Below are 57,025 nucleotides of genomic sequence, written 5' to 3' on the forward strand. Positions count from 1 at the left end.
GAGCGGCTCGTCGAGCAGCAACAGCGCCGGACGGTTGACCAGCGCCCGGGCGAGCGCCACCCGCTGCTGTTGCCCACCGGACAGCTGAATGGGCTTGCGACTGGCGAGATGGTCGAGCTCGACCAGACGCAGTGCCTCGTGAGCCTTGGCGATCGGGTCACCGATCTTGCGTCGACGCAGCCCGAACGCCACGTTCTCGAGCACGGTCATGTGCGGGAAGAGTGCGTAGCTTTGGAACACCGTGTTCACCGGGCGCTGGTACGGCTTCTGTCCCGTGACATCCTTGCCACCGATCAGGATGCGCCCATTGCTCGGGTCTTCGAGACCGGCGACCAAGCGCAGCGTCGTCGTCTTGCCGCAGCCGGAGGGGCCGAGCAGCGCGAAGAACGATCCGGCCGGAATCGTCAGGTCAAGGTGCTCGATGGCGGTGAAACCGGGGAACCGCTTCTGGATTCCGACGAGTTCGAGGTCCGCGCCGCTTTCGGCAAATGTGCCACTGGCCACCGCTTAGGCCCCAAGCAGGATCTGCTGGAACGCAGCATCATACTTCTGCTCCTCGGCCGGACTGAGGTTGCGGAAGACGTGCGCGTTGGACAGCGTGGTCTCGTCGGGGAAGATGAGCTGGTTGTTCGCCAGCTCGGGGTCGATGGCCATTGCGGCCTCCTTGGCGCCGACGACCGGCGTGATGTAGTTCACGTACGCCGCAACCTCGGCCGCCACCTCTGGCTCGTAGTAGTAGTTGATCAGGGCCTCGACGTTTGCCTTGCGCGGGGATCCGATCGGAACCAGGAAGTTGTCGTTCCAGAGCGTGCCGCCGGTATCGGGAATGATGAACTCCCACTTGTCACCGTTCTCGGCGTTCAACTGGGTGATGTCACCCGACCAGACAATTGCGGCCAGGGTGTCGCCGTTGACGAGGTCTTCTTTGTAGGAGTTGCCCTTGATGTTTCGAATCTGCCCATCGGTGACCTGCTTCTGCAGAATCTCGATCGCGGCGTTGTACTCGTCATCGCCCCACTCACCCGCGATGTCAACCCCGTTGGCCTGCATGAGAACGCCCATCGTGTCGCGCATCTCAGAGAGAGTGCCGACGCGGCCCTTGAGATCGGGGGCCCACAGTTCTTCGACAGAGTGCACGCCGTCGGGAAGCTTCTCTTTGTTCCAGCAGATCCCGGCGAACCCGCCCTGCCACGGCACTGACATCTTGCGGCCAGGGTCAAAGCCGACGTCGACGAGTGCCGGCGTGAGATTGGCGAGGTTGGGGATGTTTGCGTGGTCCAGCTCCTGCGTGTAACCCATCCGGATCATCCGGCCCACCATCCAGTCGGTCAGGCACACGGCGTCTGCACCGATGTCCTGGCCGAGCGCGAGCTGATCCTTGACCTTGCCGTAGTAGGTGTTGTTGTCATCGACGGCTTCGGTGTAGGCGACCTTGATGCCGGTTTCCTTGGCGAAGGCGTCGAGCGTCGGGTAGTTGCCTGCATCGTCGATGTCGATGTAGAGCGCCCAGTTGTCCCAACGCAGTGTCTTGTCAGAAGCGGACTTGTCGACTGCAGCGGTGGGCTTGGCCGAGGGAGTTCCGGTCGAACATGCGGCGAGCGCCAGTGCTGCCGCGCCTGCGCCGGCCCCGGCGAGAAGCGTGCGTCGCCCCATCTGTGAGCTCTGCGCCATACGCACAAGTTGGGCGATCATCGGATCCGCGGGCAACGGTTTCGGGCTCATGGACTGCTCTCCTCGGGATGACGACGCGGACGAACGACTCTCTCGCTTCTTTGCGAGTGGACTGATCCTGGCACAGTGAAGGCTTCAGATCACAGAAAAACGACCAAATCGTTAACTTCCGCCGCCAGAAATCGCGAAATCGGCATCCGGACAGAAAATTACATTCGAAATCACGCGAAGCCCGGCGTAGGCTGCTTTCATCACCAGGCAGAGTACTGAACAGTGTCGTTCCAGAGCCGAAGGATTGAAATGAAGATCGCGATCCCGTCCGAAATCAAGAACAACGAGTTTCGTGTTGCGATCACCCCGGCGGGGGTGCATGAACTTGTTTCCAACGGACACGAAGTCGTCATTGAGACCGGGGCCGGCCTCGGCTCCTCTATCACCGATGCAAGCTACGAGGCGGCCGGTGCCACGATCCTGCCCGACGCGGAAGCTACCTGGGCGGCAGCCGACCTGCTCCTGAAAGTCAAAGAGCCCGTCGCCGCCGAGTACGGCTATTTTCGCCCCGATCTGGTGCTCTTCACTTACCTGCATCTCGCTGCAGAACCCGAGCTCACGGCGGCTCTGCTCGCCAGCGGAGTCACGGCGATCGCCTATGAAACCGTGCAGCTTCCCTCGCGGGCCCTCCCCTTGCTCGCTCCGATGAGCGAGGTCGCCGGCCGGCTTGCGCCGATTGTCGGCGCGAACGTGATGCTCAAGCCCAATGGGGGTCCCGGCCTGTTGGTTCCGGGGGTTCCCGGCACCCATCCGGCCAAAATCACCGTGCTCGGGGGCGGGGTCGCCGGAACCGCGGCGATGCAGGTTGCCCTCGGGCTCGGCGCCGAGGTGACAGTACTCGACACCAATCTGTTCCGGCTCCGCGAGCTCGACGCCCTGAACTTCGGCCGGGTCAAGACAATCGCTTCGAACAGTTTCGAGATCGACAAGGCCGTCGTCGAATCCGACATGGTCATCGGCTCCGTGCTGATTCCCGGCGCGAAGGCGCCCAAACTGGTCAGCAACGAACTCGTCTCACGGATGCGGCCCGGCAGCGTTCTGGTCGATATCGCAGTCGATCAGGGCGGGTGCTTCGCCGACTCGCATCCCACCACTCACGCCGACCCCACCTTCACGGTGCACCAATCGCTGTTCTATTGCGTCGCGAATATGCCGGGGGCGGTGCCTCACACCTCGACCTACGCGTTGACGAATGCGACGCTGCCCTATGTCAGAGCGCTGGCAAACCGGGGCTGGAAAGACGCGCTGCGGGCCGATGCGGCTTTGGCGTTGGGCCTCAACACCTTCGGTGGATTGGTGACCAATGCCGCTGTCGCTGTGGCGAACGGCGTCGAGAACACCGAACTTTCGGTGATTCTCGCCTAGTCCGCTGTCGAGAAAGACGGTGACGGCTGGCTACCGGCCGATCAGCGCAGTGAGCGATGCCCGTCGCACGTGTCCGTCGGGGTCCACCACCCAGACACGCTCACGCGCGGGGGCGAGCGGCGGCGGAAGTTGACGCCGCCGACTGATCTGTCGAAAGTCGGTCAGTCCGCAGCCGTCGAACACCATTGTCGACCGGGGCCGGAGCGATTGGAGCAGCGCCCACTCCCCCTGCCAGGCGTCGGCATCGCCGACGAACACCGTGCTCGTCGCCGACCGGCTGATCTCGAGATGGTCGGGTGCAGCGCCGCTTCCGCCGAGCTCGACGACGACATCGCCGAGCGCCGACCGGCGAAATCGTTCGGCGGACCGGGCGGGTGCGCCGGCTACCACGATGAGGATGCGCGTCAGCGCAGTGGTGAGCGGCAGTGCTGTGGTGAGCGGCAGTGTTGTGGTGGGAATGAGTGGGAGGGCATCGGAGTGCGGCACTGCCTCCGACTGTCGCTCGTCGCCCTCTGTCGGAGTGAGGAGTTGGATTCGCCGCTGGTCCCAGACTCCGCCGCCCGGAGGCAGATTCGGGTCAAACCGCTCGGCGGGACCACCGACCGACAGATAGTCCTCGCGGCTTGTCGCTCGGAGAAGCAACCGGTTCTGGCACAGTGTCGGCATGAGTTGGAGCCCGTTGGCCACCCGTTGGACCGACACAACGCAGGTGATGCCTGCCGCGGCGCCATCCCGCAGCACTGCGGCCAGCATGTCGAGTGCGGCGAGCCGATGTTCGGGCTCCCAGCGCGCCAGAACCGAGTCAAAGTCGTCGAGGAGCAGGAGCAGCGACCGCGTGCGCCCGGGTGCAGTTCCCTCAAGGTCGCCGTGCACCGCCTGGTCGCCGAGACCGGCGCTGGACCGCTGATGCGCGCGTTCGAGAAGATCCCAGGCACGCTCAACGTCGGCGCCCACGCGCTCGACGGCGAGCCCGGCGGCCACGGCCTCGCGCTCGATCAGCGCGAGGGCCGCGGTCTTCCCGGAGCGTGCCGCGCCCACGACCAGCAGATGTCCGTCGACGGCGGGGCTGTACCGCGCGACCCGATAGCGCTGGCGGTCGGGCTCGTCCAGCAGTCCAAGGGTGACGGACGGAGCGGCTGAAGTCGGTGCGGCGGAGATTGCCGCGACCGACGTCGCCGCGATGTCGGATTCGGTTCCGATCAGCTCAGTCAACAACTCCGGCGTCAGCTGCGTCGGAAGTGGTTCGAGCCATGGTCGCCTGCTGGGAATGCCGACGCTCTGGGAAGCAACAATTCCAGCGATGTCGCTCTGACTCGCAGCGGCAACCTGAAGGAGCTCCGCGGCACCTTCGCCCCTGTCGACATATGCGCGTCCGGGAGAAACCGGCGACAACGCGGCCGCCGCATCCGTGCCGAGAAGGGCCAGACTGTCGGCCGGATTGTTTACTCTCAGCGAGATGCGCAGGCTGCAGTTGGCGAGCAGCGCGTCGCGCACCACACCCGCCGGCCGCTGGGTAGAGAGGATCAGATGCACACCGAGGGAGCGCCCCCGGGCAGCGATGTCGACGAAGAGCGAGTGAAGCGCGGGAAAGGCATCGAGCATGGTGGCGAACTCGTCGACCACGATCACGAGCCGCGGCATCGTGGGCGCCCGCAGATCGTCGATGTCGCGGGCCTCGGCGTCACGCAGAATGCGTTCCCGCTGGCGGAGCTCGGCGGTTAGGCTCGCCAGTGCCCGCGCCGCCTCCCCCGCCTCGAGATCGGTGACCAATCCGACGCAGTGCGGCAACGCGGCCAAGGGGCTGAACGCGGCGCCTCCTTTGAAATCCACGAGAAGAAAATTCACTTCGCTCACGGTGCGGGTGGCGGCCATGGCCAGGATCCACGTCACCAAAAGTTCACTTTTGCCGCTCCCGGTCGTGCCGCCGACAACGGCATGCGGCCCATTCCGAACGAGATCGAGCGAGGTCGCCCCCTGCATGCTGTGGCCGATTGTGCACGCCAGTCCGTGCGGCTGTGCTGCCCCTGATTGCTGATCGAGCAGTCCGAACTCGACTCTGCCCGGCAGAGTGCTGCGTGCTGGGAGGAGACCCGACGCCCGCGCGCGCTGTCGCAGCCCTTTCGCGAACCGGCCGGCCTCGGTCGTGGCGACGAGTTCAGGCCGAAAGAGCAGTCCGCGAGGCTGTGCAGCCGAGCGCATGATCTCTGCCCGGTCGGGCCCGTGCATGTGCACGATGGTTTCGCACCCGGGCGGGAGCGCAGTGATGCCGGTCGCCACGGCGAGAAGCATCCGCTCGCCGACGCGGACCGCCGGTTCGCCGAGCGGTTCGCCCTGCTCCCAGACCACCAGCACGCGCTCGGCGCGGGGTAATTCAGCGTGTGGCAACTCGGTCGCCCAGTCCCAGCCTTCGGCGGGGACAGTCAGGCCGCAGCGTGTCGGCGGCAGCGCAGCGCTCAGTTGGATGACAAGCGCGCGAGCCAGAGCCCGCGCGAGCGGGAGGGAGCCGACAACTCCGATTCCGTGCATCGCGTCGACGACGATCGGCGCCTCGGTGAGGGTGGCGATTTCGAGCGAGAGCGCCTGATGCGCCGGCGTGGACTCCACGCCGTCAAGGTGGGGGCCACCATCAATCGAGCCGATTCCAAGACTGACTTCCGTCACGCCGTCCGACGGCCAATACGCCGCGTGGTCGTGTGTCGCGAGGATGCGGGCCGCCGACGGCGTGTGCTCCCAGCGGTCGCTGCGGAGCAGCTTCTGCTGTACATCGGCAAGAGCCCGGAGGTTTGTGACGGCCGCGTCGTACTCGACAGCTCCCCGACTCCGGGCACGCCGACGGGTGCGACGCCCGTCACACAGACTTGCCACCGCCATCACGGGGCTCAGCCCAGCGAAGACGAGAGCGAACACCGAGCCGGTGATGCCCCAGATCACCGCTGCGGCGGCGAGTGGGGCGACACTGGCGATCAGTGGAAATCCGGCAGGTGGCAGCTCAGCGGGTAGAGCCGGCAGTCGCAACGGAGGAAGAGAGCGGGTCACCCGACCAGAACATCAGGTGCTCGGATGCCGCGCCGGCCGTTTGGCCGCTCGGTGGAAGAACGTGTATACGGCGAGGATGGGGAGGAAGCCGAATCGGCTGCCCGCGAAGCTCAGCCCAGGACGAAGAACTGGTCGCCGATCTCCACGCGGGAGCCGCGGGCGACGAGGTAGCGCCGTCCGGGCTCGCATCGCAACACCGAGTCGTCGTGGCGCCTGATCACCGTGCCGTTGCCGGACATCCGGTCGTTGATCCAGAATTCGCCGTTGTGCTGACCGAACTCCAGATGCGACTTCGAGACGGACATGCTCACATCGTGAATCTGCACGAAGTGATCGAACGTCTCGTCGGGCTGCGCGCTGGGGCGCCGTCCGAGCAGACCGGTTCCCGCGACAACGACCTGCTCGCCGGTGCTGAACTGCAGCACGAAGTGCGCGGCGGGCCCGGCCGGCGTCGGCTCTGGCTCCGGAACCGGCTGCGGTAGTGGCGGCGAGGCCGCTTCCGGCACTCGCATCGTCTGGGCGAGCGGCTGGGCGAGCGGCTCTGAGTGCGGCGCCGGTACTGATTCGGGTTGCCGGGTTGATTCGTCAGACAGTCCGGAGACCGAATCAATCGGCATCCGATATGGAATGGAGAAGACGGCCGATTGCGGCGGCAAGGGCTGAATGATGGTGGTGTCACCCGCGGAAGGGTCGGAACGCTTGCGGCTGAGCGGTGTGGCGGTGGTCGAACTGCCGCATTCACCGCAGAACATTGCACGATCGGGCAGAGACGCCCCACAGATCTGACAGGTCATGGCGGTTCCTCTCCGGTTCGCAGTCTTCCTAGCGTACCGACACTGGTGAGCGAAACCGCCCGGCGCGGCGTCCGGTCGAAACTGTGTCGGGTTACTCGGGGTTCGCGGCAGCCGAGCTGACGTCGAGCACGTCGACGACGACGACAGTCACGTTGTCCCGACCGCCGTTCTCAAGTGCTGCGGCCACAAGCGCCTCGACAGCGTCTTCAGCGTTCGGGTTGCTGAGAAGAAAATGACGGATGCCGTAGGCGGTGAGTTCCTTCGTCAGCCCGTCCGAGCAGACCAGCAGGCGCATGCCGGCCTGAACCGGCAGGATGCGGTAGTCGGGGATCGGAGGCTCGTGGAAACCCACGGCGCGGGTGATGACGTTGCCCTGCGGGTGCACATCAGCTTCTTCGCGGGTGATGCGTCCCGAATCAACGAGTTCCTGCACCACCGAGTGGTCGACGGTGACCTGTTCGAGCACGCCGGAGACGAGTTGGTAGACCCGGGAGTCACCGATGTTGAAAACAATCCAGGCCGCAGCATCGGACACAATGCCGAGTCCGACGCCGGTCGCGGTGGTGCCGGTGCCCTGGTCGGTGACGCCAACGCCCTTGGCCATGTCTTCGACAGCCAGGCTCAGCGAACCGGTGATGCCTTCGGCGGTGACGATGCTCTCGCCGCCGTGCTCGGCGAGCCGGGTGACGACGGCCGCACTTGCCACCTCGCCGGCGGAGTGCCCGCCCATTCCGTCAGCGACGGCGAAGATCGGCGGAAGCGCAACATAGCTGTCTTCGTTGGCCTCGCGACGGTGCCCGGTATCGGTGCGCGATGCCCAGGCCAGGGTGAGAGTCGTCTCGACTGTGGGCAAGACAATTGTGTGGCTGAGTGAGCCTTGACCGATCTGGGTCACGGGTGGTGCCTTCCGACTTCGCCTCATACGCCACATCGCGCTACCGTTCGCTCGCGGGGAGGATCTCGATGATATTACCGTCCCCAACGTCCACCGTCGTACCGGGCACCGCCACCATGGCCGTTCCGGGGCGCATCTTGTCTCTGCGGCCGTCGGGGTGAGTGAGGGTCGAACCGTTGGTGGAGTTGAGGTCTGTCACGACAACCCTCTCACCGTCGAGACGAATTTCAAGGTGCGTCGCCGATACGGCTGACGTGGGCGAGGCGAGTGGAATGAGCGCGATCCTTTCGGTGTGAGCGTCGGTGCGCGTCGCAGAGTCGGTGTGCTGCTGACGCGGGCGCCGCCCGAGGAGAAAAACTGAATCGATGCGACGCTCGTCACCGGCCGGAAGACGGAGCCCGAACCATGTGCCGGCCGCCGCCGGCTCCACGCTGGATACGCCGGCCCGACGGGTCGAGATATCGTCGGTCCGGACATTCGTCAGCGACCAGATGAGCGAGGTGCCGGAGATGGTTCCGATGCCGATGGGCACGCTCTGTCGTCGGTCGGCGACGGTTGTCGACGCTTCCGCGCTCAGGGGAACGATGTCGATACCGACGACAGCTTGAAATTCAGCCAGAAGCCACGGCCGGATGTCTTGGTCGCTGAATCGACGGGAACCGCCCACTGAGAAGACCTCGGCGGCTATCTCGCCTTTCACGACGATCGAGACAGGAACGCCGTCATCGTCAACGGGTGTCCCCGGAACGACAACGACGAAGCTCTCAATCTTGTGCTCACCGGCAAGTGGCAGCAAGGCGACCAGAGTCTCCAGCTGCACCACCGGCCGGTCAGTCTGGTCGCTCAGCTTCTCGAGAACAGCAGCCGAGGTAGAGGCCGGGAGGGCGACAAAGAACCCCTGACCGATGACAAACGTCCAGTTAGCAGGTTGGCCGGGGGCGTGCACGCACCGGAGAGTTCCGTGAACCATTCGCGGTTATCGCCCTCGACGCTGGAGGACATGACGTACGACATATTCTCCGTCGAAGTGGCGCAGTTCTCGCGTGCTCATGATTTCAATGCTCTCTGTGCAAACCAGGGCGTACCGGACATAGGGGCGCAGAGTTGACCGCGCCGTCCTGATCATTGTAACGGGGTGACCTCCGAGAGCACGGGAAGTGCATTTCTAAGGAATTCGCAGTATTTTTGCGCTTCAACCACGGAATCGCTTGCTGAAGGACACTCTCACTGACACAATCGATGCATGAACTCACAAGGCCGTGGTCCGGCAGGCAAGCCGGTGCAGCTTGACGATGTCTCGAAGAAGATCATCGAGCAGTTGCAAGCTGACGGTCGCCGCTCCTATGCAGAAATCGGAAAAGCCGTTGGCCTTAGCGAGGCCGCGGTGAGGCAGCGAGTTCAGAAGTTGACGGATGCCGGCGTCATGCAGGTCGTCGCCGTCACGGACCCGATGCAACTGGGCTTCTACCGCCAGGCAATGATCGGAATCCGTGCGACCGGCGATACCCGCGTTCTCGCCGACAAGCTGGCTGCCATTCCGGCAGTCGACTACGTGGTTCTCACCGCCGGATCATTCGACATCCTCGCCGAGGTCGTCTGCGAAGACGATGATGAGCTGCTGACACTGCTCAACCTGAAGATTCGCAATCTGGAGGGCGTCTCCTCCACCGAGACTTTCGTCTATCTCAAACTCCACAAACAGCTCTACAACTGGGGAACACGATAAAAAATGAGTAATTCAGAACCAACCATCTACAGCGAAGCCGAAAATGCAGCGATGCAGCAGAAGGCCAAGGATCACCTCTGGATGCACTTTGCACGCCAGTCGGTGATGGAATCCGGCGCCGGTGTGCCGATCATCACCAAGGGTGAGGGTCACCACATCTGGGACTCGCGGGGCAAGAAGTACATCGACGGGCTCAGCGGCCTCTTCGTGGTGAACGCCGGCCACGGCCGCAAGCGCCTCGCCGAGGTCGCCCGCAAGCAGGCGGAGGAGCTCGCGTTCTTCCCGATCTGGTCGTACGCCCACCCGAGCGCCATCGACCTGGCTGACCGCCTGGCCGACTACGCACCCGGCGACCTCAACCGCGTGTTCTTCTCGACCGGCGGCGGCGAGGCTGTCGAGACCGCATTCAAGCTGGCGAAGTATTACTGGAAGCTGCAGGGTCGCCCAACCAAGCACAAGGTCATTTCCCGCAACGTCGCCTACCACGGCACCCCGCAGGGCGCTCTGGCGATCACCGGCATCCCCGCGATGAAGGAAATGTTTGAGCCGGTCACCCCCGGTGGCTTCCGCGTTCCGAACACCAACTTCTACCGTGCCGACGAGATGGCCCCTGGCCTCGGCCTCGGCGACGACCTCGAGACGTTCGGCCTGTGGGCCGCGAACCGCATCGAAGAGATGATTCAGTTCGAAGGTCCGGAAACCGTCGCCGCCGTCTTCCTGGAGCCGGTGCAGAACTCGGGTGGCTGCTTCCCGCCTCCCCCCGGATACTTCAAGCGCGTGCGCGAGATCTGCGACAAGTACGACGTGCTGCTGGTCGCCGACGAGGTCATCACCGCCTTCGGCCGTATCGGAAACATGTTCGCCTCGACCACGTTCGGCATCGAGCCCGACATGATCACCTGCGCGAAGGGTATGACGAGCGGCTACTCGCCGATCGGCGCCACCATCGTCAGCGAGAAGATCTACGAACCGTTCAAGCACGGCGACACCGCGTTCTACCACGGCTACACCTTCGCCGGACACCCGGTGTCGTCGGCTGTGGCGCTGGCCAACCTCGACATTTTCGAGGAAGAGAAGCTCAACGAGAACGTGCGCGAGAACTCTCCGATCTTCCGTGCCGAGCTCGAAAAGCTGCTCGACCTTCCGATCGTCGGCGACGTGCGCGGTGAGGGCTACTTCTTCGGCATCGAGCTCGTCAAGGACAAGGCGACCAAGGAGACGTTCAACGACGAAGAGTCGGAGCGACTGCTGCGTGGCTTCCTGTCGAAGGCACTCTTCGACGCCGGCCTGTACTGCCGTGCCGACGACCGGGGCGACCCCGTCGTTCAGCTCGCTCCCCCGCTGACCATTGGTCCGTCGGAGATCCGCGAGATCGGTCAGATCCTCAACGAGGTGCTGACCGAGGCGTCCAACCACCTCTAGACCAGTCACCTTACCGGTCGCCGATTCGCCGAGGATCGCCGTTTCGGCCGAGAATTCCCGTTTCAACGTGGATTCTCGGCCGAAGCGGCGATCCTCGGCTTTTTTCGTGGGCGGGCGGCATCAGGAGTTCGGCACGGCGTACGCCCATTCGGGCAGCTGGCCGGAGCCGATCAGCGTGTTCAGAAGCAGCGCCATGCCGTATTCGCGGTCGATGGTGAGCGCCTCGTCGAGGAACATTCCTGCGACGGATCCTCCACCGAGAGCCCAGGATAACCAGGCGAGCATGCACAACGGCGCCGGTCGCATGGCACGTGGGGCCAGCGCGACCGCGGTCTTCAACAGTTCGATCGCGCGTTCCACCCGGTCCGGATCCGGACGTTCGGAGCTGAGACCGAGGATGAGGTCGCTCCCACCGTCGCCGCCGGCGGCGTCGCGGAGCAGATCGCCCGGCATCCCGTCGAGGGTGTTGCCGAATGCACTGGTCGGCGCGGTCGCCCGTCTGGCCTGACGCGCGTCATCCTCGGCCCGCACGATCTCGTCGAGGCTCAGCCCCGTTGTGCGCTGGAGCCAGGCGTACCGGAGGTTCGTTTCGTTCAGGAGCACGCCGACGTCACGTCCGAAGGCGAACTGCAGCATCATCTGGTCGCGCTGGGCCGGACCGTGGGCCAGAAAGAGCAACGCCGCGGCGTTCTGCGCATCCAACGCAGCGGCGTCCCAGCCCAGGGCCTCCTCGACGATCTCCACCGGGTCGAGCACGCCTTTGTAGAGCATCATCAGGTCGAGAGCGGCCTCCTCGCCGTCAAGGGCGCGACGATAGCGCCGCAGCAATCGGGCGCAGCGCTCTTTTGTCGGCTTGTCGACCCCTGGCAGTTCGGCGCCGCTCCGCAGCACCGCGAGCGGCCGCGTGGCGTGTTCGGGCATCTCGGAATGGATGCTCGAGCCGGTGATCTCCGAGAGCGGATGCCCGCCAGCCTCAGGCTCCAGAAATGAGGCGAATGCATCTGCACCGACGCAGAGCGCATCACGCACCAGAAATCCCGAGGCCTCGGCCCGGTCGAGCACCCTGCCGACAAACGAGGTCTGGGGAAGAGGGTTGGCCGCGGCGATCTTTTCGTCCGTGTAGACGACCGGAACCACTGCGTCGGCCCCACGAATCTTGCAGATCATGCCGATGAGCGTTGTCGCAATCCGTTTGTGCACAGCCGGGGACTCGTCGGGGGCGGGGAGGTTGAACCGCATCGCCCCACAGGTTCGATTGCCGCGGAACGCGACGAGAACCATGCTCTGCTCGGGCAAGAACCCGACAAGCTGGGGCACGAGCGCGAGGAAGTCACAGGCTGCATGCGCCTTGACGATCGTCGCGGAGGAGGGAAGGGAACGCGCTGAGTTTTCTGACATGCCCCCACTGTGCCGAGAGGGGCCGCCCCGATCGGGGCAGCCCCTGCATGTGTGAACAACTCGGGCTCTCAGCGGCTGTGCACAACCGCGCTCCGACTACACCTCGTCGGCGACCGGCGCGGCGAACTGAGCGTTGTAGAGGTCGAAGTAGGCGCCTTCGGCGGCGAGGAGTTCCGCATGGTTTCCCTGCTCGACGATGCGTCCCGCCTCCATCACCAGAATGAGATCGGCGTCGCGAATGGTCGACAGGCGGTGCGCGATCACGAAGCTCGTGCGGTCGGCGCGCAGCGCACTCATCGCCTTCTGCACAAGCACCTCGGTCCGGGTGTCGACCGAGCTCGTCGCCTCATCGAGGATGAGCACGCTCGGCCGGGCGAGGAACGCCCGGGCGATCGTGAGCAACTGCTTTTCGCCGGCGCTGACATTTCCACCCTCATCGTCGAGCACCGTGTCATAGCCGTTCGGCAGGGAGTGCACGAACCGGTCGACGTAGGTGGCGCGTGCCGCATCGAGGATCTCCTCCTCCGTCGCATCCGGCCGGCCGTAGGCGATGTTGTCGCGGATGGTGCCGCCGAAGAGCCACGTGTCTTGCAACACCATGCCCATGCGACCGCGCAAGTCGTCGCGCGTCATCCGGGAGACGTCGACGCCGTCGAGAGTGATTCGACCGGAATCGATCTCGTAGAACCGCATCATCAGATTGACCAGTGTGGTCTTGCCCGCACCGGTCGGACCGACGATCGCCACCGTCTGCCCGGGTTCGGCGACCAAACTGAGGTCGGCGATCAAGGGCTTGTCCTCCGAGTAGCTGAACGAGACGTCCTCGAAGACGAGGCGCCCCTCCACTGCCGTCGGAGACTCGGGCTCGTCGGGATCGGGGCTCTGCTCGTCGGCGTCCAGAAGCTCGAACACACGCTCGGAGGATGCGACACCCGACTGCAGCAGGTTGGCCATCGACCCGAGCTGTGCCAGCGGCTGGGTGAACTGGCGGGAGTACTGGATGAACGCCTGAATATCGCCCAGTTGAAGCGCCCCTGAGGCGACCTGCAAGCCACCGACCACCGCGATCGCCACATAGACGAGGTTTCCGATGAAGGTCATCGACGGCATGATCATGCCGCTGACGAACTGGGCGCCGAAGCTGGCCTCGTACAGTTCGTCGTTCTTCTGGTGAAAGCGCTCCTCCACCTCGTGCTGACGCCCGAACACCTTGACCAGGGCGTGCCCGGTGAAGGTCTCTTCGATCTGGCCGTTCAGAGTGCCCGTGTGAGTCCACTGCGCGACGAACAGCTTCTGGGAACGCTTGGCGATCAGCATCGTGACCACCAGGGTGAGCGGGATCGTCACGATCGCGATGAGCGAGAGCAGCGGCGAGATGATCAGCATCATCACCAAAACGCCGACAACGGTCAGAAGTGACGTCACCGCCTGGCTCAACGTCTGCTGCATGGTCTGGGAGATATTGTCGACGTCGTTGGTGACCCGACTGAGCAGCTCGCCGCGCTGCATGCCATCGAAGTAGCGCAGCGGGAGCCGGTTGATCTTCGCCTCGACGTCTTCACGCAAAGTGAACATCGTGCGCTGCACGACGCCGTTCAGCACATAGGCCTGCAACCAGGCGAAGACGGAGGAGAGGATGTACAGCACCAGCACCCACATCAGCACATTGGAGAGCGCGGCGAAGTCGATGCCCATCCCAGGGGTCAACGTCATCCCGCTCAGCATGTCGGCCTGAGACGTCTTGCCGGCCGCCTGCAATCCGGCGATCACCTGTTCTTGCGTAGCGCCGGCGGGCAGTGTTTTCGAGACCACGCCGGAGAAAATGAGATTGGTTCCCTCGCCGAGAAGCTTCGGCCCCAGCACCGCGAAGGTGACGCTGACGACGGCGAGAAGCAGAACCAGCCAGAGCCAGATCCGTTCCGGTCGAAGCGTGCCGAGCAACCGCTTTGCGCTGGGTCCGAAGTTCATCGACTTCTCGGCGGGAAGACTCATCCCTCCGCCGAACGGGCCGCCGCCTCCTGGTCCGCGCCGCACCGGGGGGCGAGCGGGCTCGCGGTCTTCGTTTGACTCGCTCATGCTGCTTCCTCCGCGGTCAGCTGGGATGCCACGATCTCTTGGTAGGTCTCCGAGGTTTCGAGAAGTTCAGTGTGAGTGCCGTGCCCGACGATCCGGCCGTCTTCGAGAACCAGGATTTGATCGGCGTCGATGATGCTCGACACCCGCTGCGCGATGATGATCATCGTCGCCCCCGCCACGTTGGCCTTGAGCGCCAAGCGGAGCTTCGCATCCGTCGCCAGGTCAAGCGCGGAGAACGAATCGTCGAAGATGTAGATCGGCGGTTTCTTCACGAGCGCCCGGGCGATCGCGAGTCTCTGCCGTTGGCCGCCCGACACGTTGGTGCCGCCCTGCGAGATCGGCGCATCGAGTTCGCCGTCCATCTCGCTGACGAAATCAATCGCCTGTGCCGTCGCGAGCGATTGCCAGAGTTCCTCCTCTGTGGCATCGGGTCGGCCGTACTGCAGGTTGCTGCGCACCGTTCCCGAGAACAGGTAGGGCTTTTGCGGAATCAGGCCGATATAGCTCCAGAGCAGGTCTTGACTCATCTCCCTGATGTCGACGCCGTCGATCAGTACGGCCCCGGTTGTCACGTCGAACAGGCGCGGCATCAGGTTCACCAACGTCGTCTTGCCCGACCCCGTGCTGCCGATGATGGCGGTGGTCTGCCCGGCTCGTGCAATGAAGCTGATGTTACTCAGCACCGGCTGTTCGGCGCCCGGGTAGGAGAAGCCGACATCGAGCATTTCAAGCTCGCCCTCTCCGCTCGTCTCCGTGACCGGGTTCGTCGCCGGAACGACACTGGTCGAGGTGCCGAGCACTTCGCCGATGCGGTCGGCGCAAACCGCCGCCCGAGGAATCATGACGAACATGAAGGTGGCCATCATCACCGCCATCAGAATCTGCATCAGATAGCTGAGGAAGGCGATCAACGTGCCGACCTGCATTGAGCCGTCTTCGATCCGGAACGCTCCGAACCAGATCACCGCGACACTCGACACGTTCAGCACGAGCATCACCGTCGGGAACATCAAGGCCATCAGCCGGCCGGCCTTCAGGGCGACCTCCGTGACATCCGCGTTCGCCTTCGAGAAGCGCTCGGTCTCGACGTCTTCGCGTACAAAGGCACGCACCACACGGATGCCGGTCAGCTGTTCGCGCAGCACGCGGTTCACGGTGTCGATGCGCACCTGCATCTTGCGAAACTGCGGAACCATGCGGGTCACGATCAGGCTGACCGCGATCAGCAGGATCGGAACACTCACCGCAATCAGCCAGGACAGCTGAATGTCTTGTCGCATGGCCATGATGATTCCGCCGATGCAGAGGATCGGCGCGGCGACCATCAGGGTGGCCGTCACCAGAACCAGCATCTGCACTTGCTGAACATCATTCGTCGAACGGGTGATCAGCGATGGCGCCCCGAAACGGGTCACCTCCTGCTCGGAGAATTCCCCCACCCGCGTGAACACCTCTCGGCGCAGGTCGCGTCCGAGCGCCATCGCCGCCTTCGCCCCGAAATAGACGGCGGCGATCGCGCAGGCGATCTGCACCAGGGTGATGCCGAGCATCAACGCGCCCGTGCTCATGATGTATTCGGTGTCGCCCTTGGACACACCGTTGTCGATGATGTCGGCGTTCAGGGTGGGCAGGTAGAGCGAGGCGATCGACTGAGCGGTCTGAAAGACGATCACAGCGACGAGTAGCGGCCAGTATGGCCGCAGGTGGCGCACAAGCAATTTCCAAAGCACGTGAATCTCCTAGTTCGAGACGTGGTCGGCCGGTCGGCCCGTGATGCCGTACAGGATGAGCGCGGCGATTTCGGCGTCGTCGAACGGTTGACCGTTGCGAATCTGCGGAATCGACGCGGCCAGAGCGATCATGCGCACGATCTGGGCCACTCGCTCCGGGTCAACGTTCAACCGCGGCGCATCCTGTGCCAAGGATCGAGTGATGATCTCGGCAAATTCACGCCGCCCATCGTCGCGGTGCGGGGGCGGCCCGGTCGAGCCGAGGGCGCTCATGAGGGTGAACACCGTCGTGAATCGCTCGCGCATGAGCGTGACGATCGCGGTGATGCGCTCGTCGAGCGGGAGTTCGAGGTCGACGAGTCGCAGCCGAGCCCGGAACGGCTCTGGATCGAGGTGACGATCGATGGCCGCCTGAATGAGTTCTTCTTTGCTCCCGAAGGCGCGAAAAATAGTGCCTTCAGCGATGCCGGCGCACTCGGCGATCTGTTTGGTTGTCACCGCGCGGCCGTGCAGCAGCAGGAGCGGAGTGACAACCTCGATGAGCATCGCCTGGCGGTCCTCGACCGACAGGGCAGGGGCCCGTGCACTCTTCTCTGCCGCAACAGTCTCTGTTGCCAGCTTCTCAACCATGGGGCGAGCGTAATTGAGTGAGCGCTCACTCACAAGGATTCTGTATGGACACTCAGGTCAGAGCAAAGCCCGGAGTGGTCGGTCAGCTCGCAACTCCCTGGTTGGCTCCCCGCTGCTCGCTTCGTGACCTCCGGTGCCCGAGAAGGAGAGCGACGGATGTCACCAGTGAAGAGATCAGCACCGGTAGCCACATTCCGAACTGGAGCAACCCGGCGCCGATCACGGCCCCGAGCAGAATCAGGAGGATCGCGAGGAACCTGCGCGCCCACGGCTGTTCCCGGGCTGCTGCGAACCGGGAGTCGGCGGCGAGCCCGGTGATGGTGGAAGTAACGACGACGGTCGTGACATCCGCGACCTTGACATGGCGTGCCGCCGCGGCCTGCATTCCCATGACAAGTCCCAGGATTGAGGTGATGACTTCAGGCATATGCACAAACGCATTCTTGCCGAAGAAGAACAGTGCGACGGCGGTCAGAAACAGAATCACGGCCACGAGGCCGAACACCACGGATGTCGGCGAACTCCACCCGTCTTTTCGCCCCCGGTGCATCCGCCCGGAAATCATTGCACCGAGGAAGAAGCAGGCGAGAGCCAGGATCGGTCCGACGATAGGGAGATCGTCGGCTCCGGTCAGCGCCATCCCGAGCATCACGACGTTTCCGGTCATATTGCCCGTGAAGACTCGGTCGAGACCGAGATAGCCCACTGCGTCGACGATGCCCGTCGACAGGGTGAGCGCCAGCATGAGCCAGACGTGCAGTCGCGCGGTCGGCGGGATCATCATCCGTCGCGGGCGTCGCGGCAGCCGCTTTTCTGAACTAGCTGGTCGAGTTGTCGAAACTGCCTGAGTAATTGTTGTCATCATCGTCCTACCGCGTATCCCTGCATGCCTCGTGCATTTGCGGCTGCCCGCATTGTTCCTGTCTTCGGATCGCGCGATACCGCACACATCCGCCCGATTTCCCAGTCTCCGGCGCGACCGACACGGTGGCCGCGCGACGCCAGATCCGCCAGCACCTCGGCACCGATCCGTTGTTCGATCACCACGACCCCACGCTGGTACTCGTGCGGGTAGAACGAGCTCGCAAAGTGGGTGGTGTGGAAGGAGGGCGCGTCGATGGCCTCCTGCAAATTCAGGCCACCGAGCACATGATTCAGAAAGAAGTGAAGCTGCCACTGATCTTGCTGGTCTCCGCCGGGGGTTCCGAAGGCGAGCACCGGCTCTCCCCCGCGCATGACCAATGTGGGCGACAGGGTGGTGCGCGGTCGTTTGCCCGGTGCGAGTGTGTTCGGCAGACCGTCCTCGAGCCACGCCATTTGCAGTCGGGTTCCCAGGGGAAACCCGAGCTCGGGGATGATCGGTGACGAATGCAACCATCCTCCGCTGGGCATGGCCGAAACCATATTGCCCCAGCGGTCGACGACATCAACGTGCACCGTGTCGGAGCGGGCTTCACCGTCTGGTCGCGGGCCGGTATCCAGTAGCGCCGCCACAGCATTGGGTTCACCGAGTCCGCTGAGCCCACTCGCATCAAAGCCAGCGGTCACCCGGAGATCGGGCACGCTCGGGTGACGGCCGTCTGGGCTGCCGGGTCGAAGCTCCAGCGAAGCCTGCTCACCGATCATTGCCCGACGCTCCGCCGCGTACTCCGGCGAAAGGAGCGTCTCAGCCGGGACAGTGTCAACGTCCCCATACCAGGCATCCCGATCGGCAAAGGCGAGCTTCGACGCTTCGACGATGGTGTGGATGCCCTGTGCCGTTCCCGGCTCGACCTGCAGACCGTCAAGCAGGGCGAGCTGCTGCAGGAACACCGGACCCTGACTCCAGAATCCCGGCTTGCACACGGTGTAACCCTCGAAGTCCAGGGTCACGGGCGCCTCGTAGCTCGGCCGCCAGGAGGCCAGGTCGTCGCGCGTGAGGAAGCCGGTGTGTTTTTCGCCGGTCGAATCTCGCCAGGGGGTGGTGACGAATTCGGCGATCGCATCCGCTACGAAACCTTCCGTCCATTCCCGGATTGCCGCGTTGATCCCGTCTTCCCGGCTCGCGCCGCTCTCCACCGCCGCGCTTTCGGCATCCATCAGACGGGCATAGGTGCGGGCGAGCGCGGTGTTGACCAGAAGCTGACCGACGACGGGAACCGTTCCGTTCGGCAGGTAGACCTCGGCCGATGTGGGCCAGTGTTCCTCGAACATCGGCTGCATGCGGGCGATGGATTCCACGACCTTTGCCGCGGCCGGAAACCCGTTTTCGGCGTAGGAGGCCGCCATCGACAAAACCTCGCGCAGGGACTGCGTGCCCTGGTCCCGCAGAAACGTCATCCAACCCAGGGTCGAGCCGGGGATGGCCGCGGCGATCGGCCCGGTGCCGGGCACCATCTCCAGGCCCAGCTCGGCAAACGCCGCGGGTGTCGCTCCGGCGGGGGCCGGCCCTTGGGCGCACAACACCGTCGGGGACTTGTCGTCGGCACGCGCGAAGATCAAGGGCAGATCGCCGCCCGGTCCGTTCTGATGAGGTTCGACCACCTGCAACGCGAAGGCCGCGGCGGTCGCCGCATCGAAGGCGTTCCCGCCACGCTCGAGCACGCCCATCCCCACCTGTGACGCGAGCCAGTGGGTGGACGACACCATGCCGAATGTCCCCGTGATTTCTGGGCGGGTTGTGAACTTCATCGGCGAGGAGCCTTTCGTTGACGTGCGTGTCTGCATCTGCGCGAGGTGTGTCGGCGAAGACGGTTAGGACGGTTAGAAGGTCAGGAATTCATTGACGGCCAGGCCGACGAACATCGCGAGGCCGATCACCAACGCGGAATTCATGACAAGCCCGTTGCGATATTTCTTGTCGATGCGGTTGGAGTTCATCAGCCAGAGCAGGCCGCCGATCAGCACCGGCATCAGCAGGGCGCCCAGTGCAGCGTAGATCAGCACGAGAGTCACAGGCTTGTCGAGGAACAGCATCGAGAGCGGCGGAATGCACATCCAGAGAATGTAGGCACGGAACGGCACCGAGCGCGCCGCGCCTTCGTCGCGCTCCTGATCTGTTTTGCGCACGATGTTGAAGATGTCGTTGAAGACGTTGGCCAGGGCGTTGTAGCCACCGATCAGCGAGCTATACACGGCAGAGAACATGCCAATCAGGAGCAGCCATTTGGCCGGCTCGCCGAATTGTTCGGCGAACGGGTCGGCGAGCGAGTTCAAGTCGCTGAGTCCGCCGACCTCGGTGCCGCTGCCCTGCAAGAACGCGGCGCCGACGATCATCATGGCGAACATGAAGATAAAGGTCATGCCGTATCCGATGACGAGGTCCAGGCGCATTGTCTTGATCCAGCCCGGTCCGTTCCAGCCGCGATCGCGCAGCCAGTATCCGTAGGACAACAGGCCGATCGACATGCCGACGCCGCCCATCACGCCCAGAACATAGAACGTGCCGTCAACAGGAACTCTCGGTGTCAGGCCACTGAGCAGGATGCTCAGATCCGGTTTGGTCAGAATCGCCGCTCCCACGATCGAGAAGAACATGACGGCAACGAAGAAGGCCATGATTTTCTCGAATGAGGCGTACTTGCCGATCCAGAGGATCCCCAGTCCGCTGAGCACAGCAACGATGGCGCCGACCTTGATATCGACGGCCGGGAACATGGCATGCACGGTCAGGCCGAGCGCCCCTGCGATAGCCGCTCCGTAGAAGAATCCGAGAATGATCGAGTACACCCCGAAGTAGCCGGTGAAGATTTTGCTGAGTTGGTGGAATCCGCGAAGTGGGCTGATTCCGGTGGCCAGCGACCAGCGCCCGATGCATTCGGTGACGATGAACTTGATGAAACAGCCGACGACGACCGCCCAGGCCAGCGTCAGGCCGAAACTGGCCCCGGCGTTCAGGGAGGCGATGAGGTCGCCGGCTCCGACGCCGGCCGCTGCAACGATGAAACCGGGGCCGGCGACGCCGAGGATGCGGCGCAGTCGGGAACTGCCGTGGACTGATTGTGGTGCGGTAAGAACTGCCGTTTCCATTGTGCTCCGTCTGGTTCCACGAAACCGCCGTTGGTCTCTTGGTCTGACCAATATGCCATGGATTAGACTGGGCGTGCAACAGTTGATTCATCAGACCCCAGAGGCAGGACGAAAAATGGTTGATTGGTCCTCAGCGAGCCAGGGCTGGGTTTCGATGGGCGGCAACCTCGCCGCCGAGTTGGAGCTTATGATCATTCGCGGGGTACTCCCCCGCGGCGAGAAGATTCCCGCCGAGCGCGACCTCGCCGCGACCCTCGGCGTTTCCCGGGCTACCCTGCGCGAGGCAATGCTGGAGCTGGAACTCAAAGGCCTCGTCAGCCGCCGCCCGGGCCGCGGCACCATCGTTCTCGAATCGTCGACCCCCACGCAGACGGCGCAGCTGTCGTCGGTGTTCCGGGAGGCGAAGCAGGATTTTCATCAAATCATGGAGATGCGCCGTGCCGTGGAGCCCGGGGTCGCCGGTCTTGCCGCATCGAAGGCCGGCCCCGCTGACATCGACCGCATGGAGGCCCTGCTGCGCACCGCCGAACAAGAATCCAGCGCGGCTCGACTTCTCGAACTCGACGTCGCTTTCCATGTAATGCTCGCCGACATCACCCGGAACCCACTCCTGTCCGATCTCCTCCACATCGTCAGCGAATGGGCGAGCTCATCACGACGACTGGGATTTCAGGACGCGAGCCGCAAAGCCGAATCTCTGGCGGGTCACTGGGCCATTGTCGATGCCCTGAAATCCGGCGACCGCCCACTTGCCGAACAGGCAATGCGAGATCACCTCGGGGGCATTCAGGAGCTGATCGCACCGACCGGTGACGTCACCGGCAACTGAGCCAAGGGTCGCGAAGGAACGCGTCGACCTCACTGAGAGGCGAACAAGTTCGAGATCCAGGCGATGTCGTCGGCACTGGGCTTCCAAGCCGTCGCGGCCTCCGCATTCTGCACGATCTGCTCCGGCTTTGTTGCTCCGGCGATCACGCTGGTGAGGCCGGGCTGCGCAAGAAGCCAGGCGAGCGTTGCGGCGAGCATGCTCACTCCGCGCTCGGCGCAGAACGCCTCATACTTTTCGATCAGGTCCCAGGGCGCCTGCTCGGCCAGGTGCGGACGGATGCGCATGATCCGGCTGTCGGCCGGCCCGCCGTTGCGGCTGAACTTGCCGGTGAACAGACCGTTGTACAGCGGGAAGAACGGCAAGAAGCCGAGCCCGTAGGCGTTCACCGCTGGAAGCACCTCTGCCTCAGCACCGCGCACCAGAAGGCTGTACTCGTTCTGTGAAGAGATGAACTTGGGGTGCCCGTTGAGCTCAGCGGTGAACTCAGCCTCGGCGATCTGCCAGCCGGCCAGATTCGAATGACCGATGTAACGGATCTTGCCCTCAGTAATCAGATCGTCGAGGGTCGACAGCGTCTCTTCGATCGGAGTGTTGGGGTCGGGAACATGCAGCTGGTACAGGTCAATCCAGTCAGTCTGCAGACGACGGAGCGACGCCTCGACGGCGAGACGGATGTAGCGGCGTGAGCCACGCGCGTTCCAGTCGGGACCGTTCAGGCCGCCCATGTCCATGCCGAACTTCGACGCAAGCACGATCTTGTCGCGTTTGCCCTTCAACGAATGACCCATCAGAGTCTCGCTCAGACCGCGCTCTGCACCGTAGATGTCAGCGGTGTCGAAGAATGTGACTCCGGTATCGATGGCCGCATCGATGACCGCGCTGGTGCCGATCTGTCCCTCTGACGCCGTTCCGGTGCGCCCGAAGTTGTTGCAGCCCAGTCCGATCGTCGAGACGATCAGTCCAGAGTTGCCGAGCCTGCGATAGTCGATTTCAGCCATGCCTCAACCCTAACGCCGCCTGCCTCCACGCCGAGCTTGCGCGTTCTCCACCACACCGAGGTGACGGATGTTGTCCACCGAACGGATGCACGGCATGCGGCGTGCGTCGGCCGCTGCGTACCGTCGGCGGCATGACGACACCACACAACGCGCTTCAGCGCATGACAAGTCCGCTCGGCAGAATCGAACTCACCGCAGATGATGGGCATCTTCTGACCGTGAAGATCGGCTATGCCGACCAACTCCCCCTCGACGCCTTTCCTGAGCGCCCCTCCCCGCTGCTCGAGACTGCCGCGCAGCAGCTCACCGAGTACTTCGCCGGCACCCGCACGACGTTTGACGTTCCTCTGCAGCTGGGCGGCGGAACTGAGTTTCAGAAACGAGTCTGGGCGGCATTGAAAGACGTGCCGTTCGGCTCGGCGACCAGCTACGGCGCGATTGCTCAGGCGGTCGGGCAGCCGGGTGCCGGGCGATCGGTCGGTGGGGCCATCGCGGCGAACCCACTCCCCCTGTTCGTCGGCTGCCACCGGGTTCTCTCGGTCTCCGGCGAGATCACGGGCTACAGCCAGGGCGCCGGCGTGGTGACCAAGGCGTGGCTCCTGACACACGAGAAGATCCCGTTTCTGGTCGCCCCGCCACGAATCGAACCTGACCCGGTCGGTGTCATCTTCGACGTGGTCTGACACGGTCGGCCTGAATGAGCTTCACGAGCCGCCGCCCGGTCGGGTCGATGCGATTCAGAACGAAACGGATGCCCGATTCAGGCGCGTTTCGCCGCCACGATCTGCTCGACCACCAGCTCGAGCTCGCCCGGAGCACCCGCCCGCAGTTGGAACCCGGCCGACGGCGCCCAGCGCAGCAGTTCGTCAACCGTCGCGAAATCGCGTCGGCTCTTCAGAAGCGCCCGGGTGAACTCGCCCTTGGACTTCTTGTTGAAATGGTTGAGCGCACGCTTCTGACCGTCGGCGGCTTCGGTGACGACGCGCAGAAAGTAGGACTCCGCGCGCTTCGGCACTGGGCCGAGAGCCACGTAGGCCTCGGAGCGCAGGTCGAGCACCAGACCAGGCGTCTCGGCGAGGGCCGAAGCGACCGCTGCGCTCCAGTGCTTCTTCAAAGCGACCGCGGGAAGACGCGAGTCGTGGGAAAAACGATAGGCGGGAACGAGGTCGAGCGCCCGGATCGGCCCGAACAGAGCCGAGTGCACAAGCAGGTGGCGACCGGCGAATTCACGGTCTGCCGCGTCGAGGCTGTCCGCGTCGAGCGCGTCGTAGAGAACTCCGGTGTACCGGTCGATCGCGGGCATCGTCGGCGAGGTGGCCACGGCCTTGTTGCGGTCGATCTCGGCCAGCTGCGTGCGGCCGAGCTTGAGAGCCTTCACCGAGGCATCCRTGTCGTGGGCGAGATCGACGAGCGCGCGCACGAGGGCGCTGCGTTTATCGTTCAGCGCCGGATAAGCGAAAGCGGCGACCCGAAGGGGGCCGCCGCTTCCGCCGTCGCGCTTCGTTTCAGAAGGCGGAAGCAGTACCAGCACGTATTAGACGAGCTCTGCCTTGCGGGCCACGATGGTGACCGTGTTGTTCTCAACGGAGAGGAACCCGTCATCGGCCGCAGCCGTGACCTTGGATCCGTCGGCGAGGGTTACACGAACCTCACCGCTGGCCAGGATCGCCAGCATCGGTTCGTGACCGGCCAGGATGCCGATCTCGCCTTCGACGGTGCGAGCGACGACCATGGTCGCCTCGCCGGACCACACCTGGTGGTCCGCCGAGACAACGCTGACATTCAGCGGGGCTGAAGCCATGGTTAGCGGTTCTCCTTCTGGATCTGAGCCCACTTCTCTTCGACGTCGTTGATGCCACCGACGTTGAAGAAGGCCTGCTCGGCCACGTGGTCGAAGTCACCGTTGGCGATAGCCGTGAACGACTCGATGGTGTCCTTCAGCGGAACAGTCGAACCCTCAACACCGGTGAACTTCTTCGCCATGTAGGTGTTCTGCGAGAGGAACTGCTCGATGCGACGGGCACGCGAAACGGTGACCTTGTCTTCTTCAGAGAGCTCGTCAACACCGAGGATCGCGATGATCTCCTGGAGTTCCTTGTTCTTCTGGAGGATCGCCTTGACGCGCACAGCCGTGTTGTAGTGATCGGCACCCAAGTAGCGGGGGTCGAGGATACGGCTGGTGGAGGTCAGCGGGTCGACGGCCGGGTAGAGACCCTTCGAGGCGATCGCACGCGACAGCTCGGTGGTGGCGTCGAGGTGGGCGAAGGTGGTCGCCGGAGCCGGGTCGGTGTAGTCATCGGCCGGCACGTAGATCGCCTGCAGCGAGGTGATCGAGTGACCACGCGTCGAGGTGATGCGCTCCTGAAGAACACCCATCTCGTCGGCGAGGTTCGGCTGGTAACCCACGGCGGAAGGCATACGACCGAGAAGGGTCGACACCTCGGAACCGGCCTGGGTGAAGCGGAAGATGTTGTCGATGAAGAGCAGAACATCCTGCTTCTGCACGTCGCGGAAGTACTCAGCCATGGTGAGGGCGGAGAGGGCGACGCGGAGACGCGTTCCCGGCGGCTCGTCCATCTGGCCGAAGACAAGGGCGGTCTTGTCGAAGACGCCTGCTTCTTCCATTTCGTGGATGAGGTCGTTACCTTCACGGGTACGCTCACCGACACCGGCGAACACCGAAACTCCACCGTGGTCCTGCGCAACGCGCTGGATCATTTCCTGGATCAGAACAGTCTTACCAACACCTGCACCACCGAAGAGGCCGATCTTTCCACCCTGAACGTACGGGGTGAGAAGGTCGATGACCTTGATACCGGTCTCGAAGAGCTCGGTCTTCGACTCAAGCTGGTCGAATGCCGGGGGCTTGCGGTGGATCGGCCAGCGCTCGGTGATCTCAATCTTCTCGCCGGGCTCGGCGTTGAGCACCTCGCCGATGACGTTGAAGACCTTGCCCTTGGTGACGTTTCCAACGGGAACCGTGATCGGTGATCCGGTGTCCTGAACTTCCTGGCCACGGACCAGACCATCGGTCGGGTTCAGCGCGATCGCACGAACGAGGTCATCACCGAGGTGCTGTGCAACCTCAAGCGTGATCACGGTCGAGGCCTCGCCGATGACGATGGTCGTCTTCAGTGCGTTGTAGATGCCCGGGATCGAGTCGTGGGGGAATTCGATGTCGACGACGGGGCCAGTCACGCGTGCGATACGGCCCACGGCACCAGCCGGCGCCACGGCCTGGACTGGCGCTGTTGCGGTGTCAGTCATTGCTCTCTCTTCTCTGGGGTTTAGTTCTTGGCGGATGAGAGCGCGTCGGCTCCACCCACGATCTCGGAAATCTGCTGCGTGATCTCAGACTGGCGCGCGTTGTTGGCCAAGCGCGTGAAGTCAGTGATGAGCTTGTCTGCGTTGTCGCTCGCCGACTTCATTGCCTTCTGGCGGCTGGCGTGCTCGGAAGCAGCCGACTGCAGCATGGCGTTGAACAAGCGGCTCTCGATGTAGACCGGGAGGAGGCCGTCAAGAACGGTCTCAACATCGGGCTCGAACTCGTAGAGCGGGAGAACAACGCTCTCCGCGGGCTCTTCGATTCCTTCGACAACTTCGAGGGGCAACAAACGCACAACTTCTGGCACCTGAGTGACCATGCTGACGAAGCGGTTGTAGACGATGTGAATCTCGTCGACGCCACCGTCTTCGTAGTCGCGGAGGAAGGTCTCGAGCAGTGCGTCGCCGATTTCCTTCGCCGTCTCGAACTGCGGCTGGTCCGTTCCGCCGGTCCAGATACGCTCTGAAGCACGGTGACGGAAGCTGAAGTACGCCACCGACTTGCGGCCGACGAGGAAGTACACGACATCCTTGCCCTGGCTGCGCAGCAGTTCGCTGAGCTCTTCAGCCTCGCGCAGGACCTGGGAGCTGAATGCTCCGGCCAGACCGCGGTCGGAGGCGAAGATCACGACGGCTGCGCGCTGGATCTTCTCTGGTTCGGTCGTCAGCACGTGCTCAACGTTCGAGTAGGTGGCAACCGCGGACACTGCACGAGTGATCGCACGCGAATACGGGGTGGACGCCGCGACTCGCGCCTGCGCCTTCTGAATGCGCGAGGCGGAGATCAGCTCCATGGCCCGAGTGATCTTCTTGGTCGTCTGGGCAGATTTGATCTTCTGCCGGTAGACCCGAAGTTGCGCTCCCATGTGTCTCTTTCTCTGGTGTTGGTTGTGTCTTACAAGCGATAACCGAGATCGGTTACCTGTTCCGATCGGTTCGGCTCCCGGTGGAAGCCGAACCGATCGAATCAGCTAGCGCTTCTGCTTGACGATCTTTTCCTGGTTGACGTCTTCAGCTGCGATGGCGTCGAACTGCTCCTTGCCCACCGAAGCGAGCGGCTTGCCCTCGCCCGTCTGGAACTCGAGCTTGAACTTGTCGACCTCTGCGGAGAGCGTGGCAACGGTCTCATCGGAGAGAACGTTAGTCTCGCGCAGCGTGGTCAGAACGCTGGTGTTGCGGGCCAAGTGGTCGAGCAGCTCGCGCTCGAAGCGCAGGATGTCTTCAACCGGAACCTCGTCGAGCTTGCCGTTGGTGCCTGCCCAGATCGAAACGACCTGGTCCTCGACCGGGAACGGCGAGTACTGCGGCTGCTTGAGCAGCTCGGTGAGGCGTGCGCCACGGGCCAGCTGACGGCGGCTGGCCGCGTCGAGGTCCGAAGCGAACATGGCGAATGCTTCGAGCGAGCGGTACTGAGCCAGCTCGAGCTTCAGCGTTCCGGAAACCTTCTTGATGGACTTCACCTGAGCGTCGCCACCAACACGGGAGACCGAGATACCCACGTCAACAGCGGGGCGCTGGTTGGCGTTGAACAGGTCGGACTGCAGGAAGATCTGGCCGTCGGTGATCGAGATCACGTTGGTCGGGATGTAGGCGGAAACGTCGTTCGCCTTGGTCTCGATGATCGGCAGACCGGTCATCGAGCCGGCGCCCAGCTCGTCGGAGAGCTTGGCACAACGCTCGAGCAGACGGGAGTGCAGGTAGAACACGTCACCGGGGTATGCCTCGCGTCCCGGCGGACGACGCAGGAGCAGCGAAACGGCGCGGTAGGCCTCTGCCTGCTTCGACAGGTCATCGAAGACGATGAGAACGTGCTTGCCGGCGTACATCCAGTGCTGGCCGATGGCCGAGCCGGTGTACGGAGCGAGGTACTTGAAGCCGGCCGGGTCTGAAGCGGGGGCGGCGACGATGGTGGTGTACTCCATCGCTCCGGCGTCTTCGAGGGCACCCTTCACCGAAGCGATGGTGGAGCCCTTCTGGCCGATGGCGACGTAGATGCAGCGAACCTGCTTGTTGGTGTCGCCGGACTCCCAGTTGGCCTTCTGGTTGATGATCGTGTCGATCGCGATGGCCGTCTTACCGGTCTGGCGGTCACCGATGATCAGCTGACGCTGGCCACGGCCGATCGGGATCATGGCGTCGATGGCCTTGATACCGGTCTGCATGGGCTCGTGAACACTCTTACGCTGCATGACGCCGGGCGCCTGCAGTTCGAGTGCGCGGCGGCCTTCGGTTGCGATCTCGCCGAGACCGTCAATCGGAGCACCCAGCGGGTCAACGACGCGGCCGAGGTAGCCGTCGCCGACGGGAACGGACAGAACTTCACCGGTACGGTGAACTTCCATGCCTTCGACGATGCCGGTGAACTCACCGAGCACAACAACACCGATCTCGTCTTCGTCGAGGTTCTGGGCGAGGCCCAGGGTTCCGTCGGAGAACTTGATCAGTTCGTTGGCCATAACGCCGGGGAGACCCTCGACGTGTGCGATTCCGTCACCCGCGGTGGTGACGTAACCGACCTCGGTGGTCGCGGTCTTGTTTGGCTCATAGGACTTGACGAAGTCCTGGAGAGCGCCGCGGATCTCATCCGGGCTGATCGTGAGTTCTGCCATCATCTTCCCTTTTCTGTACTGGGTGTACAGTTCTGTCTTTTCGAAACGCTGCCGTTTCGAGGTTCGTGAGTTCTGGCTGGTGTGGGTCAGCCAGCAAGCTGGAGTCGCAGGTCGGCAATTCGGGTTGCGATGCTGCCATCAATGACGTCATCCCCGATCTGCACCCGCAGGCCGCCGACGACACTGGTGTCGACGATCTGATTGAGCGTCAAGGCACGGCCATAACGGTCGGCCAAGCTTTTCTTCAACCGGTCAAGCTGGGCGGGTGCGAGTGCATTCGCCGAGATGACAGTTGCAATCGTGGTTCCAGCCTGGTCGGCGACGACGGTGGCGGCGTGCCGAAGCAGCTCACCGATCCGGCGGCCACGCGGCTGCTGCACGAGGTGACGCACGATGACGAGCGTCTGCGGCGAGACCTTGCCGGTCAGAAGGGCCGATACAAGTCCGGCCTTCGCCTCGGGGAGACCGAGCTTGCTGGCCAAGGCCAGTTCCAGCTCGGAATCGGAGGAGACGGTCGCACCGAAAGCGAAGAGCTCGCCTTCGATCGAACCGTCGCCGGCACCGGAGCGGGCAGTTGCCCGCAGCCCGAGTTCTTCGATCCCGGCGAGCAGGTCGCCCTGGTTGGACCAGCGCTCCCCGGAGACAGCTTTGAGCAGCTCCAAGGCGGCGGGCGTCACGGCAGTGCCGAACACGCGCGAGACGAGTGCTTGCTTGGCTGCGACATCCGCAGACGGGTCGGCCAATGCGGAAAGCAGCTGCGACGAGCTGCCAATCACACGGCCGGCGTCAAGGAGGCTTTCGCCCGTCGCCAGATCAATGGTCCCGCCGAGGGCAGCAAGTGCTGCCCGCGACGAAGCCACAGCTTCTCTGGTGGCGCTTCCCATGTTGTTACTTCTTTCCGGCTACTGAAGCCGAGGACTCCGAGGCTTCGAGATCAGCCAGGAACCGGTCAACGATGGCGCTAGCCTTCGCGTCGTCGGTCAGGCTCTCGCCGATAACACCGGAGGCAAGATCGATGGCCAGGGTTCCGACCTCGCTGCGCAGCGACACAACGGCCGCCTGACGCTCAGCTTCGATCTGAGCTTTGGCCGTCGCGGTAACGCGTGCAGCCTCAGTCAGTGCCTGTTCCTTGTGCTCAGCGACAATCTTGGCGCCGTCGGTACGTGCCTGGTCGCGGATCGCTCCGGCTTCGGCACGCGCGTCAGCGAGCTGGGCCGTGTACTGCTCGAGAGCAGCTTCGGCCTTGCGCTGGGCGTCATCAGCCTTGGCGATGTTGCCTTCGATGGCCTCTGCACGGTCATCGAGAAGCTTCTGCATCTTCGGAAGCACGAGCTTCCAGAAGAAGAACAAAATCACGACAAAGCAGACTGCCGACCAGATGATGTCGTAGACCGCCGGGATGAGCGGGTTGGTCTGCTCACCGGTGGCCTGTGCTGCTATTACAGCGTGAAGCATCATGCCTCCTAACTAGAGAGAAAAGAGGATTACTGGCCGGTGGTGAAGATGAAGTACGTTGCGATACCGATGAAGGCCAGCGCCTCGGTGAAGGCGATACCGATGTACATCAGAACCTGCAGGCGACCGGCGAGTTCGGGCTGACGAGCAACACCCTCGATGGTCTTGCCAACGACGATACCAACACCGATTGCCGGGCCGATTGCGGCGAGGCCGTAGCCAACGGTCGCGATGTTTCCTGAGAGTGCCGCGAGAACGGTTGTTGCGTCCACGTGTGTTTCCTTCCGTGATGAGCGAATTTCGGCGAGTGCCGGATTCGTTATTTAGTGTTCCTCAACCAGCGCGAGCTGGATGTAGACAGCGGTGAGCAAGGCGAAAACGTAAGCCTGAAGTACGGCGACCAACACCTCGAAGAGGGTGAAGACGAAGCCGAATGCGAGGGTTCCCACTCCGAAGAATTTGAGACCGCCATCTGCAGTGAAGAAGAAGAACTGGGTTGCTGCGAAGAAGAGCACCAACAGCAGGTGACCGACAACCATGTTCATCATGAGTCGCAGCGTCAGAGTGACGGGGCGGATGATGAAGGTCGAGACGAACTCGATCGGCGTCACGATGATGTACAGCGCCGGCGGAACACCGGGCGGGAAGAGCGAGTTGCGGAAGAACGTGCCCGGGTGCTTCTTGACTCCGGCATAGAGGAATGCGAAGTAGGCAACAGTGGCCAGCACGAGCGGAACGCCGATCACGGCGGTTCCTGCCATGTTCAGGAACGGGATGATGCCCGTCGCGTTCATAAACAGAACCATGAAGAAGATCGTGGTGAGCAGCGGAAGGAACCGCTTGCCGTCTACCTTGCCGAGAACATCCTCGGCAATGTTGACGCGCACCAGGTCGAGGCCCATTTCGCACAGACTCTGCAGACGGGTCGGAATGATCTTCATGCGACGAGTACCGATCCAGAAGATCAGAATCAACACTGCGACCGCGATGAAGCGGATCAGGATGACGCGATTGATCTCGAAGGGGGTGTCAGCGAAGAAAATAGCTTCGGGGAAGAATTCGTTGATGGAAGGACCATGAAAGCCACCGTCGTCGTTGGCGAGCGGGACCAGCAGGTTTACAGCGTTCTCTAGCAGCGCTATCTCCTGTTTCGGGGCGGAGCACAAGGCTCTCGCGACGACGAATGTGGGGCCGGTTTTGACCGCAGTGAAGTAGCAGTCAACCGGGGGGGATCTCTACACACTGTAGCAATAAAACAGTGCTGAGGCCGAATCGAGAGCGAGATTAGTCGTCGTGCGGTGCCGGTGGCAACACGACGTCGCTGGTGTACGGCATCCGGCTCTTCATCAAGACGACGACGTCGACCACGAGAGAGCCCACGACGCCCGCGATGATGCTGAGGAAGAGCACGCCCGGCTCAACCCACGACTGCCCCTTGAGCACGACGACCAGCACCAGGAAAAGCACGAACTTGAGCAGCCAGCCGCCCATCACGATGCCGAAGAACGCACCGATTGCCGACTCGCGTCCGGCGTACTTGTTGGCGATCAGCAGGCTGCCTGCCGTGATGCCCATGAACACGGCGGCCATGAGGGCCCCGACCAGCGCACTGACGACTCCGGTGGGGCCGGCGACGATTCCGCCGATGATGGCGCCGACGATCGCGATGCCGAGCGACAGGATCGAACCATAGATCAGGATCTTGCGGAAGATCGGCACCGAAGTCGGTTCAGGCGTCGGGGAGGGTGTAGCGGAGGTCATGAATTGTCCTTGGTCAGTGTGGAAGCCGCATCCAGGGGGTCGAACCCCGCGCTTGCTTCACTCGAGTCGTTCTGGGTCGGTGCAAGCTGGCTCGCCGCTTCAGCTGCCTTGCGACGGCTGAGCGGAGCCAGCGTCACGATGGTGCAGGCGAGCAGGGCGAGAACCAAGAAGATGCTCGCGTACCAGCTGGGCAGCCCGAGGTAGACGGGCAAAACGAAGTAGAGAAGGCAGCCGATGGATGCGGCAGCGGTCCAGCCGTAGAAGATCAGCACGGCGTGCAAGTGGGAGTGCCCCATATCGAGCAGGCGGTGATGGAGGTGCTTGCGATCGGCGCTGAACGGCGACTTTCCGGCGCGCACCCGGCGGAACACGGCAAGCCCGAAGTCGAGCAGCGGAATGATCAGAATCGCCACCGGCAGCAGAATCGGGATGAAAGCGGGGAACAGCTGCGACCGGTTGAGCGCGGTCGGGTCGATCTGCCCGGTGATCGCGATGGCGGAGGTGGCCATCAACAGGCCGACAAGCAGCGCACCGGCGTCGCCCATGAACAACTTCGCGGGGCGCCAGTTCATCGGAAGGAATCCGGCGCAGGCGCCGACCAGGATCGCCGCGATAAGGGAGGCGAGGTTGAAGTAGTTGGTGGGCGAGGTGTCCCTCACCAGCAGGTAGCTGTAGATAAAGAAGGTGCCGTTGGCGATCAGTGCGACGCCGGCGACGAGTCCGTCGAGTCCGTCGATGAAATTGATCATGTTCATCACGATCACAATCACCATCACGGTGATCACGATGGACATCCAGCCGGAACCGACGGTGAGTCCGCCGATCGGCAGCGAGAGAATCTGCACTTGCCAGGCGACGATACCCGCGGCGATGAACTGGCCGGCCAGCTTCGTCATCCAGTCGAGGTCCCACAGGTCATCGGCGACGCCGAGCAGCACGATCAGCAGGGCAGCGCCGAGAATCGCCAGGATCTGGGTGGGGTTCGAGAAGACCAGGCGCAGTGGCGCGAACTGGGCAGCGATGAGATAGGAGACGCCGAACGCCACCATGATGCCGAGGAACATGGCGATGCCGCCCAGCCGCGGCGTCGGCCGGGTGTGCACGTCGCGCTCACGGATCTTCGGATAGAGCCGGTACTTGTGGCTCACCTTGTAGACGACGATGGACGCACCGAATGTGACGACCGCCGAGACGAGTGCGAGAAGAAAAAATRGGGTCATGGTCAGCCGCGCGCAGAGGAGTCGGCGGCGACGGAGCCGTCGGCCGGGTCGGTCGCATCCGTCGACGCTGCTGCGTCTGCGGTGACCGCGGCGTCTGTGGCGTCTGTCGAGTCTGCTGCATCTGCTGCGTCTGCTGCGTCCGTTGCGTCCGTTGCGTCCGTTGCGTCCGTTGCGTCCGTTGCGTCCGTCGCATCCGCGGCATCCGCTGCATCCGCTGCATCCGTCGGCTCGATGAGCGCGGCGAGTGCATCGCCGATCACGGCCTCGACTTCTTCACGCGAGATGACGCCGTTTCGCACGATGTGAAGTTTGCCGCCGTTGGTGTCGAATCGGCTGGCGTCGATGATGGTCGACGAGGTGTCGCCGGGGCGGTCGCCGATCGCGTCGTACTCGAGCCCGGCCACTCCCCCGTCGAGATAGACGGAGACGCTGTTGCCGAGCATCTCTTCGGCGCCCACCGCGTCAATGGCCGACGGCATTCCGGTGCGGTTGGCGGATGAGACGGCGAGCGGCCCGGTCTCGGACAACAGATCGAGGGCGACCTGGTTGCTCGGAACGCGCAGTGCGACCGTGCCCCTGGTCTCCCCCAGGTCCCAGGCGAGCGATGGCTGTGCCTTGAGGATGAGGGTGAGTCCGCCGGGCCAAAAAGCCGCGGCGAGATCGCGGGCCGGCTGCGGAATTTCGGCGGCAAGGCCGTCGAGCGCCGGAAGGCCGGAGATGAGAACGGGCGGCGGGGACTGGCGGTCGCGACCCTTGACATCCAGCAGCTTCTGCACAGCCTCGGGGCTGAATGCGTCAGCGGCGATGCCGTAGACGGTGTCTGTGGGGATGACGACGAGAGCACCGCGACCGATCGCCGAGCGTGCCAATCTCATGCCAGCCGTGAATTCCGATGCGACCGAGCAGTTGTAGATGCGTGTCATTTGCACCGATTCTAATGCAGATGGCTTGGGGGATACTGGGGACATGGCCGCGGACGTGTACTTCTTGGACTGTGACAAGACGCTCTACGCCTACGATTTTCGTCAGCGACTGCCCGCCTTGGCGCCTGACCGGGGCCAGTGAGTACCAATTGGCGAGGACCTGGTGGCAGGGCGGGTTCGAGGCCGCCGCGAATGCTGGGGCGAGCGCAGCAATCTCGTTGGTCGAGAGCGAGCGAGCGCAGCAATCTCGTTGGTCGAGGGCGAGCGAGCGCAGCGAGCCGGTGTCTCGAGACCCCGTGAGCCGATGTTCAAACGCGACCCAGGTTCAAGGGTCGACTCGCGAGATCTCGAGACGCGGCCGACTCCGTCGGCTGCTCCTCGATCAACGAGAGGGATCACCAGGTCTCGACAAGCTCGACCACCGTTACGGGCGAATCGCCGTCGTCGCCCGGTCGCGCGTCGTGTAGTCGCGGTGCGTCGCCGTGGCACGCCAACCGTCGGCGTCGAGGATGCCACGGATCTCGGCGCCCTGCAGCTCCCCGTGCTCGAGCACGAGAACTCCGCCGGGACGCAGCAGTCGCAGCGCTGTCTGCGAGACGTCACGTACGACATCCAAACCGTCTTCTCCGCCATACAGCGCATGGGCCGGGTCGAACAGACGCACCTCTGGGTCGCGCGGAATCGCGGCAGCCGGAATGTAGGGCGGGTTGGAGATGACGACGGCGGCCGTTCCGTTCAACTCGGGGAACGCGTCGGCGAGGTCACCGAAAACGAGAGTCGCGTTGGTCGCGCCGGAGTCGGCGAAGTTCTTGGTCGTCCAGGGGAAGGCCTCTGGCGAGTTCTCGGCGGCGAAAATGCGTGCGTGCGGAACCTCGGTGGCCATCGCCAGGGCGATCGCGCCGCTTCCGGTGCCGAGGTCGATGCCGATCGGCTCGGCGTCGGGCATCGACATGAGCGCATCGATCGCGAACTGCACGACCTGCTCGGTTTCGGGGCGCGGCACGAAGACGCCCGGGCCGACCGACAGCTCAAGCTGACGGAACGGAGCCTTGCCGGTGATGTGCTGCAGCGGCTCGCGGGTCGCACGGCGCGCGGTGAGTTCGAGGACGGTGGCGGCATCCGCTTCAGAGAGCGCGGTGCCCAGGATGCCGGCGGCCTGGATCTGCCCGCGGCTCTGGCCGAGCACATGGCCGATCAGCAGATCGGCGTCGACCTCGGGATCGACCACGCCGGCCGCGCGAAGGATCGCGCTCACCTCGGCGCGCAGGGCGTCGACGGTGGTGGGCGGCTGGAGCGGAGGCTGGGTCGGCTGAGCAGAAGCGTCGGGTGTCGGGTTCACAGTTAGAAACGTAACGCACTCGCCGGTGGCAGAAGCTGGGCCTAGGCTGAACTCGGCTGTGAACCCCACCGATGACCCTCACTGAAAGGCACCCAACATGCCCGCACAGATTTTTTCCGACATCACTGAAGCCGTCGGGAGAACTCCCCTGGTTCGACTCAACCGGGTCGTCGGCGACTCCGGGGCAACCGTGCTCGCCAAACTTGAGTTCTACAACCCGGCCGGGAGTGTCAAGGACCGCATCGGCGTCGCAATCTTCGACGCTGCCGAGAAGTCTGGCGCATTGCAGCCCGGCGGAACCGTGGTCGAAGGCACCAGTGGAAACACCGGAATCGCCCTCGCACTCGTCGGCGCCGCTCGCGGCTACAAGGTTGTCCTGACCATGCCGGAGACCATGAGCAAGGAGCGCCGCGTGCTGCTGCGTGCCTATGGCGCAGAGATCGTGTTGACGCCCGGCGCTGACGGTATGCGCGGCGCGGTCGAGAAGGCACGCGAGATCGTGGCTGCCACAGAAGGTGCAGTTCTGGCCAGCCAGTTCGCGAACCCGGCGAACCCGGCCATCCACAAGGCGACCACGGGTCCGGAGATCTGGGAAGACACCGCCGGCGCCGTCGACATCTTCGTGGCGGGCGTGGGCACGGGCGGTACCATCACCGGTGCCGGCCAGTACCTGAAATCACAGAACGCCGACATCCGTATCGTCGCCGTCGAGCCGATCGACTCCCCCATCCTTTCGGGCGGCACCCCTGGCCCGCACAAGATCCAGGGCCTCGGCGCGAACTTCGTTCCCGACATCCTCGATCGTGAAATCTACGACTCGGTGACGGATGTCACACTGGCCGACTCGCTCGCCACCGCACGTCGCCTGGCCACTGACGAAGGCATCCTCGCCGGAATCTCCGGCGGCGCCGCCGTGTGGGCTGCCCTCGAGCAGGCGAAACTCCCCGAGAACGACGGCAAGACGATCGTCGTCGTCGTTCCGGACTTCGGCGAGCGTTACATTTCGACGATGCTCTACGAAGACCTGCTCGACTAGAGCTTCATTGTTCTGAACACAAAAGAACGGTGGCCAGGCGGAGACGCCTGGCCACCGTTCTGTGTTCCAATAGGCGCATGGGAGTTTTTTCGCGTATCCGTGAGGACATCGCCACGGCACGCGCTCACGATCCGGCCGCGCGCAGCAAGGCTGAGGTGTTTCTCGCCTACAGCGGGCTGCACGCCGTCTGGTCGTATCGGGTCGCGAATCGTCTCTGGCGAGCCGGCGTGCGCCTTCCGGCGCGCCTGATCTCGCAGTTCACCCGGTTTCTGACCGGCGTCGAGATCCACCCCGGCGCGACGATCGGCCGACGGCTCTTCATCGACCATGGCATGGGCGTCGTGATCGGCGAGACCGCCGAGCTCGGCGACGACGTGATGCTCTATCACGGCGTCACCTTGGGCGGAAAAAGCGCCCACGGGATTCCGCGCGGTGCGAAACGTCACCCGACCCTGCAGAACGGGGTCACGGTCGGCGCCGGCGCCAAGGTGCTCGGTCCGATTGTGATCGGGGCCTGGAGCACGGTCGGCGCGAATGCCGTCGTGACCAAGGATGCGCCGGACCACTCACTTCTCGTCGGCGTGCCCGCGGTGATTCGGCCGGCGAAGCCCGAGACGATCGAGGCGGCGCGCGGGCTCACGCACTCGGAGTAGATGCGGACCCACTCGCTGCCGAGCAGTCTGCTGCGCCGAGTTTGCGCGTTCCGGTCGAGTTTGACCGGCGCACCAGGGAAAGTCGACCGCAAGTGGCAAGCTCGGCGAAGTGAGACGGATGCGACTAGCCGGCCGGCTTTGCAGGTTCGTCGAGGCTCGAGTCGGGGTTCATGGTGTGGCTCAGCCTAGCGGCGGGTGCCGTTGTGACTGGCGCGGGGCATCCGTTGTCGCGCCAGTGCGCCGAGTTTGACCGTTGCGGTCGAGTTTCCCCGGCACACCGGGGAAAGTGGACCGGAATTGTCAAACTCGGCGAGGAGGCGGCATATACGCGAGGACCCCCGCGAACCGAAAGTACTTCGGTTCGCGGGGGTCCTCACTGAATTGCGTGCGGGTTACGCCTCGGTGTCGCCGATCTCAGCCAGACGGGTTTCCTCGTCGGCGATGATGCACGACTCGACGACCGGACCCAGGGCGCCGTTCATGACGGCATCCAGGTTGTACGCCTTGTATCCCGTGCGGTGATCCGCGATGCGGTTCTCCGGGAAGTTGTACGTGCGGATGCGCTCGGAGCGGTCCATGGTGCGGATCTGGCCCTTGCGGACGAGCGATGCCGCGGCGTCGATCTCTTCCTGCTGACGAGCGAGAACGCGGGCACGAAGCACGCGCATGCCGGCTTCACGGTTCTGAAGCTGGCTCTTCTCGTTCTGCATGGCCACCACGATGCCGGTCGGCAAGTGGGTGATGCGCACGGCGGAGTCGGTGGTGTTGACCGACTGACCACCGGGGCCACTCGAGCGGTACACGTCGATCTTGAGGTCGTTCGGGTGGATCTCGACCTCTTCGGGCTCATCGACTTCGGGGAAGACGAGCACTCCGGCGGCGGAGGTGTGAATGCGTCCCTGCGACTCGGTGGCCGGCACACGCTGAACGCGGTGCACACCACCTTCGTACTTGAGGTGCGCCCAGACGCCTTCAGCCGGGTCGGTGGAGTTGCCCTTGATCGCGAGCTGGACATCCTTGATGCCACCGAGGTCGCTCGAGGTCTGCTCGATGATCTCGGTCTTCCACTTCTTCGACTCCGCGTAGTGCAGGTACATGCGCAGGAGGTCGGCGGCGAACAGTGCCGACTCGGCACCGCCCTCCCCCATCTTGATCTCCATGATCACGTCGCGGCTGTCGTTGGGGTCACGTGGGATCAGCAGGCGGCGCAGCTTCTCAGCCGTCGCCTCCAGCTGCTCTTCGAGCCCCGGGATCTCCTCGGCAAACGCCTCGTCTTCGTCGGCGAGCTCACGAGCGGCGTCGAGGTTGTCAACAACCTCGCGCCACTCGTTGTACGCCGCGATGATGCGGCTGAGCTCGGCGTAACGACGGTTGACCTTCTTCGAGCGGGCCGGGTTCGAGTGCAACTCGGGGTCGGCCAACTGCGCCTGCAGCTCGTCGTGTTCGGTCAGCAGGGTGGATACAGACTCAAACATCAGTGGTCCTTGTCTGAACCGTTCGGAGTCGGCATCGACTTCTGAACCTGCATCAGGAATTCGACGTTGGACGAGGTCTCCTTGAGACGGCCGAGGATGACCTCGAGCGCCTGCTGCTGCTCGAGACCGGCGAGGGCCCGACGCAGCTTCCAGGTGATCTTGACCTCATCGGCGCTCATCAGCATTTCTTCGCGGCGGGTGCCGGATGCGTTCACATCGACGGCCGGGAAGATGCGCTTGTCGGCCAGGTGGCGTGACAGACGCAGCTCCATGTTGCCCGTGCCCTTGAACTCTTCGAAGATGACCTCGTCCATCTTCGAGCCGGTCTCCACGAGAGCCGACGCGAGGATGGTGAGCGAGCCACCGTTTTCGATGTTGCGGGCAGCACCGAAGAAACGCTTCGGCGGGTACAGCGCCGCAGCGTCGACGCCACCGGAGAGGATGCGACCTGAAGCCGGGGTGGCCAGGTTGTACGCACGGCCGAGGCGGGTGATCGAGTCGAGCAGCACGACGACGTCGTGGCCCAGCTCGACCAGACGCTTGGCACGCTCGATGGCGAGCTCGGCGACCGTGGTGTGGTCTTCAGCGGGACGGTCGAAGGTCGAGGCGATGACCTCACCCTTGACGGTGCGCTGCATGTCGGTGACTTCTTCGGGACGCTCGTCAACCAGAACGACCATGAGGTGAACCTCGGGGTTGTTGGTGGCGATGGCGTTCGCGATCTGCTGCATCACGATGGTCTTGCCGGCCTTCGGCGGCGCGACGATCAGGCCGCGCTGGCCCTTGCCGATCGGGGCGACGAGGTCGATGATGCGCTGGGTCAGCTTGCCCGGCTCGGTCTCGAGGCGCAGACGCTCCTGCGGGTAGAGCGGGGTGAGCTTCTGGAACTCGACGCGCGTGGCGGCCTCTTCAACGGTCAGACCGTTGATCGAGTCGACCTTGACGATGGCGTTGTACTTCTGGCGTCCGGCCTGGTCGCCTTCGTGCGGCTGACGGATCGAGCCGACGACCGCGTCACCCTTGCGCAGGTTGTACTTCTTGACCTGGCCGAGCGAGACGTAGACGTCGCTGGCACCGGGCAGGTAGCCCGAGGTGCGCACGAACGCGTAGTTGTCGAGAACGTCGAGGATGCCGGCAACGGGGATCAGCACGTCGTCGTCGTTCAACTCGGGTTCGAAGTCATCGCCGACGCCCGGGCCGCGACGCTTGCGGTCGCGGAAACGGTTGCGGTTGTTGCGGCCGCCCAGCTCCTCTTCGAGGAGGTTGCGCTCCTGAGTGCGCTCGCCCGCGTTGCGGTCGTTCTGCTGACGGTCGCCCTGGTTGCGGTCGCCCTGCTGACGGTCGCCGCGCTCGTTCTGGTTGCGAGCCTGGCGCTGGTTCTGCTGACGGTTGCCGTCTTCGGTGCGCTCGGCACCACCCTGGCTGCGCTCGGTGCGCTCGCCCTGGGCTGCGCGCTCGGCACGCGGCTCACCCTGAGGTGCGCGCTCGGCGCCGCCCTGGGTGCGGTCACCCTGGGCGCGGTCGCCCTGGTTGCGCTCGGCACGCTCGCCGCGCTCAGCACGGTTGCGGTTGCGGTTGCGTCCCTGGCGGGGCTGCTCTGACGCGTCGGCTGCTGCCTCGGTGCCGGTCTCGTCGGTGGCCTCGGCTGCAGGAGCGGTCTCGGCGGGCGCTTCGACAGCGGTCTCGGCCGGCTTCTCGGCCTGGGCCTCGTCGCGCTGTGCGCCTCCGCGGCGTGAACCACGGCGACCTTCACGGCCGCCTTCACGACGACCTCCGGTCGCGGATGCAGCGTCGGTGGCCTCGGCAACGTCGGCTGCCTCGGTGGTGGTGGCGGCGGGCGTCTCGGTAGCGGCAGCGGTGGTCGCGGCGACGTCAGCGACGGGAGCGCTGGTCACATCGGGGGCACCGGCCGGCTTGCTGGCACGCTTGCGGGTCTGACGGGCCGGCTTCTCAGCGGCGGCATCCGTGGTGGGAGCCTCGACGACGGCGGTTGCAGCCTCGGGCGCCTCGGTGGCAGCGGTGGAACGGCTGCGTGAGCGACCGGTGGTCGCTACGGGGGTTTCGGTTGAAGCAGGAGTTGCTTCGACGACCATGATGCCGAGGCCGGTGCCGCCGTCAGCGTTGACGTGAGTGGCGGCGGGGGCTGCGGTCGCAGTGGTGGCACGACGCGAGGCACGCTTGCGCGGTGCGGCGTCGGCGGATGCTTCGGCGGCGGCCGGAGCTGCGGTCTCGGTTGCAGCGGGTGCTGCTTCGACCGAGGCGGCGGGGGCTGAGTCGGCGACAGGGGCGCTCACGGGAGCAGCAGCGTCGGCGTTCTTGTTCTGGATCTCGGAAATTGCTTCCACGAGCTCTCCTTTACGAAGTTTGGAGGCGCCAGAAATGCCCAGGTCGGCGGCCAGAGACTGGAGCTCGGCGACGCGGAGGGCGTTCAGGCTTGACGAGTCCGCACCTGAGGCACGGAGGTTGACGTTTGTCACGAAGAGGGTTCCTTTCCCCTGGTGTCTGAATGCTGTGCCAGGAGAGCTGTTGCAGCGACTGAGGCGCTGCGGGTGATCCAACCCGTTTAAGGTGGATTGGAATGAACACACACAGCTACGCACGGAACGCGATAGCAGTGAGTTACAGGGAATGCACCGAAGGCAGAGATTCGCGAGGGGCGACTTCTAACGGGGTGCGTAGCAAGCGTAGCACTGGAGTCTGGGTGATCGTGACACCCCCAACGGGGGTGTGTCGCGGTGTGTCGCGGCGCGGGGTGACGCGGGGCGGGGTGACGCGGGGCGCGAGGCGGGGTCGGCGGCAGCATAGGCGGATCGTGCCAGCGGGCCCGGATGCCGGCGGGTGGCATCCGCTCGCTGCCTCGCCGGCGTGGTGGCGGCATCCGCTCGCCATATTGCGCACCGCGCGGGTTGAAAACCGTGACGCCAGCTGAACTCAACGCGCGCGGCGGTTTTCAACCCGCGCGGCGCTGGGACGGCGGATATGAAGGGCGGATCGCGAGGTCTCGACAAGCTCGACCACCGGATGGCCCGAACCACCGGAAACGCAGAACTCCCCGCCCACCGAGAGCCGGCAGACGAGGAGTTCCGTGAAGCAAAGAGACCGGTTACGCGTCGACGCGCACCGCGGTCGGCGCGACCGTCGCACCGGAGAAGTCCACGGCGAGCATGAGCGCCTGCCACGGGGTCTCCGACTGCGCAGCAACGAGCTCGGCCGCGACGAGACGCTGACCGGGGTCGTTGGCCAGAACCAGCACCGACGGACCGGCGCCGGAAACGACAGCGGCGAAGCCCTGCTCGCGCAGCATCGTGATCAGACGGTTGGTCTCGGGCATGGCCGCGGCGCGGTAGCTCTGGTGCAGCTTGTCTTCGGTGGCCGCGAGCAAGAGCTCTGGGCTCTGGATGAGCGCGGCGATGAGCAGGGCAGAGCGCGACACGTTGAAGACGGCGTCTTCGTGCGGCACCGATTCCGGCTGCAGGCTGCGAGCCAACGCCGTCGACATGGCGTGCTCGGGAACGAAGACCAGCGGTGAGACACCGCGGTGCACGTTGAGACGCTTATGACGGGGGCCTTCCGGCGTGGTCCAGGCGATGGTCAATCCGCCGAAGAGGGCGGGCGCGACGTTGTCGGGGTGCCCCTCCATCTCAGTGGCGAGGGCGAGCAGCGCCTCGGAATCGATCTCGACGATTCCCTCGAGCAGCCCCTTGGCGGCCATGATGCCCGACACGATTGCGGCACCGGACGAGCCCATGCCGCGGCCGTGCGGGATGACATTGTTCGCGACCAGGTTGAGCCCGGGGAGCTCGACGCCGTAGTGAGCGAAGGTGTGCGCGACGGCACGCACGACGAGGTTGGACTCATCGGTGGGCACCTCGCCTTCGCCGACGCCATGAACTTCGACGCTCGCACCCGGGGCATCCCGAACGCTGACCTCAAGCTGGTCGTAGAGCGCGAGCGCGAGTCCGAGGGTGTCGAAGCCGGGGCCGAGGTTCGCGCTGGTCGCGGGAACCTGCACGGTGACGGATCGGCCGGCGAGCAGAGGGTTCAAGCTCATGCCTTGGCCAGCCCAAGCACGCTGGCGACCTCGGCCGTGTCAACGGCCACGATGGTCGGCGTGACGTCGGAACCATCGGCGGTGCGAAGCGCCCATTGCGGGTCCTTCAGACCGTGACCGGTGACGGTGAGCACGACGGTTGCACCGGCCGGGATCTGACCGGCTTCGGCACGTTCGAGCAAACCTGCAACGCTGATGGCGGATGCCGGCTCAACGAAGATTCCGACCTCGGCCGAGAGGATGCGGTAGGCCTCGAGGATCTTCTCGTCGCTGATCGCGCCGAAGTAACCGTTGCTGGTCTCGCGGGCGACCAGCGCGGGCTCCCAGGAGGCCGGGTTGCCGATGCGGATGGCGCTGGCGATGGTTTCGGGGTGCTCAACACGCTTGCCGAGAACGATCGGTGCGCTGCCGGCAGCCTGGAAACCGAACATGCGCGGAAGCTTCGTGGTGGCGCCACGGGCCAGCTCTTCGCTGTACCCGCGGAAGTAGGCGGTGTAGTTTCCGGCGTTGCCGACCGGGAGCAGGTGGAAGTCAGGAGCGTCTTCGAGCACCTCGACGACCTCGAAGGCCGCCGTCTTCTGGCCCTCAATGCGGTCGTTGTTGACCGAGTTGACCAGGTGCACCGGGTAATTGGCGGCGAGGTCGCGAGCAATGTCGAGGCAGTCGTCGAAGTTTCCCTGCACCTGGAGCAGCTGGGCGTTGTGGGCGATGGCCTGGCTGAGCTTGCCCATGGCGATCTTGCCCTCCGGCACGAGCACGGCGGCGGTGATGCCGGCGTGCGCGGCGTAGGCGGCGGCCGAGGCGCTCGTGTTGCCGGTCGAGGCGCAGATGATGGCTTTCGCGCCGTCTTCCATTGCCTTCGAGACGGCCATGGTCATGCCGCGGTCCTTGAACGAACCGGTCGGGTTCATTCCTTCGTACTTGATCCAGACCTTCGCACCCGTGCGGGCGGAGAGCGCCGGAGCAGGAAGCAGCGGGGTGCCACCCTCGCCGAGCGTGATGATGGGCGTGGCATCCGAAATGTCGAGGCGGTCGGCGTATTCACGCAGCACGCCGCGCCACTGGCGTGAAACGGGCCGGCTGGACTCTCGTTCGCTGGACATCAGGCTCCTTCAACTCTCAAAACGGATGCGACGTTGGTGACGACGCTGTTGGCGGCAAGGGCTGTGACAGTGGCCGCAAGTGCGGCTTCCGTTGCCTCGTGGGTCGTGATAACCAGGGTAGCCGTCGCCGAGACTGCTTCCTGACTGCCGATGGGGGGCAGGGCCGGGTTCATCGACTGCTCGACCTGCGCCAGCGAGACGCCGTGATCGCTGAAAACACTGGCGATGGTGGCGAGCACGCCGGGCTCATCGCTGACCTCCAGGGTGATCGCGTAGCGCGTCGTGACATGGCCGATGTCGAAGACCGGCAGGTTGGCGTGGCTGGACGCCGCGACGCCTGGTCCGCCCAGAACGTGACGACGGGCGAGCGAGACGAGGTCGCCGAGCACGGCTGACGCAGTTTCGACTCCCCCGGCTCCGGCACCGTAGAACATCAGGCTGCCGGCGGCTTCAGCTTCGACGAAGACCGCGTTGTTGGCGCCGTGCACGGCCGCCAGCGGGTGGCTGCGGTGTACGAACGCCGGGTAGACCCGCGCCGAGACGCCCTCGACACCCGTGGTCGGGTGGGTGAGACGTTCGCAGATAGCGAGGAGCTTGATGACGTAGCCGGCCTTGCGGGCCGATTCGATCTCCTGCGGGGTGACGCTGGTAATGCCTTCACGGTAGACGTCTTCGAGGGGAACCGTGGTGTGGAAGGCGAGGCTCGCGAGCAGCGCGGCCTTCTGCGCCGCGTCGTACCCGCCGATGTCGGCGGTCGGGTCGGCTTCGGCATAGCCGAGCGCCGTCGCGGTGGCGAGTGCCTCTTCGAGAGTGTCGCCCTCGGTGTCCATTCGGTCGAGGATGAAGTTCGTCGTTCCGTTGACGATGCCGAGGATGCGCTTGACGGTGTCACCGGCCAGGCTGTCGCGCAGCGGGCGCACGATCGGGATCGCACCGGCGACGGCCGCCTCGTAGTTGAGCTGTGCGCCCACCTTGTCGGCGGCTTCGAACAGTTCGGGGCCGTGGGCCGCGAGCAGCGCCTTGTTGGCGGTGACGACATCCGCCCCCGAGTTGATCGCCAACAGGATGTAGCTGCGGGCCGGCTCGATTCCGCCCATGAGCTCGACGACGACGTCGGCGCCCAGAATGAGGGATTCGGCGTCGGTGGTGAAGAGTTCGCGCGGCAGGTCGACGGTGCGCTCGGCGTTGACGTCGCGCACGGCGATGCCGATCAGTTCGAGGCCGGCGCCGACGCGGTTGGCGAGTTCTTCCTGCTGCTCAAGCAGCAGGCGGGCGACCTGAGCGCCTACCGAGCCGCCACCGAGCAGGGCGACACGCAAATTGCGGTATTCGATCATCGTGAGCTGTCTTTCAGTTCGTTGGTTTCGGATGTCGCAGTGGTCGAGCTTGTCGAGACCGTTGGGCCTGCCGTGGCCCCGGTGTCGCGGGCGAGCAGATCGTCGATCGTCTCACCGCGAATCAGGATGCGTGCGGTGCCGTCGACGACGGCGACAACCGGCGGACGGCCGAGGTGGTTGTAGTTGTTCGACAACGACCAGCAGTAGGCACCGGTGGCGGGAACCGCGACGAGGTCGCCGGGGGTCACATCATTGGGCAGGTAATCGGCGTCGACGACGATGTCACCGCTCTCGCAGTGCTTGCCGGCGATGCGCACGAGCGCCGGGTCGGCGTCGGAGAGGCGGTTGGCAATGCGCACCGAGTAGTCGGCTTCGTAGAGGGCGGTGCGGGCGTTGTCGCTCATGCCGCCGTTCACGCTCACATAGAGGCGGGTGGCCTGCGTGTCGGTGTCGGCCTGTGCGACCTGCACCGGCTTGATCGTGCCGACCTCGTAGAGGGTGATTCCGGCCGAGCCGATGATGGCACGGCCTGGCTCGAAGGCGATCGCCGGAATCGCAATCTCCCGCTTCGCGCACTCGGCGGCCACGATGTCGGCAATGCGTGCGGCCAGTTCCTCGATCGGGGTCGGGGTGTCGACGGTCGTGTAGGCGATGCCGAAGCCGCCGCCGAGGTTGAGCTCGGGAACCGGGCCGTCGGCGAGCAGGGCGGCGTGCACCGCGAGCAGGCGGGCCGCCGACTCGGCGAAACCGTCGGCACCGAAGATCTGCGAGCCGATGTGACAGTGCAGTCCGCGGAAGTCGAGGCTCGCATGTGAGCGGATAGCTGCGACGAGGCGCGGCGCATCCTCAAGAACGACCCCGAACTTCTGGTCTTCGTGGGCCGTGGCCAAGAAACTGTGGGTGTGGGCATGCACGCCACTGTTCACGCGCAGGCGCACCGATTGCACTTTTCCGTGGCGGGCAGCGGCCGCGGCGACGCGCTCGATCTCGATCGGGCTGTCGATGATGATCGTGCCGATGCCGATGCGGGTCGCCTCGTCGATTTCGGCGAGGGACTTGTTGTTGCCGTGGAATCCGAGGCGGCTGGCCGGTGCTCCCCCGGCGAGCGCGACGGCGAGTTCGCCGCCGGTGCACACGTCGATGTTGAGGCCTTCGGCGAGCATCCAGCGCACGATCTCGGTCGAGAGGAACGCCTTGCCGGCGTAGTAGACGCGCACGGCGGTGCCGATGCGGGCGAACTCGGTCTCGAAGGCGGTGCGGATTTCGCGAGCGCGGGTGCGGGCATCCGTCTCGTCGATCACATAAAGAGGAGTGCCGAATTCGGCCGCCAGAGCGGATGCCGTCAGGCCGCCGATCGTCAGCTCGCCGTCGGCAGAGCGTGTGGTCGTCTTCGGCCAGAGCGCGGGGCTCAAGTCGTTGGCGTCGGCGGGCACGGTCAGCCAGCTGGGGGCCAGCGGATTGCCGGCCTGATCGCCGGGTTGGGCAGAATGCGACGCGTTGGGTGCGTCGTCGGAGACGTGTGTAGCCACGGGTGAAAACCTCACGGATGTTCGAGTGGGTGTCTCACTGTGTGGCGAGCGAACCCGGATTGGTCCCTGAAGCCAGCGAAGAGAGGTTGCCGGGCGTCGATGCGCTGGCAGATACCGAGATTCTAGCGAACGCCTGTCGCGTGCGCTGAATTGTGACCGTCGGGCTGCCGGGGTGTGGGCTGACGGCGCTGGGCATCAGGATGCAGGTTCGAGCCTAACGGCCTGGCGCGGATGACGTGAACGTGTGCGGCATGGCGGGGCGCGCTTGGTTCCGATTTGCGGCGGCGGCGCGGAGGGTCGGTGTCGATAAAGTTCAGCCCTGGGTAAGACCATCGCTCCCCCGAGGATGCGTGGGGTCAGGGCTGAACATTACTGCGGGCTCTTGCAAACCTTTCCTTCTACAACCGCGCAATGAGACACTGTGCAAAGGGGGACGTATGAGCGAACATTCAGAGCGCACAGATTCACATTCGGCCGACTGGGCACAGCAGCAGAGCCGCGTTCAGATTGCGAGCTTGATCTCAGCCCGCACCGGCATGCTCGTGGCGACGGCAGTGCTCAGCGCCGTTGCGTACTGGATTCTGGGCAACGCGAGCCGAGTCACCTGTCCGGGCGGAGTGAACGCAGACGGCAGCTATCTTGACAGCGCCGGTAATCCCACCGATGTGGCGCCCGTGTGTATCTCCCTGACGCTGCAGCCGAATTCACTCGTGTTCATCCTTCTCGCCGCAACTGTTATCGGTGCAGTAGCGATTGCGCGACGCTTCGCCACGAGCGTTCAGCAGGCCAGATGGATACTCGACGGATCTCTTCTCCTCCTCATCGCAATCGTGATCGTTTGCTTGTCCACCAGCTACCAGACACTCTTTGCAATTCCGCTGACCGATTGGCAGCCGGGGTCGCCCGTTCCGATTCCGTTCCTGCTCAATGTGCGGGTCGAAATCTCCGACCTTCCTATCCCGGGCTAGCCAAGCTTCGGTCGTTACGCTGAGCCCATGGATCGCACTCTGCAGGGCATGACCATTGTTGTCACCGGCGCCAGCTCGGGCCTCGGCCGGGAAGCGGCGAAGACGCTCGCCGAGCGCGGGGCTGAGGTGGCCGTCGTTGGGCGCAATCCCGAGCGGACTCGGGCCGTCGCTGCGGAAGTCGGTGGGCAGGCTTTTCTCGCCGATTTCGCCTCGTTCGGCGAGGTGCGTGCACTGGCCGACGCTCTCCTCGAACGCTATCCATCAATCACCGTGTTGGCCAACAACGCGGGCGGCCTCGTTTCTAAGCGCACGATGACCGAAGACGGCCACGAACTGACGATTCAGTCGAACTTTCTCTCGCCGTTTCTGCTGACGCGACTGCTGCTTCCGCGTCTCGAGGCGACAGCATCCGCTGCGGGCATCGACCCGGTGACGGATGCTGCGGGTCACGCCGTCAGGGTGATCTCGACCGCGAGCGTGGCCAACCGGGTCGGCCAGCTTCGCCTCGACGACCTGGATTGGGAGAAGCGGCGCTGGAACGGAGGCTGGCGCGCGTACGGCACCGCGAAGATCGCGACCATTCTGTTCACGCGTGAGCTCGCGCGTCGCACCCGGGACACCGGAATCGCCGCGTACTCATTCCACCCGGGTTTCGTGAGCACACGCTTTGGCGCCGATTCACGACTCATGAAGGTCGGCGCGCTCTTCGGCAACGGGGGCCTGAGCATCACCCCGCAGGCCGGGGCCGCTCCCCTGGTGCATCTGGCCACAGCCGAGTCGATTCCGTCGCCGAGCGGAACCTACTTCGACGGGGTACAACCCAACGGAGCGTCGAGCAAGCAGGCGCGCGATCTGGCGCTCGCCGGCGATCTCTGGGCTGCGGCCGAGAAGCTGACCGGGGTCGCGGCGGTTCGCTGAGGGTTCGGTGATTGAGCCTCGTTGGTCGAGGAGCGAGCGCCAGCGAGCGTCTCGAGACTGCCGAATGCGCGAGACTAAAGTGTCACACTCACGAAGTCAGGAATCACGATGATCACGCTCAAGCAGGATGCCGATGGCTACATCCGCATGAACAAGCACTTTCCGCAGACCGTCGCGATTGCGATCGCCTTCACCGATGGCTCGGTCGAGCAGTTCTCAGGGAGCCAGCTCAACGAGTTCTACGACGCGGCTCAGGCCGAGTTCCGCGCCGAGAATCACCTCGACGCCAAAGGGTTCTCTCGCCGGCCGGCCAAGACGGTGCAGTCCAAGAGCAGCATCGACTACGTGCCGGTTCAGCCCGGTATGGGCACGCCCTCAGCCTGACCCACTGCGGATGGCTCGCCTGACCGTCGAGTAGCTACTCGAAGTAGAGGTGCTTGTGCAGCCGGCAGCCCTCGTTGAACTCGGCAGCGCAGTGCGGGCATTCGCTGACCTCAAAGTAGGTCGTAATGGACAGCGTCTGTTGGCAGACCCCGCAAAGAATCGCGTGTTCGCCCTGTCGCTCGATGGGCCATTGGCGTGCCTCGTGGTCCGCGGTCTGCTCGTGGCAGAGATGGCACGGGTAGAACCGTTCGCAGCAGACGAACTTGATCGCGACGACATCCAGTGCGGTTGCGTAGTGAACGCACCGGGTCTGGTCGTCGATCGGCTTGCCGTAAATCTCCACACTCCACGGTCTCACATCTGAGAGTTGTGCGGTGCGTTCGCGCGCTCGCGCAACAGCGCCCGTTCGCGCTCGTTCTGCGTGAGATCCGCCGCGCGCTCGAACTCGCCGCGGGCCTCCGTGGAACGACCCAGTTTCACCAGCAAATCGCCCCGCACGGCCGGCAACAGGTGGTAGCGGGTGAGGGCGCCGGTGGCCACGATCGCGTCAACGATCCGAAGCCCTTCGGCGGGCCCGGCCGCCATCGCGACCGCGACGGCCCGGTTCAATTCGACAACCGGCGACGGCGTGAGCCGGGCCAGTTGGTCGTAGAGCGCGGCGATGCGAGCCCAGTCGGTCTCGTCGGCCCGGCGGGCGCGGGCGTGGCAGGCCGCAATGGATGCCTGCAGCAGGTATGGCCCCGGCGCGACACCACGCGACACGGCTTGGGATCTCGCCAGCGCGGTCAGCCCGCGACGGATCAGCATCTGATCCCAGCGTGACCTGTCCTGGTCGAGCAACAGCACCGGTTCTCCGCTGCGATTCGTGCGGGCACCCATCCGGGAGGCTTGGATCTCCAGCAGGGCAACGAGACCGTGCACCTCTGATTGGCCCGGGATGAGCCCCGCGAGCACCCGGCCCAGCCGAAGCGCCTCTTCGCAGAGGGCCGGGCGCATCCAGTCGTCGCCCGCTGTGGCCGAGTACCCCTCATTGAAGATGAGGTAGATCACTTCGAGCACCGAGCTCAGACGAGCGCCGAACTCGGCACGGGAGGGCACCTCGAACGGAACGTGCGCCTCGGAGATCGTGCGTTTGGCGCGCACAATCCGTTGCGCGACAGTGGCCGGCGGAGTGAGGAAAGCGCGAGCGATCTCGTCGGTCGACAGCCCGCCGAGCAGCCGGAGAGTGAGCGCGACCCGGGCCTGACGTGAGATGACCGGGTGGCAGGCGATGAAGATGAGCCGCAGCAGATCGTCGCCGACCGGGTCGTCGAGCGCCTCAACATCCGCGTCGCCGGGATGCAGCGAGGTGCGCTCGTCGGTGCTCAGGTCGGCGGCGAGCATGCCGTACTTCTTGCCGAGGGTTTCTTGACGGCGCCAGTTGTCGATGGCCCGGCGTTTGGCGATGGCCGTGAGCCAGGCACCGGCGTTGCGCGGGATGCCGGACTGCGGCCACTGCTCCAGCGCCTCGACGAGGGCATCCTGCGCCAGTTCTTCGGCGAGGTCGATATCGCCTACCAACCGCACGAGCGTGGCGATGAGGCGGCCTGACTCCATGCGCCAGACCGCCTCAATCGCGCGGTTCGTTTCGGTCACGCGGTGCGGGACTCCCCGTGCTCCTCGCGCCACTGGATCTCTTTCTTCACGAACTCGTTGTCCTGATCGAACTCCGACACGTCGAAGACTTGGCGCACCTCGATCTCACCAGTCTTGAGGGGCACGCGCTTGGCCCGCTCGATGGCCTCCTCGCGGGAGGCGGCCTGGATGATCCAGAAGCCGGCGATGAGTTCCTTGGTCTCGGTGAACGGGCCGTCGATGACCGTGCGGTCGTCGTCGGAGAACTCGACCCGGGCGCCAGAGGCGCTCCCGTGCAGTCCCTCGCCGGCCAGCAGCACGCCGTCGGCGATGAGTTCTTCGTTGTAGCGCCCCATTGCGTTCAAGTCTTCGTCTGTCGGAGTCGCGGCCGACTCGGTGTTCTCATCGGCCTTGAGCAGCAGCATGAACTTCATGGCGGATCACGTTCCTTTGTTCGTTGTGAATCATTTCGAGATGAGGCAGCTTTACCTCATACTCTGACGTCGAACGGGACCCGTTGCAATCGACACGAGACGCAAACTTTTTCGTGAGGACTACTACTTCTCCGAGAGAGGCGGCTGGTAGAGCCGCAGCCAGGCGTCGGTCTGCGCCACGTGGGCCGCAGCCGCCGCGGATGCCGCAGCAGGGTCGCGCGCAAAAATCGCGTCGGCGATGGCCCGGTGACCGAGATCGCTGATTCGTTTGAGTTCCGCGCCGTTCGGCAGCTCGAAAACTTGATAGGCACGCGAACGCGAACGAAACACGCCGAGCAACGCCATCAGGGTGGGGTTGCCGCCCGCTTCGGCGATCGCCTCATGAAAGCGGGCATCGCACGCCGAGGCGAGCTCGGTGTCGTCGGTGGCTTCCATCTGCTCGATCAGGCTGAGCAACTCGGCCTCGGTGTCGGTCGAGACGCGCGCCGCGGCCTGCGCCGCCGCGTGAGCTTCCAAGACGCGACGCAGCTCGTACATGTCGAGCAGTCCCGAGAGCGGAAGCAGGTCGACGGTCAGCGCGAGCGACCCGATGATCTCCTCGGCGCGCAGCTGCGAGACATACGTTCCCGAACCATGCCGCGATTCGATCACGCCGAGCGCCGACAGCATCCGCACCGCTTCACGCAGCGACCCGCGGGAGACGCCGAGTTCGTCGCAGAGTTCGGACTCCGGCGGAAATTTTTGCTCTGCGACGAGGCGTCCAGAGGAAATCATCTGCCGCAAGCCGTGAAATGCGTCGTCGACAGCAGACATCCGGTTCCCCTCGTTGGTCTCACGTCGCAGACGCCGGTCTCGCCGCGTCCGCATGCCACATGGTAGCGGGGCAGCACCCACCGACGCGGCATTTTCTCTTGGTTTCAAGCATAATCATCGCTCACACCCTCTGCAACAAAGTTGTTAGATGACTTTTTGGCATTTGCCCCCTAAGCTCACTGTTCACGGCCTTGAAACAAAGATGTAATCGAAGTCATCTGATCTCTCACTAGAGTCGTACGCACCTCCCCCTCGTGAACAGACAGGAAACCCGCCGGCATATGAGCACCATCCGAGCCACCGCTCCCCTCGCCCTCTCGCTGCCTGACGGCCGGCCCGCCGCCGCGGCCTGGACATTGGACACCGACTCGATTCACATCAACCACGGCTCGTTCGGCGCGGTTCCACTGGTGGCGCAGTTGCACCAGAATGCGCTGCGCGCCGAGATGGATGCCGCCCCGGTCGCGTGGTTTCCGGCCCTGCCCGACCGCGTGAAGGAAGCCCGTCTGGCTATTGCCGACTTTCTCGGCGTCGACCCCGGCATCACCGCACTGGTTCCGAACGCGAGCGGCGGGGCCAGTGTTGTCTTCACCTCCCTGCCAGTGCGGGAAGGCGTCGAGATTGTCGTCACCGACCACGGCTACGGCGCGGTCACCATGGGCGCTGAGCGGCTAGCCCGGCGCTGGAATGGAACGGTGCGCACGGCCCACGTTCCGCTGAATGCCACCGCCGCCGAGGCTCACGACGCGATCATGGCCGAAGTCACCGATGCGACCGGCTTGATCGTCATCGACCAGATCACCTCCCCGACCGCCCGGTTGCTTCCGGTGCAGTCGATCGCCGCCGAGGCCCGCCTCCGCGGAATCCCCACCTTGGTCGACGGCGCCCACGTTCCCGGCCTCTACGACCGCCCACTCGACGGCCTCGACTGCGACTTCTGGCTCGGCAACCTGCACAAGTTCGGCTGCGCGCCCCGCGGCACGGCCGCGCTCGTCGCGCAGGGCCCGCTCGCCGAGGAGCTCTACCCGTTGATCGATTCCTGGGGCGCGCCGTTTCCGTTTCCCGACCGGTTCGACAGCCAGGGCACCCTCGATCAGACGAGCTACCTCGCCGCCCCCACCGCACTCGACTTCATCGAGGAGACCTGGGGCTGGGATGCCGCGCGCAGCTACCTGACCGAGTTGGCCGACTACGCCGAACACACCATCGCCGACGCATTCGGCGCACTCACCGGAGAAGACCACCGGGTCGACGTCGGGATGCCCGTCAACGGGTTGCGCCTGGTGCGACTTCCCGCCGGCCTGGCCGAAACCCATGACGATGCCAACGCTCTGCGCGACCGGGTGATCGCCGAACTCGGCGTCGAGGGCGCCTTCACGAGCTTCGAAGGCATCGGCTACTACCGACTGTCGACCCACGTGTACAACACGGCGGCCGACTTCGACTACTTCGCCCTGCACTGTGTTCCCGTGCTGGGCGAGTGGGCGCGCGCGGCAACGCGCGCCTAGCTTCACCCGTTTCACGCATCACGAACCTGCACCATCATCGCTCCACCACACCATCACCATGAAAAGAGGAAAACTGTGACTCTCAAGAAGTCATTCGTCGGTCTCGGTCTCGGTCTCGTCGCAGCGCTCGCCTTCAGCGGATGCTCCGCCACTCCGAGCGACGGTACCGTCACGCTGCAGATGGTCGAAAGCCTGACCAACCCGGCACGCACCGAGGTCATCAAGGGCCTCATCTCAGAATTCGAGGCGGAGAATCCAGGCATCAATGTCGAACTGATCTCCCCTCCCACCGATCAGGCCGACCAGAAGATTCAGCAGATGCTGCAGGCCGGCAGCGGAGTCGACGTACTTGAGGTGCGCGACATCACGGTTGGCTCATTCGTAGCCAACGGCTGGCTGTCTGACATGTCGACCGAGCTGGCCGATTGGAAGGGCTGGGACAACCTCACCGACAACGCCGCGAAGTACGCCAAGACCGCTGACGGCAAGACCTACTACGTGCCGTACGGCTTCTACGGGCTCAGCCTCTTCTACCGCTCCGACCTGGTGAAGGAAGCCGGTTTCAGCGCCCCGCCGACCAGCTGGGATGACCTGCTCGAGCAGGCGACTGCCATCCAGGATCCCGACAAGAACAAGTTCGGCTACGCGTTCCGTGGCGGCACAAACGGAAACTCGAACGTCGTTGTCGCGATCGAGGCGTTCGTGGCCGATCAGATCGACCAGGACAACGCGTTCAAGCTGACCAACGGCAAGACGATCTTCTCGGCTCCGGAGGCGCGTGACGCGCTGAAGACCTACTTCAACATCTTCGAGCAGGCGTCCCCGCCCTCGTCGGTGGCCTGGGGTTACCCCGAAATGGTCGAGGCGTTCTCGAACGGTTCCACGGCGTTCCTGCTGCAGGACCCCGAGGTCATCGCGACGATCTCTGAATCGACCTCCGTCACCGCCGACCAGTGGAACACCGCTCCCCTGCTCACCGGCCCGACCGGCAAGGCAATCCAGCCCATGGCCACGGCGGGCTGGGGCACCGCAGCGAAGAGCGAGCACAAGGCAGAAGCAGCCAAGCTGATCTCGTTCCTCTCCGAGGGCGACGCGGCGACGACGTTCGCACAGAAGAACAGCCTCGTGCCGATTCTGAAGGATGCCGCCGACAGCGAGTTCTACAAGACCGGCGCCTGGGCCAGCTACGTCACGATGAACGAGAACCCCGACACCTACATCACCGCGGTGCAGCCTCGGGACTCCGCCTGGTGGACCGAATGGATTCAGAAGTCTGACTCCGAACTGCAGCAGGTGTTGATCGGTCAGATGACGCAGGAAGAGCTGCTCGCGAGCTGGGACAGCTACTGGACCGACAAGTGGAAGAACTCCTAGGCCACACTCCCCATGACTCAAACACTCACTGAGACCCTGGAGCGCCCGCAGACCGCGGGCGCTCCGGCGGGGCCGCCGGCCCGCATCCGCTACTCGCGGAAACGCTCGTTCACCATGCGCAAGGGCCTGACGATCTTGGGATTCATGGCTCCGGCCATCCTGTTCGTCGCGGTGTTCATCTACTACCCGATGCTCTCGGGCAGCCAGATGGCGTTTCGCAATTGGAACCTCTCCAACCTCTCGGACACCTCGTTTGTCGGGCTCAAGAATTTTCAGACGATTTTTGCCGACCCCGTCTTCTACACGGTGCTGCGCAACACCGCGGTCTGGGTGATCGGCTCGATCATTCCGCAGCTCGTGATCGGCTTCGCGATTGCGCTGTGGTTGCGCCGCAAGTTTCGGTTCCGTGGCCTGTACCAGGCCCTCATCTTCTTTCCGTGGGCGATCTCCGGCTTTCTGATCGGCATCCTGTTCCGCTGGATGTTCAACAGCGAGTTTGGCGTGATCAATGACCTGCTGCAGAAAGCCGGCCTGATCGACACCCCCATCCCCTGGCTGGCCGACCCGACGACGGCGATGATCGCCGTCACGATCGCCAACGTCTGGTACGGCGTGACGTTCTTCGCGATCATGATTCTCGCCGCGCTGCAGTCGGTGCCCGACGAACTCTTCGAAGCCGCCGCACTCGACGGCGCCGGCAAGGTGCGGACCCTGTTCCAGATCACGATTCCGTACATCCGGATGACCCTGGCTCTGACGATCCTGCTGCGCGTGATCTGGATTTTCAACTTTCCCGACATCATCTGGGCCATGACCGGCGGTGGGCCGGCCAACCAGACGCACATCGTGACCACCTGGATGATCCAGACCACGCAGCGCGGCGACTACGGCATGGCTTCGGCGATCGGCCTGATCATCGTGGCGATCCTGATTGTGTTCTCTGCCTTCTATCTGATGGCCATTCGTGAGAAGAAGGCGGTTCAGTCGTGATTGACAGAGAAACGATTCCGGCCCGTGTTGTTCGGGTCTTGTTCCTCGGGCTGTGGCTGGTCATCACGATCTTCCCGCTCTACTGGATCATCATCACCTCGTTCAAGACGCCCGGGGCGATCTTCAGCTACCCGCTCACCTACTGGCCAGAGGTGTTCTCGTTTGAGAACTACATCGGCCTGTTCGAGAAGGCCCAGTTCGGCACCTACATCGGCAACAGCCTGCTCGTCGCCACGGTGGCGGCAACCCTGGCGACCCTGATCTCGATGCTCTCGGCCTATGTGCTGGCCCGGTTCGAGTTTCGGAGCAAGGGTCTGCTGCTGATGGCGTTTCTGGTCACCCAGATGATTCCCGCCTTCATCGCCCTCGGCCCGCTCTACCTGATGATGGTGAACCTGGGCCTGGTCGACAACAAGATGGGGCTGATGCTCATCTACATCGCCGTCTGCATCCCGTTCTCGACGATCATGTTGCGCGGCTTCTTCGCCAATGTGCCCGACGCGCTCGAGGAAGCGGCAATGATCGACGGTTTGTCCCGGCTCGGCGCGCTGTTCAAGGTGATCGTTCCGGTGATGAAACCGGGAATCGTCGCGGCGTTCATCTTCAACTTCGTGAACTGCTGGAACGAGCTGTTCCTGTCGGTCACGTTGATGAACCGGGACTCCAACAAGACAATCCCGACCGCGCTGAATGGCTTCATCTCGAGCTTCAACATCGACTGGGGTTCGATGTCGGCTGCCGCGGTGCTCACGATCCTCCCGACGATGCTGCTCTTCGCGTTCGCGAGTCGCTACATCGTGCAGGGCCTGACCGCCGGGGCGGTCAAGGGCTAGATCGATCGTCGATCGAGCGCTCCCGGTGATCGAGCGCTCCCGGTGATCGAGCGCTCCCGGTGATCGAGCTTGTCGAGATCTCGTGACGGGGTCTCGACAAGCTCCCGGTGATCGAGCGCTCCCGGTGATCGAGCTTGTCGAGATCTCGTGACGGGGTCTCGACAAGCTACCGGTGATCGAGCTTGTCGAGATCTCGCTGGCCGGTCTCGACAAGCTCGACCACCGGCCTTGTGCTGGACCAGCGAACGCGCAGACGGTCGCCAAGCACCACCGTGACAACCCCCACGATCACCACGGCTCCGCCGACGAGCTCGCCCGGGTAGGGCACCTCCCCCAACCAGACGAATGAGATCAGCACGGCGACCGGCGGAACCAGGTACAGCAGCGAGGTCGACGTGGCCATCGAAATCCGCGCGACGGCGTAGCCCCAGAGCACGAAACCGAGCGCCGACGGAAGCACCGCGAGGTACGCGGCTGACCACCACGCCGCCGGGCTGGCCTGGCCGAGATCGGCCCAGGCGAATGGCACGGTCGGCAGCAGCATGACTGCGCCGCCCACCATGCAATACGTCGCCACCTCCAGGCCCGAGTACTTCTTGAGCAGCGGCTTGGTGAGCGGGTGATAGATGCCCTGCACGACCATGGCCGCGATCACAATCCAGAGGGCGGATGATGCGGTGAAGCCCGAGCGGGTCAGGGAGACCAGGGCGACACCCGCGAGAGCCACGGCGCTACCAATGATTTT

General features: G+C 64.4%; 52 protein-coding genes (2 of these 52 only partly in view). 14 read left to right on the forward strand and 38 right to left on the reverse strand.

The genetic code is table 11. From position 1 onward, the window contains the following. Together AB4Y63_RS11615 and AB4Y63_RS11620 are read right to left on the reverse strand one after the other, a co-directional pair. Positions 1-504, reverse strand: partial view of an ABC transporter ATP-binding protein gene (locus AB4Y63_RS11615; RefSeq protein WP_441791202.1) — the 5' portion only. 696 nt of this gene lie to the left of the window's left edge; only the first 504 of its 1,200 coding nucleotides appear in the window; its start codon is at positions 502-504; the stop codon falls past the left edge of the window. A 3-nt stretch (positions 505-507) separates the two neighbouring features. Beyond that, entirely contained in the window at positions 508-1,722 is a 1,215-nt protein-coding gene (locus AB4Y63_RS11620; RefSeq protein ID WP_441791203.1) for an ABC transporter substrate-binding protein, read from the reverse strand. Positions 1,723-1,971: 249 nt separating this feature from the next. Between AB4Y63_RS11620 and ald the strand changes: the two genes are divergently transcribed. Then, positions 1,972-3,087 carry an alanine dehydrogenase gene (gene ald, locus AB4Y63_RS11625; RefSeq protein WP_441791204.1) on the forward strand — a complete coding sequence of 372 codons (1,116 nt, stop codon included), beginning with the start codon at positions 1,972-1,974 and terminating at the stop codon, positions 3,085-3,087. Between the two features lie 30 nt (positions 3,088-3,117). On the opposite strand, the gene AB4Y63_RS11630 is transcribed toward ald, so the two are convergent. From AB4Y63_RS11630 to AB4Y63_RS11645, 4 genes are all read right to left on the reverse strand, one after another. Further along, positions 3,118-6,123, reverse strand: a complete 3,006-nt coding sequence (locus AB4Y63_RS11630) for an FtsK/SpoIIIE domain-containing protein (protein ID WP_441791205.1) — start codon at positions 6,121-6,123, stop codon at positions 3,118-3,120. A 110-nt stretch (positions 6,124-6,233) separates the two neighbouring features. Beyond that, positions 6,234-6,740 carry an FHA domain-containing protein gene (locus AB4Y63_RS11635; RefSeq protein WP_441791206.1) on the reverse strand — a complete coding sequence of 169 codons (507 nt, stop codon included), beginning with the start codon at positions 6,738-6,740 and terminating at the stop codon, positions 6,234-6,236. Positions 6,741-7,008: 268 nt separating this feature from the next. Then, positions 7,009-7,812, reverse strand: a complete 804-nt coding sequence (locus AB4Y63_RS11640) for a protein phosphatase 2C domain-containing protein (protein ID WP_441791207.1) — start codon at positions 7,810-7,812, stop codon at positions 7,009-7,011. Between the two features lie 40 nt (positions 7,813-7,852). Next, positions 7,853-8,758: an FHA domain-containing protein gene (locus AB4Y63_RS11645; protein WP_441791208.1), complete on the reverse strand. Its 906-nt coding sequence runs from the start codon at positions 8,756-8,758 to the stop codon at positions 7,853-7,855. A 297-nt stretch (positions 8,759-9,055) separates the two neighbouring features. Between AB4Y63_RS11645 and AB4Y63_RS11650 the strand changes: the two genes are divergently transcribed. Both AB4Y63_RS11650 and AB4Y63_RS11655 read left to right on the forward strand, forming a co-directional pair. Then, entirely contained in the window at positions 9,056-9,538 is a 483-nt protein-coding gene (locus AB4Y63_RS11650; RefSeq protein ID WP_441791209.1) for an Lrp/AsnC family transcriptional regulator, read from the forward strand. A 3-nt stretch (positions 9,539-9,541) separates the two neighbouring features. Next, positions 9,542-10,960, forward strand: a complete 1,419-nt coding sequence (locus AB4Y63_RS11655) for an aspartate aminotransferase family protein (RefSeq protein WP_441791210.1) — start codon at positions 9,542-9,544, stop codon at positions 10,958-10,960. 120 nt (positions 10,961-11,080) lie between these two features. Here the strand turns inward: AB4Y63_RS11655 and AB4Y63_RS11660 are convergent, their stop codons facing one another. From AB4Y63_RS11660 to AB4Y63_RS11690, 7 genes are all read right to left on the reverse strand, one after another. Then, on the reverse strand, positions 11,081-12,358 hold the full coding sequence (locus tag AB4Y63_RS11660) for a DUF4192 family protein (RefSeq protein WP_441791211.1): 1,278 nt from the start codon (positions 12,356-12,358) through the stop codon (positions 11,081-11,083). Between the two features lie 96 nt (positions 12,359-12,454). Beyond that, a complete protein-coding gene (locus AB4Y63_RS11665; RefSeq protein WP_441791212.1) occupies positions 12,455-14,434 on the reverse strand; it encodes an ABC transporter ATP-binding protein in 1,980 nt (659 codons plus the stop codon). Beyond that, entirely contained in the window at positions 14,431-16,164 is a 1,734-nt protein-coding gene (locus AB4Y63_RS11670) for an ABC transporter ATP-binding protein (protein WP_441791213.1), read from the reverse strand. Before AB4Y63_RS11670 ends, AB4Y63_RS11665 begins: the two co-directional genes overlap by 4 nt. Before the next feature lie 9 nt (positions 16,165-16,173). Further along, positions 16,174-16,794, reverse strand: coding sequence for a TetR/AcrR family transcriptional regulator (locus tag AB4Y63_RS11675; RefSeq protein WP_441791214.1), 621 nt, complete (start codon positions 16,792-16,794; stop codon positions 16,174-16,176). Between the two features lie 82 nt (positions 16,795-16,876). Then, a complete protein-coding gene (locus tag AB4Y63_RS11680; RefSeq protein WP_441791215.1) occupies positions 16,877-17,575 on the reverse strand; it encodes a YoaK family protein in 699 nt (232 codons plus the stop codon). 80 nt (positions 17,576-17,655) lie between these two features. Next, on the reverse strand, positions 17,656-19,464 hold the full coding sequence (locus AB4Y63_RS11685) for a gamma-glutamyltransferase family protein (RefSeq protein ID WP_441791216.1): 1,809 nt from the start codon (positions 19,462-19,464) through the stop codon (positions 17,656-17,658). Positions 19,465-19,536: 72 nt separating this feature from the next. Further along, positions 19,537-20,802, reverse strand: a complete 1,266-nt coding sequence (locus AB4Y63_RS11690) for an Nramp family divalent metal transporter (RefSeq protein ID WP_441791217.1) — start codon at positions 20,800-20,802, stop codon at positions 19,537-19,539. Positions 20,803-20,917: 115 nt separating this feature from the next. Between AB4Y63_RS11690 and AB4Y63_RS11695 the strand changes: the two genes are divergently transcribed. After that, on the forward strand, positions 20,918-21,631 hold the full coding sequence (locus tag AB4Y63_RS11695; RefSeq protein WP_441791218.1) for a FadR/GntR family transcriptional regulator: 714 nt from the start codon (positions 20,918-20,920) through the stop codon (positions 21,629-21,631). A gap of 29 nt (positions 21,632-21,660) precedes the next feature. On the opposite strand, the gene AB4Y63_RS11700 is transcribed toward AB4Y63_RS11695, so the two are convergent. After that, positions 21,661-22,629 (reverse strand): aldo/keto reductase, encoded by a 969-nt coding sequence (locus AB4Y63_RS11700; protein WP_441791219.1) that lies wholly within the window; start codon positions 22,627-22,629, stop codon positions 21,661-21,663. A 131-nt stretch (positions 22,630-22,760) separates the two neighbouring features. Between AB4Y63_RS11700 and AB4Y63_RS11705 the strand changes: the two genes are divergently transcribed. Next, positions 22,761-23,312 (forward strand): methylated-DNA--[protein]-cysteine S-methyltransferase, encoded by a 552-nt coding sequence (locus AB4Y63_RS11705; protein WP_441791220.1) that lies wholly within the window; start codon positions 22,761-22,763, stop codon positions 23,310-23,312. Positions 23,313-23,389: 77 nt separating this feature from the next. Here AB4Y63_RS11705 and AB4Y63_RS11710 read toward each other — a convergent pair whose 3' ends face one another. From AB4Y63_RS11710 to prmC, 13 genes are all read right to left on the reverse strand, one after another. Beyond that, the gene (locus tag AB4Y63_RS11710; protein ID WP_441791221.1) at positions 23,390-24,160 is read right to left on the reverse strand and encodes a YaaA family protein; all 771 of its coding nucleotides are present in this window, start codon (positions 24,158-24,160) and stop codon (positions 23,390-23,392) included. 3 nt (positions 24,161-24,163) lie between these two features. After that, a complete protein-coding gene (locus tag AB4Y63_RS11715; protein ID WP_441791222.1) occupies positions 24,164-24,430 on the reverse strand; it encodes a F0F1 ATP synthase subunit epsilon in 267 nt (88 codons plus the stop codon). Between the two features lie 2 nt (positions 24,431-24,432). Further along, positions 24,433-25,896, reverse strand: coding sequence for a F0F1 ATP synthase subunit beta (gene atpD / locus AB4Y63_RS11720; RefSeq protein ID WP_441791223.1), 1,464 nt, complete (start codon positions 25,894-25,896; stop codon positions 24,433-24,435). 20 nt (positions 25,897-25,916) lie between these two features. Further along, a complete protein-coding gene (locus tag AB4Y63_RS11725; protein WP_441791224.1) occupies positions 25,917-26,819 on the reverse strand; it encodes a F0F1 ATP synthase subunit gamma in 903 nt (300 codons plus the stop codon). A 105-nt stretch (positions 26,820-26,924) separates the two neighbouring features. Continuing rightward, positions 26,925-28,562 carry a F0F1 ATP synthase subunit alpha gene (gene atpA, locus AB4Y63_RS11730; RefSeq protein ID WP_441791455.1) on the reverse strand — a complete coding sequence of 546 codons (1,638 nt, stop codon included), beginning with the start codon at positions 28,560-28,562 and terminating at the stop codon, positions 26,925-26,927. Between the two features lie 86 nt (positions 28,563-28,648). Beyond that, positions 28,649-29,446 carry a F0F1 ATP synthase subunit delta gene (locus tag AB4Y63_RS11735; RefSeq protein WP_441791225.1) on the reverse strand — a complete coding sequence of 266 codons (798 nt, stop codon included), beginning with the start codon at positions 29,444-29,446 and terminating at the stop codon, positions 28,649-28,651. A 4-nt stretch (positions 29,447-29,450) separates the two neighbouring features. Continuing rightward, positions 29,451-30,017 carry a F0F1 ATP synthase subunit B gene (locus tag AB4Y63_RS11740; RefSeq protein ID WP_441791226.1) on the reverse strand — a complete coding sequence of 189 codons (567 nt, stop codon included), beginning with the start codon at positions 30,015-30,017 and terminating at the stop codon, positions 29,451-29,453. A 29-nt stretch (positions 30,018-30,046) separates the two neighbouring features. Beyond that, positions 30,047-30,289: an ATP synthase F0 subunit C gene (atpE, locus tag AB4Y63_RS11745; protein ID WP_345069561.1), complete on the reverse strand. Its 243-nt coding sequence runs from the start codon at positions 30,287-30,289 to the stop codon at positions 30,047-30,049. Between the two features lie 51 nt (positions 30,290-30,340). Then, a complete protein-coding gene (gene atpB / locus AB4Y63_RS11750) occupies positions 30,341-31,183 on the reverse strand; it encodes a F0F1 ATP synthase subunit A (RefSeq protein WP_441791227.1) in 843 nt (280 codons plus the stop codon). A gap of 118 nt (positions 31,184-31,301) precedes the next feature. Further along, entirely contained in the window at positions 31,302-31,778 is a 477-nt protein-coding gene (locus tag AB4Y63_RS11755) for a hypothetical protein (RefSeq protein WP_441791228.1), read from the reverse strand. Next, the gene (locus AB4Y63_RS11760; protein ID WP_441791229.1) at positions 31,775-32,998 is read right to left on the reverse strand and encodes an MraY family glycosyltransferase; all 1,224 of its coding nucleotides are present in this window, start codon (positions 32,996-32,998) and stop codon (positions 31,775-31,777) included. The genes AB4Y63_RS11755 and AB4Y63_RS11760 overlap by 4 nt, the downstream gene beginning before the upstream one ends. Positions 32,999-33,000: 2 nt before the next feature. Then, positions 33,001-33,921: an L-threonylcarbamoyladenylate synthase gene (locus AB4Y63_RS11765; RefSeq protein ID WP_441791230.1), complete on the reverse strand. Its 921-nt coding sequence runs from the start codon at positions 33,919-33,921 to the stop codon at positions 33,001-33,003. A 424-nt stretch (positions 33,922-34,345) separates the two neighbouring features. Beyond that, positions 34,346-35,260 carry a peptide chain release factor N(5)-glutamine methyltransferase gene (gene prmC / locus AB4Y63_RS11770; protein ID WP_441791231.1) on the reverse strand — a complete coding sequence of 305 codons (915 nt, stop codon included), beginning with the start codon at positions 35,258-35,260 and terminating at the stop codon, positions 34,346-34,348. Positions 35,261-35,357: 97 nt separating this feature from the next. Here prmC and cysK point away from each other — a divergent pair, with 97 nt between their 5' ends. Both cysK and epsC read left to right on the forward strand, forming a co-directional pair. Beyond that, the gene (gene cysK, locus AB4Y63_RS11775) at positions 35,358-36,296 is read left to right on the forward strand and encodes a cysteine synthase A (RefSeq protein WP_441791232.1); all 939 of its coding nucleotides are present in this window, start codon (positions 35,358-35,360) and stop codon (positions 36,294-36,296) included. Positions 36,297-36,373: 77 nt separating this feature from the next. Then, a complete protein-coding gene (epsC, locus tag AB4Y63_RS11780) occupies positions 36,374-36,949 on the forward strand; it encodes a serine O-acetyltransferase EpsC (protein ID WP_441791233.1) in 576 nt (191 codons plus the stop codon). 392 nt (positions 36,950-37,341) lie between these two features. Here epsC and prfA read toward each other — a convergent pair whose 3' ends face one another. The 6 genes from prfA to lysA form a co-directional block, all read right to left on the reverse strand. Next, positions 37,342-38,424, reverse strand: coding sequence for a peptide chain release factor 1 (prfA, locus tag AB4Y63_RS11785; protein WP_441791234.1), 1,083 nt, complete (start codon positions 38,422-38,424; stop codon positions 37,342-37,344). Then, a complete protein-coding gene (rho, locus tag AB4Y63_RS11790; RefSeq protein WP_441791235.1) occupies positions 38,424-40,901 on the reverse strand; it encodes a transcription termination factor Rho in 2,478 nt (825 codons plus the stop codon). The genes prfA and rho overlap by 1 nt, the downstream gene beginning before the upstream one ends. A 626-nt stretch (positions 40,902-41,527) precedes the next feature. Beyond that, positions 41,528-42,475, reverse strand: a complete 948-nt coding sequence (gene thrB, locus AB4Y63_RS11795; RefSeq protein ID WP_441791236.1) for a homoserine kinase — start codon at positions 42,473-42,475, stop codon at positions 41,528-41,530. Further along, positions 42,472-43,578: a threonine synthase gene (gene thrC / locus AB4Y63_RS11800; protein WP_441791237.1), complete on the reverse strand. Its 1,107-nt coding sequence runs from the start codon at positions 43,576-43,578 to the stop codon at positions 42,472-42,474. The genes thrB and thrC overlap by 4 nt, the downstream gene beginning before the upstream one ends. Then, positions 43,578-44,915 carry a homoserine dehydrogenase gene (locus AB4Y63_RS11805; protein ID WP_441791238.1) on the reverse strand — a complete coding sequence of 446 codons (1,338 nt, stop codon included), beginning with the start codon at positions 44,913-44,915 and terminating at the stop codon, positions 43,578-43,580. The genes thrC and AB4Y63_RS11805 overlap by 1 nt, the downstream gene beginning before the upstream one ends. Beyond that, a complete protein-coding gene (gene lysA, locus AB4Y63_RS11810; protein WP_441791456.1) occupies positions 44,912-46,369 on the reverse strand; it encodes a diaminopimelate decarboxylase in 1,458 nt (485 codons plus the stop codon). The genes AB4Y63_RS11805 and lysA overlap by 4 nt, the downstream gene beginning before the upstream one ends. A 512-nt stretch (positions 46,370-46,881) precedes the next feature. Here lysA and AB4Y63_RS11815 point away from each other — a divergent pair. The 3 genes from AB4Y63_RS11815 to AB4Y63_RS11825 all read left to right on the forward strand — a co-directional run bounded on the left by AB4Y63_RS11815 (position 46,882) and on the right by AB4Y63_RS11825 (position 48,714). Next, positions 46,882-47,412, forward strand: a complete 531-nt coding sequence (locus tag AB4Y63_RS11815; RefSeq protein ID WP_441791239.1) for a hypothetical protein — start codon at positions 46,882-46,884, stop codon at positions 47,410-47,412. Between the two features lie 27 nt (positions 47,413-47,439). Further along, positions 47,440-48,330, forward strand: coding sequence for an SDR family NAD(P)-dependent oxidoreductase (locus AB4Y63_RS11820; protein WP_441791240.1), 891 nt, complete (start codon positions 47,440-47,442; stop codon positions 48,328-48,330). Between the two features lie 108 nt (positions 48,331-48,438). After that, positions 48,439-48,714 carry a hypothetical protein gene (locus AB4Y63_RS11825; RefSeq protein WP_441791241.1) on the forward strand — a complete coding sequence of 92 codons (276 nt, stop codon included), beginning with the start codon at positions 48,439-48,441 and terminating at the stop codon, positions 48,712-48,714. A gap of 34 nt (positions 48,715-48,748) precedes the next feature. Here AB4Y63_RS11825 and AB4Y63_RS11830 read toward each other — a convergent pair whose 3' ends face one another. From AB4Y63_RS11830 to AB4Y63_RS11845, 4 genes are all read right to left on the reverse strand, one after another. After that, positions 48,749-49,057, reverse strand: coding sequence for a CHY zinc finger protein (locus AB4Y63_RS11830; RefSeq protein ID WP_441791242.1), 309 nt, complete (start codon positions 49,055-49,057; stop codon positions 48,749-48,751). 11 nt (positions 49,058-49,068) lie between these two features. Continuing rightward, on the reverse strand, positions 49,069-50,349 hold the full coding sequence (locus AB4Y63_RS11835) for an RNA polymerase sigma factor (RefSeq protein ID WP_441791243.1): 1,281 nt from the start codon (positions 50,347-50,349) through the stop codon (positions 49,069-49,071). Beyond that, positions 50,346-50,762 carry a YciI family protein gene (locus AB4Y63_RS11840; RefSeq protein ID WP_441791244.1) on the reverse strand — a complete coding sequence of 139 codons (417 nt, stop codon included), beginning with the start codon at positions 50,760-50,762 and terminating at the stop codon, positions 50,346-50,348. Before AB4Y63_RS11840 ends, AB4Y63_RS11835 begins: the two co-directional genes overlap by 4 nt. A gap of 123 nt (positions 50,763-50,885) precedes the next feature. Next, positions 50,886-51,575, reverse strand: coding sequence for a FadR/GntR family transcriptional regulator (locus AB4Y63_RS11845; RefSeq protein WP_441791245.1), 690 nt, complete (start codon positions 51,573-51,575; stop codon positions 50,886-50,888). Between the two features lie 281 nt (positions 51,576-51,856). Between AB4Y63_RS11845 and AB4Y63_RS11850 the strand changes: the two genes are divergently transcribed. The 4 genes from AB4Y63_RS11850 (at position 51,857) to AB4Y63_RS11865 (ending at position 56,280) form a co-directional block, all read left to right on the forward strand. Continuing rightward, a complete protein-coding gene (locus tag AB4Y63_RS11850; protein WP_441791246.1) occupies positions 51,857-53,083 on the forward strand; it encodes an aminotransferase class V-fold PLP-dependent enzyme in 1,227 nt (408 codons plus the stop codon). Between the two features lie 75 nt (positions 53,084-53,158). Next, positions 53,159-54,457, forward strand: a complete 1,299-nt coding sequence (locus AB4Y63_RS11855; protein WP_441791247.1) for an ABC transporter substrate-binding protein — start codon at positions 53,159-53,161, stop codon at positions 54,455-54,457. 12 nt (positions 54,458-54,469) lie between these two features. Further along, positions 54,470-55,447, forward strand: coding sequence for a carbohydrate ABC transporter permease (locus tag AB4Y63_RS11860; protein ID WP_441791248.1), 978 nt, complete (start codon positions 54,470-54,472; stop codon positions 55,445-55,447). Next, positions 55,444-56,280: a carbohydrate ABC transporter permease gene (locus AB4Y63_RS11865; protein ID WP_441791249.1), complete on the forward strand. Its 837-nt coding sequence runs from the start codon at positions 55,444-55,446 to the stop codon at positions 56,278-56,280. Before AB4Y63_RS11860 ends, AB4Y63_RS11865 begins: the two co-directional genes overlap by 4 nt. A gap of 166 nt (positions 56,281-56,446) precedes the next feature. Here the strand turns inward: AB4Y63_RS11865 and AB4Y63_RS11870 are convergent, their stop codons facing one another. After that, positions 56,447-57,025, reverse strand: partial view of a DMT family transporter gene (locus AB4Y63_RS11870; protein ID WP_441791250.1) — the 3' portion only. The gene runs 363 nt beyond the window's last position; only the last 579 of its 942 coding nucleotides appear in the window; its start codon lies off the right edge, out of view; its stop codon occupies positions 56,447-56,449.

Origin of the sequence: Leifsonia sp. YAF41 (genome assembly GCF_052113185.1) — a bacterium.
Lineage (GTDB): Bacteria > Actinomycetota > Actinomycetes > Actinomycetales > Microbacteriaceae > Cryobacterium.

Excerpts from the sequence above, each read along its gene's own strand:
- AB4Y63_RS11725 (WP_441791224.1), bottom strand. The coding sequence starts at position 26,819 with ATGGGAGCGCAACTTCGGGTCTACCGGCAGAAGATCAAATCTGCCCAG.
- AB4Y63_RS11735 (WP_441791225.1), bottom strand. The coding sequence starts at position 29,446 with ATGGGAAGCGCCACCAGAGAAGCTGTGGCTTCGTCGCGGGCAGCACTT.
- AB4Y63_RS11860 (WP_441791248.1), top strand. The coding sequence starts at position 54,470 with ATGACTCAAACACTCACTGAGACCCTGGAGCGCCCGCAGACCGCGGGC.
- AB4Y63_RS11655 (WP_441791210.1), top strand. The coding sequence starts at position 9,542 with ATGAGTAATTCAGAACCAACCATCTACAGCGAAGCCGAAAATGCAGCG.
- cysK (WP_441791232.1), top strand. The coding sequence starts at position 35,358 with ATGCCCGCACAGATTTTTTCCGACATCACTGAAGCCGTCGGGAGAACT.
- AB4Y63_RS11850 (WP_441791246.1), top strand. The coding sequence starts at position 51,857 with ATGAGCACCATCCGAGCCACCGCTCCCCTCGCCCTCTCGCTGCCTGAC.
- AB4Y63_RS11845 (WP_441791245.1), bottom strand. The coding sequence starts at position 51,575 with ATGTCTGCTGTCGACGACGCATTTCACGGCTTGCGGCAGATGATTTCC.
- AB4Y63_RS11660 (WP_441791211.1), bottom strand. The coding sequence starts at position 12,358 with ATGTCAGAAAACTCAGCGCGTTCCCTTCCCTCCTCCGCGACGATCGTC.
- AB4Y63_RS11680 (WP_441791215.1), bottom strand. The coding sequence starts at position 17,575 with ATGATCCCGCCGACCGCGCGACTGCACGTCTGGCTCATGCTGGCGCTC.
- AB4Y63_RS11650 (WP_441791209.1), top strand. The coding sequence starts at position 9,056 with ATGAACTCACAAGGCCGTGGTCCGGCAGGCAAGCCGGTGCAGCTTGAC.
- thrC (WP_441791237.1), bottom strand. The coding sequence starts at position 43,578 with ATGTCCAGCGAACGAGAGTCCAGCCGGCCCGTTTCACGCCAGTGGCGC.
- AB4Y63_RS11700 (WP_441791219.1), bottom strand. The coding sequence starts at position 22,629 with ATGGCTGAAATCGACTATCGCAGGCTCGGCAACTCTGGACTGATCGTC.
- AB4Y63_RS11695 (WP_441791218.1), top strand. The coding sequence starts at position 20,918 with ATGGTTGATTGGTCCTCAGCGAGCCAGGGCTGGGTTTCGATGGGCGGC.
- AB4Y63_RS11805 (WP_441791238.1), bottom strand. The coding sequence starts at position 44,915 with ATGATCGAATACCGCAATTTGCGTGTCGCCCTGCTCGGTGGCGGCTCG.
- AB4Y63_RS11715 (WP_441791222.1), bottom strand. The coding sequence starts at position 24,430 with ATGGCTTCAGCCCCGCTGAATGTCAGCGTTGTCTCGGCGGACCACCAG.
- AB4Y63_RS11620 (WP_441791203.1), bottom strand. The coding sequence starts at position 1,722 with ATGAGCCCGAAACCGTTGCCCGCGGATCCGATGATCGCCCAACTTGTG.
- thrB (WP_441791236.1), bottom strand. The coding sequence starts at position 42,475 with ATGAGCTTGAACCCTCTGCTCGCCGGCCGATCCGTCACCGTGCAGGTT.
- AB4Y63_RS11690 (WP_441791217.1), bottom strand. The coding sequence starts at position 20,802 with ATGGAAACGGCAGTTCTTACCGCACCACAATCAGTCCACGGCAGTTCC.
- prfA (WP_441791234.1), bottom strand. The coding sequence starts at position 38,424 with ATGTTTGAGTCTGTATCCACCCTGCTGACCGAACACGACGAGCTGCAG.
- AB4Y63_RS11685 (WP_441791216.1), bottom strand. The coding sequence starts at position 19,464 with ATGAAGTTCACAACCCGCCCAGAAATCACGGGGACATTCGGCATGGTG.
- AB4Y63_RS11840 (WP_441791244.1), bottom strand. The coding sequence starts at position 50,762 with ATGAAGTTCATGCTGCTGCTCAAGGCCGATGAGAACACCGAGTCGGCC.
- AB4Y63_RS11815 (WP_441791239.1), top strand. The coding sequence starts at position 46,882 with ATGAGCGAACATTCAGAGCGCACAGATTCACATTCGGCCGACTGGGCA.
- ald (WP_441791204.1), top strand. The coding sequence starts at position 1,972 with ATGAAGATCGCGATCCCGTCCGAAATCAAGAACAACGAGTTTCGTGTT.
- atpD (WP_441791223.1), bottom strand. The coding sequence starts at position 25,896 with ATGACTGACACCGCAACAGCGCCAGTCCAGGCCGTGGCGCCGGCTGGT.
- atpA (WP_441791455.1), bottom strand. The coding sequence starts at position 28,562 with ATGGCAGAACTCACGATCAGCCCGGATGAGATCCGCGGCGCTCTCCAG.
- epsC (WP_441791233.1), top strand. The coding sequence starts at position 36,374 with ATGGGAGTTTTTTCGCGTATCCGTGAGGACATCGCCACGGCACGCGCT.
- AB4Y63_RS11635 (WP_441791206.1), bottom strand. The coding sequence starts at position 6,740 with ATGCCGATTGATTCGGTCTCCGGACTGTCTGACGAATCAACCCGGCAA.
- AB4Y63_RS11665 (WP_441791212.1), bottom strand. The coding sequence starts at position 14,434 with ATGAGCGAGTCAAACGAAGACCGCGAGCCCGCTCGCCCCCCGGTGCGG.
- AB4Y63_RS11820 (WP_441791240.1), top strand. The coding sequence starts at position 47,440 with ATGGATCGCACTCTGCAGGGCATGACCATTGTTGTCACCGGCGCCAGC.
- AB4Y63_RS11755 (WP_441791228.1), bottom strand. The coding sequence starts at position 31,778 with ATGACCTCCGCTACACCCTCCCCGACGCCTGAACCGACTTCGGTGCCG.
- AB4Y63_RS11765 (WP_441791230.1), bottom strand. The coding sequence starts at position 33,921 with ATGACACGCATCTACAACTGCTCGGTCGCATCGGAATTCACGGCTGGC.
- AB4Y63_RS11825 (WP_441791241.1), top strand. The coding sequence starts at position 48,439 with ATGATCACGCTCAAGCAGGATGCCGATGGCTACATCCGCATGAACAAG.
- AB4Y63_RS11740 (WP_441791226.1), bottom strand. The coding sequence starts at position 30,017 with ATGCTTCACGCTGTAATAGCAGCACAGGCCACCGGTGAGCAGACCAAC.
- AB4Y63_RS11675 (WP_441791214.1), bottom strand. The coding sequence starts at position 16,794 with ATGGTTGAGAAGCTGGCAACAGAGACTGTTGCGGCAGAGAAGAGTGCA.
- AB4Y63_RS11705 (WP_441791220.1), top strand. The coding sequence starts at position 22,761 with ATGACGACACCACACAACGCGCTTCAGCGCATGACAAGTCCGCTCGGC.